This window comes from Thermogemmatispora aurantia, assembly GCF_008974285.1.
GTDB lineage: Bacteria > Chloroflexota > Ktedonobacteria > Ktedonobacterales > Ktedonobacteraceae > Thermogemmatispora > Thermogemmatispora aurantia.
Window position 1 is genome coordinate 569,727 of sequence record NZ_BKZV01000004.1, and the last position, 57,671, is coordinate 627,397.

At 61.4% G+C, this 57,671-nt stretch carries 47 protein-coding genes and 4 CRISPR repeat arrays (2 of these 51 cut by a window edge); of the genes, 21 read left to right on the forward strand and 26 right to left on the reverse strand.

Annotated features, from left to right (window positions below; all coding sequences use genetic code 11):
* The 6 genes from KTAU_RS14805 to KTAU_RS14825 all read right to left on the reverse strand — a co-directional run.
* Positions 1-280, reverse strand: the 5' portion of a protein-coding gene (locus tag KTAU_RS14805) for a DNA polymerase III subunit beta (RefSeq protein ID WP_151729099.1). It extends 920 nt beyond the left edge of the window; only the first 280 of its 1,200 coding nucleotides appear in the window; it begins with the start codon at positions 278-280; its stop codon lies beyond the left edge, outside the window.
* Between the two features lie 61 nt (positions 281-341).
* Positions 342-512, reverse strand: a complete 171-nt coding sequence (locus KTAU_RS21645; protein WP_170293322.1) for a hypothetical protein — start codon at positions 510-512, stop codon at positions 342-344.
* On the reverse strand, positions 509-1,501 hold the full coding sequence (locus KTAU_RS14810) for a DNA cytosine methyltransferase (RefSeq protein WP_151729100.1): 993 nt from the start codon (positions 1,499-1,501) through the stop codon (positions 509-511). The genes KTAU_RS21645 and KTAU_RS14810 overlap by 4 nt, the downstream gene beginning before the upstream one ends.
* A gap of 473 nt (positions 1,502-1,974) precedes the next feature.
* The gene (locus KTAU_RS14815) at positions 1,975-2,838 is read right to left on the reverse strand and encodes an ATP-binding protein (RefSeq protein ID WP_151729101.1); all 864 of its coding nucleotides are present in this window, start codon (positions 2,836-2,838) and stop codon (positions 1,975-1,977) included.
* Positions 2,839-3,948, reverse strand: a complete 1,110-nt coding sequence (locus tag KTAU_RS14820) for a winged helix-turn-helix domain-containing protein (protein ID WP_151729102.1) — start codon at positions 3,946-3,948, stop codon at positions 2,839-2,841.
* Positions 3,949-3,963: 15 nt separating this feature from the next.
* Positions 3,964-4,326 carry an HNH endonuclease gene (locus KTAU_RS14825; RefSeq protein WP_151729103.1) on the reverse strand — a complete coding sequence of 121 codons (363 nt, stop codon included), beginning with the start codon at positions 4,324-4,326 and terminating at the stop codon, positions 3,964-3,966.
* 634 nt (positions 4,327-4,960) lie between these two features.
* A CRISPR array of direct repeats spans positions 4,961-5,377; the repeat unit is 37 nt; unit sequence GTCCGAACGCCGCCTAAGCCCGATGAGGGATTGAAAC.
* A gap of 477 nt (positions 5,378-5,854) precedes the next feature.
* Here KTAU_RS14825 and KTAU_RS14830 point away from each other — a divergent pair.
* Complete coding sequence (locus KTAU_RS14830; RefSeq protein WP_151729104.1) at positions 5,855-6,274, forward strand: hypothetical protein; 420 nt, start codon at positions 5,855-5,857, stop codon at positions 6,272-6,274.
* Between the two features lie 100 nt (positions 6,275-6,374).
* Here the strand turns inward: KTAU_RS14830 and KTAU_RS14835 are convergent, their stop codons facing one another.
* The 4 genes from KTAU_RS14835 to KTAU_RS14850 form a co-directional block, all read right to left on the reverse strand.
* Positions 6,375-7,172, reverse strand: a complete 798-nt coding sequence (locus KTAU_RS14835) for a 3'-5' exonuclease (protein ID WP_151729105.1) — start codon at positions 7,170-7,172, stop codon at positions 6,375-6,377.
* Between the two features lie 81 nt (positions 7,173-7,253).
* Positions 7,254-7,673, reverse strand: coding sequence for a hypothetical protein (locus tag KTAU_RS14840; RefSeq protein WP_151729106.1), 420 nt, complete (start codon positions 7,671-7,673; stop codon positions 7,254-7,256).
* Positions 7,670-8,269, reverse strand: a complete 600-nt coding sequence (locus tag KTAU_RS14845; RefSeq protein WP_069804496.1) for a glucosaminidase domain-containing protein — start codon at positions 8,267-8,269, stop codon at positions 7,670-7,672. The genes KTAU_RS14840 and KTAU_RS14845 overlap by 4 nt, the downstream gene beginning before the upstream one ends.
* Positions 8,266-8,469, reverse strand: a complete 204-nt coding sequence (locus KTAU_RS14850; RefSeq protein ID WP_151729107.1) for a hypothetical protein — start codon at positions 8,467-8,469, stop codon at positions 8,266-8,268. Before KTAU_RS14850 ends, KTAU_RS14845 begins: the two co-directional genes overlap by 4 nt.
* Positions 8,470-8,496: 27 nt before the next feature.
* On the opposite strand from KTAU_RS14850, the gene KTAU_RS21650 reads away from it, so the two are divergent.
* Positions 8,497-8,649: a hypothetical protein gene (locus tag KTAU_RS21650; protein ID WP_170293323.1), complete on the forward strand. Its 153-nt coding sequence runs from the start codon at positions 8,497-8,499 to the stop codon at positions 8,647-8,649.
* 6 nt (positions 8,650-8,655) lie between these two features.
* Here KTAU_RS21650 and KTAU_RS14855 read toward each other — a convergent pair whose 3' ends face one another.
* The 7 genes from KTAU_RS14855 to KTAU_RS14885 form a co-directional block, all read right to left on the reverse strand.
* On the reverse strand, positions 8,656-9,162 hold the full coding sequence (locus tag KTAU_RS14855) for a hypothetical protein (protein ID WP_151729108.1): 507 nt from the start codon (positions 9,160-9,162) through the stop codon (positions 8,656-8,658).
* A gap of 32 nt (positions 9,163-9,194) precedes the next feature.
* Positions 9,195-10,097, reverse strand: a complete 903-nt coding sequence (locus tag KTAU_RS14860) for a hypothetical protein (protein WP_151729109.1) — start codon at positions 10,095-10,097, stop codon at positions 9,195-9,197.
* Positions 10,098-10,307: 210 nt separating this feature from the next.
* Positions 10,308-10,568 (reverse strand): hypothetical protein, encoded by a 261-nt coding sequence (locus KTAU_RS14865; protein WP_151729110.1) that lies wholly within the window; start codon positions 10,566-10,568, stop codon positions 10,308-10,310.
* A 232-nt stretch (positions 10,569-10,800) separates the two neighbouring features.
* The gene (locus KTAU_RS14870; RefSeq protein ID WP_151729111.1) at positions 10,801-11,133 is read right to left on the reverse strand and encodes a hypothetical protein; all 333 of its coding nucleotides are present in this window, start codon (positions 11,131-11,133) and stop codon (positions 10,801-10,803) included.
* A gap of 317 nt (positions 11,134-11,450) precedes the next feature.
* The gene (locus KTAU_RS14875) at positions 11,451-11,843 is read right to left on the reverse strand and encodes a hypothetical protein (protein ID WP_151729112.1); all 393 of its coding nucleotides are present in this window, start codon (positions 11,841-11,843) and stop codon (positions 11,451-11,453) included.
* A gap of 701 nt (positions 11,844-12,544) precedes the next feature.
* On the reverse strand, positions 12,545-12,778 hold the full coding sequence (locus KTAU_RS14880) for a hypothetical protein (protein WP_151729113.1): 234 nt from the start codon (positions 12,776-12,778) through the stop codon (positions 12,545-12,547).
* Positions 12,779-13,174: 396 nt separating this feature from the next.
* Positions 13,175-13,468 (reverse strand): hypothetical protein, encoded by a 294-nt coding sequence (locus KTAU_RS14885; RefSeq protein WP_151729114.1) that lies wholly within the window; start codon positions 13,466-13,468, stop codon positions 13,175-13,177.
* Positions 13,469-13,901: 433 nt separating this feature from the next.
* Between KTAU_RS14885 and KTAU_RS14890 the strand changes: the two genes are divergently transcribed.
* The 6 genes from KTAU_RS14890 to KTAU_RS14910 all read left to right on the forward strand — a co-directional run bounded on the left by KTAU_RS14890 (position 13,902) and on the right by KTAU_RS14910 (position 20,712).
* A complete protein-coding gene (locus tag KTAU_RS14890; protein ID WP_151729115.1) occupies positions 13,902-14,639 on the forward strand; it encodes a GntR family transcriptional regulator in 738 nt (245 codons plus the stop codon).
* Positions 14,640-15,069: 430 nt separating this feature from the next.
* Positions 15,070-15,381, forward strand: coding sequence for a hypothetical protein (locus tag KTAU_RS14895; RefSeq protein ID WP_151729116.1), 312 nt, complete (start codon positions 15,070-15,072; stop codon positions 15,379-15,381).
* 968 nt (positions 15,382-16,349) lie between these two features.
* A CRISPR array of direct repeats spans positions 16,350-16,687; the repeat unit is 37 nt.
* A gap of 799 nt (positions 16,688-17,486) precedes the next feature.
* Positions 17,487-18,935: direct repeats of the CRISPR family, unit length 37 nt; unit sequence CTTTCAATCCCTCAACGGGCTTAAGCGCGGTTCTGAC.
* A gap of 171 nt (positions 18,936-19,106) precedes the next feature.
* The gene (locus KTAU_RS21655) at positions 19,107-19,244 is read left to right on the forward strand and encodes a hypothetical protein (protein WP_170293324.1); all 138 of its coding nucleotides are present in this window, start codon (positions 19,107-19,109) and stop codon (positions 19,242-19,244) included.
* Positions 19,245-19,254: 10 nt separating this feature from the next.
* Positions 19,255-19,503 carry a hypothetical protein gene (locus tag KTAU_RS14900; protein ID WP_069806296.1) on the forward strand — a complete coding sequence of 83 codons (249 nt, stop codon included), beginning with the start codon at positions 19,255-19,257 and terminating at the stop codon, positions 19,501-19,503.
* Positions 19,504-19,559: 56 nt separating this feature from the next.
* A complete protein-coding gene (locus KTAU_RS14905) occupies positions 19,560-19,850 on the forward strand; it encodes a hypothetical protein (RefSeq protein ID WP_069806295.1) in 291 nt (96 codons plus the stop codon).
* 412 nt (positions 19,851-20,262) lie between these two features.
* On the forward strand, positions 20,263-20,712 hold the full coding sequence (locus tag KTAU_RS14910) for a hypothetical protein (RefSeq protein ID WP_069805823.1): 450 nt from the start codon (positions 20,263-20,265) through the stop codon (positions 20,710-20,712).
* Positions 20,713-20,746: 34 nt separating this feature from the next.
* Here KTAU_RS14910 and KTAU_RS14915 read toward each other — a convergent pair whose 3' ends face one another.
* The 3 genes from KTAU_RS14915 to KTAU_RS14925 form a co-directional block, all read right to left on the reverse strand.
* On the reverse strand, positions 20,747-21,064 hold the full coding sequence (locus tag KTAU_RS14915) for a 3'-5' exonuclease (RefSeq protein ID WP_084659123.1): 318 nt from the start codon (positions 21,062-21,064) through the stop codon (positions 20,747-20,749).
* Positions 21,065-21,538, reverse strand: coding sequence for a hypothetical protein (locus tag KTAU_RS14920; RefSeq protein ID WP_151729117.1), 474 nt, complete (start codon positions 21,536-21,538; stop codon positions 21,065-21,067).
* Positions 21,539-21,802: 264 nt separating this feature from the next.
* The gene (locus KTAU_RS14925; RefSeq protein WP_228026476.1) at positions 21,803-22,741 is read right to left on the reverse strand and encodes a tyrosine-type recombinase/integrase; all 939 of its coding nucleotides are present in this window, start codon (positions 22,739-22,741) and stop codon (positions 21,803-21,805) included.
* 586 nt (positions 22,742-23,327) lie between these two features.
* Positions 23,328-24,701: a CRISPR direct-repeat array (repeat unit 37 nt; unit sequence CTTTCAATCCCACATCGGGCTTACGCGGTGTTCCGAC).
* A gap of 371 nt (positions 24,702-25,072) precedes the next feature.
* Between KTAU_RS14925 and KTAU_RS14930 the strand changes: the two genes are divergently transcribed.
* The gene (locus KTAU_RS14930; RefSeq protein ID WP_151729118.1) at positions 25,073-25,282 is read left to right on the forward strand and encodes a hypothetical protein; all 210 of its coding nucleotides are present in this window, start codon (positions 25,073-25,075) and stop codon (positions 25,280-25,282) included.
* A 2,195-nt stretch (positions 25,283-27,477) separates the two neighbouring features.
* Here KTAU_RS14930 and KTAU_RS22445 read toward each other — a convergent pair.
* Together KTAU_RS22445 and KTAU_RS14940 are read right to left on the reverse strand one after the other, a co-directional pair.
* On the reverse strand, positions 27,478-27,744 hold the full coding sequence (locus KTAU_RS22445) for an alpha/beta fold hydrolase (protein WP_170293325.1): 267 nt from the start codon (positions 27,742-27,744) through the stop codon (positions 27,478-27,480).
* Positions 27,745-28,368: 624 nt separating this feature from the next.
* Positions 28,369-29,661, reverse strand: coding sequence for an ROK family protein (locus KTAU_RS14940; RefSeq protein ID WP_151729119.1), 1,293 nt, complete (start codon positions 29,659-29,661; stop codon positions 28,369-28,371).
* A 337-nt stretch (positions 29,662-29,998) separates the two neighbouring features.
* Here KTAU_RS14940 and KTAU_RS14945 point away from each other — a divergent pair, with 337 nt between their 5' ends.
* The 9 genes from KTAU_RS14945 to mgtA all read left to right on the forward strand — a co-directional run bounded on the left by KTAU_RS14945 (position 29,999) and on the right by mgtA (position 44,399).
* A complete protein-coding gene (locus KTAU_RS14945) occupies positions 29,999-31,009 on the forward strand; it encodes a sugar ABC transporter substrate-binding protein (protein ID WP_151729120.1) in 1,011 nt (336 codons plus the stop codon).
* A gap of 143 nt (positions 31,010-31,152) precedes the next feature.
* Positions 31,153-32,145, forward strand: a complete 993-nt coding sequence (locus KTAU_RS14950; RefSeq protein WP_151729121.1) for an ABC transporter permease — start codon at positions 31,153-31,155, stop codon at positions 32,143-32,145.
* Positions 32,142-32,987 carry an ATP-binding cassette domain-containing protein gene (locus tag KTAU_RS14955; RefSeq protein WP_151729122.1) on the forward strand — a complete coding sequence of 282 codons (846 nt, stop codon included), beginning with the start codon at positions 32,142-32,144 and terminating at the stop codon, positions 32,985-32,987. The genes KTAU_RS14950 and KTAU_RS14955 overlap by 4 nt, the downstream gene beginning before the upstream one ends.
* Positions 32,988-33,012: 25 nt before the next feature.
* Complete coding sequence (locus tag KTAU_RS14960) at positions 33,013-33,885, forward strand: sugar phosphate isomerase/epimerase family protein (protein ID WP_151729123.1); 873 nt, start codon at positions 33,013-33,015, stop codon at positions 33,883-33,885.
* Positions 33,886-33,932: 47 nt separating this feature from the next.
* Positions 33,933-35,444: a xylulokinase gene (locus tag KTAU_RS14965; protein WP_265576285.1), complete on the forward strand. Its 1,512-nt coding sequence runs from the start codon at positions 33,933-33,935 to the stop codon at positions 35,442-35,444.
* Positions 35,445-37,699: 2,255 nt separating this feature from the next.
* Positions 37,700-39,343: an NRAMP family divalent metal transporter gene (locus tag KTAU_RS14970; RefSeq protein WP_151729125.1), complete on the forward strand. Its 1,644-nt coding sequence runs from the start codon at positions 37,700-37,702 to the stop codon at positions 39,341-39,343.
* A 369-nt stretch (positions 39,344-39,712) separates the two neighbouring features.
* Positions 39,713-41,065, forward strand: a complete 1,353-nt coding sequence (locus KTAU_RS14975) for an NRAMP family divalent metal transporter (RefSeq protein ID WP_228026477.1) — start codon at positions 39,713-39,715, stop codon at positions 41,063-41,065.
* A gap of 25 nt (positions 41,066-41,090) precedes the next feature.
* The gene (locus KTAU_RS14980) at positions 41,091-41,324 is read left to right on the forward strand and encodes a hypothetical protein (RefSeq protein ID WP_151729126.1); all 234 of its coding nucleotides are present in this window, start codon (positions 41,091-41,093) and stop codon (positions 41,322-41,324) included.
* A gap of 333 nt (positions 41,325-41,657) precedes the next feature.
* Entirely contained in the window at positions 41,658-44,399 is a 2,742-nt protein-coding gene (gene mgtA / locus KTAU_RS14985) for a magnesium-translocating P-type ATPase (RefSeq protein ID WP_151729127.1), read from the forward strand.
* Between the two features lie 216 nt (positions 44,400-44,615).
* Here mgtA and KTAU_RS14990 read toward each other — a convergent pair whose 3' ends face one another.
* From KTAU_RS14990 to KTAU_RS14995, 3 genes are all read right to left on the reverse strand, one after another.
* Positions 44,616-44,891: a metal-sensing transcriptional repressor gene (locus KTAU_RS14990; protein WP_151729128.1), complete on the reverse strand. Its 276-nt coding sequence runs from the start codon at positions 44,889-44,891 to the stop codon at positions 44,616-44,618.
* Between the two features lie 639 nt (positions 44,892-45,530).
* Positions 45,531-45,764: a hypothetical protein gene (locus KTAU_RS22450; RefSeq protein WP_371875101.1), complete on the reverse strand. Its 234-nt coding sequence runs from the start codon at positions 45,762-45,764 to the stop codon at positions 45,531-45,533.
* A 4-nt stretch (positions 45,765-45,768) separates the two neighbouring features.
* Positions 45,769-46,062, reverse strand: coding sequence for a hypothetical protein (locus KTAU_RS14995; RefSeq protein ID WP_151729129.1), 294 nt, complete (start codon positions 46,060-46,062; stop codon positions 45,769-45,771).
* A 970-nt stretch (positions 46,063-47,032) separates the two neighbouring features.
* Here KTAU_RS14995 and KTAU_RS22455 point away from each other — a divergent pair.
* Positions 47,033-47,383 (forward strand): AMP-binding enzyme, encoded by a 351-nt coding sequence (locus tag KTAU_RS22455; protein WP_151729130.1) that lies wholly within the window; start codon positions 47,033-47,035, stop codon positions 47,381-47,383.
* Here KTAU_RS22455 and KTAU_RS15005 read toward each other — a convergent pair.
* A complete protein-coding gene (locus KTAU_RS15005; RefSeq protein WP_151729131.1) occupies positions 47,284-47,700 on the reverse strand; it encodes a hypothetical protein in 417 nt (138 codons plus the stop codon). The genes KTAU_RS22455 and KTAU_RS15005 overlap by 100 nt on opposite strands.
* Positions 47,701-49,183: 1,483 nt before the next feature.
* On the opposite strand from KTAU_RS15005, the gene KTAU_RS15010 reads away from it, so the two are divergent.
* Both KTAU_RS15010 and KTAU_RS15015 read left to right on the forward strand, forming a co-directional pair.
* On the forward strand, positions 49,184-56,413 hold the full coding sequence (locus tag KTAU_RS15010; protein WP_151729132.1) for an RHS repeat domain-containing protein: 7,230 nt from the start codon (positions 49,184-49,186) through the stop codon (positions 56,411-56,413).
* A gap of 10 nt (positions 56,414-56,423) precedes the next feature.
* Positions 56,424-57,671, forward strand: the 5' portion of a protein-coding gene (locus KTAU_RS15015) for an outer membrane protein assembly factor BamB family protein (protein WP_170293326.1). Its footprint extends 84 nt past the window's final position; the window shows 1,248 of its 1,332 coding nt (coding positions 1-1,248); its start codon is at positions 56,424-56,426; the stop codon falls past the right edge of the window.

Here is a 57,671-nt window from a genome sequence, read left to right on the forward strand (position 1 = left end):
TCTCGCCCAGGGACTCGCGTATCTCCACAGACTGCCCCGAGGCGGGAGCGTACGGTCGCAGCGCCGCCTGCAGCTGCCGGGAAGGAAGCAGGATCTGGCCTTCCTCCCAGATGCGTGCCTCGGGAAGATGCACACACACGGCGAGCAGTCCATCAGAACTTTCCAGTTGGACGCCGTCGGGGCCGGCAGTCAGGCACACGTGCTGCGCCCAACGTCCACTCCGGGCCTGTGCCAGGGTCAGGGCACGGAGACAGGCCTGGACAGGAATGCTGATGTGCATCAGATCTCCTTTCTCTCACAGAAAATGCGGTCGGTTTCCTCATGTCGTGGCCTGGACAGCCTCACAGATGAGCCTGCGATGGCAACCAGCGTGTATCGAGTAAGAGCGCCGTGGGCAGGCATACCAGCGCCTGGTCGATGCAGGTGCGATGCAGCGGGGCGCCATAGCCCACGGGGAGCAGGACCCGTGCCAGGGGAAGGGGGACGCTCTCCCGTGGGGTTTCTCGCTTCATGAAGCTCCTCCCTGATCTGCTCTCCCAGGGTCTGGAAACCCTGGCCTGTCTGTGACCAGGGAAGCGAGGTCAGGCGCCAGGTTAGGGCAGCGACCCCCTTCCAACACGGCGCGCACCTGCCAGCCGAGCCACCAGGTGTAGTGCGGCGGAATGGCCTGCGCCAGCTCGGCCTGGCTCATCCAGGGAAGCCCCATCGCCCGCCGCCCCTGGGCCACGCTGGTGGTGGCCCGTTCCTCTCGCTGCCGCTGCCGCTGCAGCACCCACACTGAATGCCCATAGACGCCATATCGGCAGACCTCGTGGTGGCAGGGACCTGGCGCAAAGAGGAGGAGATTACTCTGGAAAAGTCGATGACGCCGAAGGGGAAGACCGAACATGGAGCCACAGAGCAGGAGGGCGGAGCGAAGCACCGGGTGTGCACCCGGCACATTCTCCAGGACGAACGGCTTGTCCAGCGCCTGCAGTCGCGCCAGGGTGGGATGGACCCAATCCGGGTGGCGGGTCCGGTCCGGGGTCCGTGGACTCCACCGTTGACAGGGAGGGGACGCATGGATCAAATCCACCTGATCCTGCACCTGTTCTAGCCAGGTCAAGGCATCTCCCAGGAGGAAGCGAAACGGATAGCGCGGTTGCGGACGGCAATCCACCCCGATGACCTCGAACCCGGCCAGCGCATAGCCCCATGCGGCTCCCCCGGCTCCGCAAAAGAGATCGAGACAGACCGGCCTTTTCCAGCGCCTGCCAGACGAGCTGGCGCAGTCTCTCCAGCTCGGCCTCATGCAAGGGGACTTGTTCTCTTCTTCAAGGGAATATTCATGAGCATCAATAATCATCTGTTCCAAGAGCGCATCATTCATGGCCTCTTGCAAGATCTCGTCCATCGTGGCGAAGTCGCCGCGCTCGATGGCGCTCAAGGAGGCAAAGAGGGTCCTCTCGCGCGCCAGCTGCTCGGGAGACGGCGGCTCCATGTGGCGCTCGTGGTCTGCCATCCTGTTTCCTTCCTTTCGTTTCAAGTCGGAGACGTGCCACCAGCTCCTCCAGATGCTCCTGGCGAAAGAAGGCGGTCAGTCGACGGGCTTTCAGGTTGCAGGGCAGCACCTCCAGCCGGCCCGTGCGGCGCGCCGCCAGCTCCATCGCCTGCCGGTAAGCCCGACTCGTCGCATACTCCAGGCAGGCCACGTAGTGCTCTCCCCAGCGCTCCAGATAGCGGGTCAGCCGCCCGGCCACCAGCTCGATTTGTGGCTGGTTGCTTCCCTCCAACCGGAAGTCGTAGCCCAGCACCTCGGGGACCTGCTCCCACTCTTCGGGCACCGGCCCATACAGGCCCGAGAGCGTCACCCAGTGAATGCCGTGCAGCCGGTCACCGAGTGCCGCCTGCAGCCGCTGCTTCGCAGCACGAACGAACGGGGGAAGTGCATGGGAGGCAGGCGGGAACAGGATCTGCCGATCGGGAGCAGCGCCGTCAGGACCTGGCTCCGACTCGCTTGGGGCATAACCTGTAGTCTGGCCCTTCCAACTCGACCACGCGCGCCTCAGCAAGGAGCCGCGAGACGCCCGCGGCCCCCAGCCAGGCCAGGAGCTGATCCGGGCGATGGTTGGCCGTCACCACGGTCGCTCTCCCACTCTGAAGCCGCTGATCCAGCAGCCGGTAGAAGATTTCCTCACGGAAGTCGCTTGGCTTGGGCTTATCCAGATCATCCAGCACCAGCAAGGGCGTCCGCATCGCTTTCTGAAGGAGGCGCAGGTAGTCCTCGTCCTGGCGCAGCAGCACCTGGATCTGCTCGAAGAGCGCCACCGCTCTGGCGAACAGGCAGGCCTGTCCTGCGGCCACCCGGGCGCGTGCAATGGCCGCCGCCAGATGGGTCTTGCCCACCCCAGGGGGGCCGACCAGCAGCAACGTGCCCTGGGGATCATGCGCAAACCGCTGCGCTTCCTGCAAGGCGAGCTGGCGCTGCCGCACGGTCTGGGGCGTATCGCCTGGGCGCATGTCGAGCCGGAACGTTTCGAATTGCCCGGAAGGACCCTGGGCTGCTTGCGCCGGCGCCAGCCAGCCAAAAAGCTGGCTTGCCAGCAGCTTGCTCCGCTGTTCCTCCAGCAGGATGCGCTGCTGCACCCGCCACTGCTCCGCGCTGGCGTGCACTTCGCAGCCGCAGCGCAACCGGAGCCAGCGCCCATCGTCCAGCGCGAGCGGCTCGACAACGGTCCCACAGGTAGGACAGGTCCAGCGGGCCTCCGCCTGCGAGGTCGCTACCCGCTCCGGGGAGAACCGGCTGGCCAGCCGCGCCGGCACGCGCAGGGCGGCCCCCAGTCGCGTGAAGGACCCCATTCAGCTCCCTCCTGCAGCGGCACCTGGCTCCTCGGCCTCGACCTGCTCAACCTGGCACGCTGCTTTCCAGGCCTGTCGCTGCGCTTCGACATAGGAACGGTACTGGGCCATGGGATCAGACTGCCAGGCCGGTTCTACGGGCAGATGCGAGCGCGTGCCCCGCCTGGGGGGCCAGCGACCGCTCTCCAGCCCGGCAGCGCTCGCCGAGCCTGTCCCCTCCGACCCGGCTGCAACCTCCTGCCTGGAGGGCACCGGCGCCTGAGCCTGCGCGGCCTGCACGCGTTTGAGCCAGCGGCGGAAAAAGCCTGGCGTCAGCCGCTGCTGCCGCTGATTGCGCCGCGGGTCCTGGATATATTCGGCACATTCGACAGCTTCTCCGCGCACTGCTGACCAGCCCAGCGTCGCGGCAAATTCTTCCAACACCTGGCAGAGTTGCCGCGACGCCGGGAGGCCCAGGATCTCGGCAATCTCTTGACACAGAGCAGCGTCGACGCCGCTGTCGACGCGAGGGGCTGCTGGGCCAGGGAAGGGGACTACCTTCGGCGAGGCGCTGGTCGATCCTGCGCCAGCCGCCTGCTTCGTCACCAGTGATGCTTGTTCTCGTTCCCTTTCTGTTTCCTCTTCTCTTTCTCTTTCTCTTTCTCTTTCCCCTTCCCCTTCCCCTTCTTCTTCTGACTGGGGTTTCCTGGGGTTTTCTGGAAAATCCTGGGAACCCCAGGAAACCCCAGACCCGGAACAGCCAGCTCGTTCTGCCAGGACTGGCTCGGCCACGGGCTCTTGCTCCTCCCATGCTGGCGGGGGCGGCAACTGGGAGGGCGTGGGCTTGCTCAGCGATTGCCACTGCTTCCAGGGTAGCCACTGATAGTACTGCCGGCGCCCTACCTGGTAGCGCAGCAGCAACTCCCGCTCGACCAACTGGCTGAGCGCCTCCTCCACCGCGGCCTCGCTCACGTTGAACAGCCGCGCCAGCAGGCCCACATGGGCCCGCCCGCGCCCCTCATCATCGGCTTCGAGGATCAGCCCAATGAACACTACGCGGGCCTCGGCAGACAATTCAAAAAACTCAGGCTCTTTCAAAATCGCTACTGGAATACTACGGCTTCGCGCCATGTCACCCTCCTTCCGTCACTCAAACAGCAGCAATTGTCCCGCCTCCAGTTGCGCCTCCCGCTGCTTCCTCCAGCGCGTCTGGCGGGCATGCTCCACATGCTCATCAATGTCGTAGCGTAAATGGCAGCGTTGACAGAGTGCTGCCAGGTTCTCGGGTCGGCAGTCCTGCTTGTCGCGCTTGTCGGCTGGTCGGCCATCGGGGAAGGGCGTGCCCAGATGAGCCACCGTGAGCACCACCTGATAGCGCTTGCCGGCAGTGCTCACCCGCTCTTCCCCCTGAGCGGCACCGCACCACTGGCACCGCCAGCCGGCCCGCTCCCGCGCCGCTCGGGAAATCTCTGCCCAGTTCGGGGGATACCGCTGACGATCCATTCCCATCGGTGGATGGTCTCCTTGATGATCCCGCTTGTCGGATCTCTCACCCCGGGTGGTGAAGGAAGAAGGTGAGAGCATGCGATTGCTCCGTAAAAAGCTTGACGGACGCCGCTCCTGATGCTCCTCTAGAGAGGGGGCCGTCGGAACGTCACGTAAGCCCGATGAGGGATTGGAAAGACGAGTCGGGTCAGCTCGCCGATCGTTCCCTCCCCCACGGAGGCCTCGCTGACGTTGAACCGCCGCGCCAACAGGCCTACAGCGGCCCGACCGCGCCCTTCATCAGCAGCCTCCGCGCTCTCTCATCGGCTGATCACCCGTGGTGATCGTGACCTCCCCACGCCCAACTGCCTTCCCGAACCCTGTCACCTCTCCCTTCCCATCCCGAGCCACCGCCGTCAACCCGTCCCGAGGCGAGGCGGCCCCTCGTGCTGCTGCTCTTGCCGCTGTTGCCGTTCGCTTCGAGCATCCCGGCACCCGGCTTCCCATGCAGCGATGCTCGAAGGGCCTCACCAGCCACCGCAGGGCCACAGGAGCTGGCATCATGACCGTGTAACAGCGGTCAGCGGTGACCGCTTTTTTGGGATGCTCGAAACGGCTTGACGGACGCCGCTCCTGATGCTACCCTAGAGAGGGGGCGGTCCGAACGCCGCCTAAGCCCGATGAGGGATTGAAACCGCGCTGCTGGCTGATCTGCTCTTGCGCGCAGCGCAGCGTCCGAACGCCGCCTAAGCCCGATGAGGGATTGAAACGCACTGACGCAACCCACGCTTGACCGTCACGGCCTAGGTCCGAACGCCGCCTAAGCCCGATGAGGGATTGAAACCTTCTGGCAGCCAGTCAATACCTTGCTGGATCAGGACCAAGTCCGAACGCCGCCTAAGCCCGATGAGGGATTGAAACCGAAAGGGCCAGGGTGAGAGCAATTTCGACAGGGACTGCGAGTCCGAACGCCGCCTAAGCCCGATGAGGGATTGAAACGACGACTTCTTCCGCTCGTCCTCAAGGCCCTCGAATTCCGTCCGAACGCCGCCTAAGCCCGATGAGGGATTGAAAGCACCCAGGGCAGTGGGACACGGAAGGAGAAGGAGACAGACCCCGCCGAGTCACGGACCAGCCAGCCCCCCTCTTCCCACCTCAGCCGCCGGAACCCACGGATCTGCTCCTCGCGCTCCTCGGTCAATTCCCAGGGCAACTCCTTGAGCGAGAGCACGTGCTTGCGAAAGAGCGGTCGATGCAGGAGGGGATCGAGTTTGAGTATTCGGCGCTCCGCGCAGTCTGCTGTCGGCTCTAGCGTCAGATACCCCTCCGCATCCGGCTGATCGCTCCGGCTCCAGCCCGTCTCTTCCAGAGAGCGCAACTCCCCTTCCTCTGTCACTACCATGCCCCGGATATACTGCACCTGGTAGAGCGTCACGGTCTGGTCCGCTGTCTCCTGCACCCAGGGGCAGGCACGCGCCAGGACCTCTGCCTGCCGCTCTGCCAGTTCGGCACGGGCCACCTCGTCTTCGGCCTTCAGTGCCTGCCACCGGGCATGTTCCCGGCGCGACGCTTCGAGTCCAAAGAGCAGCCAGCGGACGAACGACTCGGGGGGGAGCCAGCCGGAGCGGGCAGTGGCGGCATCGACCCGCTCGCAGCCAGCGATCCCATACCAGCCTTCATCACGAAGGGTGATCTGCCAGTCACACTGGCTGCAGCCAAAAGGCTCGGGCAGCCGCAGCTGGATGGTCAGGGAGTCTGGATACGTACGAAGCCTGCGCATCCAGGGACGCATCACAGACGGGAGACCACTGCGCTCCAAGAGGGTGAGCGCCTGCTCGAAGCGCTCCTGGGCCTGGTGCTCGGCCTGGCGGCGCTCCGCTTCTTCCTCAGCAGCCTGGGCGGCTTGCCTGGCGCGGAAGGAGCGCTGCTCTTCTTCGTAGACCTCGCTGGCACGTTGGGCCAGCGCCTCTAGCTCCTCATTCATGTTCATGGGATGCTCCTTTCTTGCTGGTGCCATCCTCGTGTGCCCCAGAGCGAGGGGATGCTCTTCGCATCCCCTCACCTGGCCAGGACTAGAACGGCTGGGTATCGTCCAGGTCGTCCAGCGCATCCAGGTCGCCCTCGTCTGCTTCCTCCTGCTCGTGGAGGGGACCGAGGCGCCCTTCCGCCATCGCGCGCAGGATGGCTACCTGCCCCCGGGCGCGCTCCACCGCCGTGGCTGGCTGCGGCAGGGGAGCACCAATGAGCCGGCAGAGGGTGGGCAAGCCCGCATAGGACTGCGAGAAGAAGGTCCGCGCCGGTTCCTGCAGATCGATCCCCAACAGGACCGGGACCCCCACCCCGAGCCGGCGGCTCGCCCGGCGCAGTTGCTCCTCATCCCAGGCCCAGTTCCAACTGATCAGGAGCTGCCCCCGGACCTGCTGCTCGAAGGCAGGCCAGACCGTTGCCAGCTCGGGGGCCTGCTCTAGCTGGGCGGGCGTCAGTCCATTGTAGGTCAGCGCCGCCTGGTCGTACCCCTGTTGGGGACGGATCAGCTGGTCGAAGACCGTCTGTCCGTCGCTGGGGCGTACCAGCACCAGCCGGAGCAGCTCCGCGGTGCTTCCCAGGCGGGTCGTGTCTACTTCCAAGATGCGGCTGGTGGGGAGAGCCAGCAGCGCCTGGGCCCAGGCCATGCGCTCGGGATCGGGCAAGGCCGGCAGCTCGTTGATGGTCTGTTCGAGCGTCTGCAGGAGGGTTTGCAGGTGGCGCCGCTGCGCTAGACGACGCTCCACCTCGGCGAGGGAGAGCGGGTGAGGCAGCGGTTCCATGACGGTCGCACCCAGCTGCTCGATCTGGCGCAGGAGTGTCGTGAGGTGTTGTAGGTGGTCCATAGAGCTCCTTTCTCGACCCATCGCATGGGCACGATGGTCCGCTGTGGCAGAAGGGTGACTTGATGTGGGCTGAGGAAACCCTCAGAAGATGGGGCGCAGCGGATTGACCTGCGGCGCCGGCAAGGGGTACCAGTCCAGGCCCCAGACCTGGCGCAGGCGCGCCCGGATCTGCTCAGCCCGCTCCGGCGCCCGTCGGGCGGCATACACCCAGAACCGACTGCGGTGCTCCGGGGCCGTCGGGTCCTGCTCGCGCGCCTCCGGGTCCTGGCCCGAGAGCCAGATCACTTCCGTGCCTGCCGCGTCCGTGTAATGATACTGAGCCGGCAGCCATCCCCAGCGGCGCCGGCAGGCTGGCAGGCGGAAGGTGAGCCGAAAGCCTTCCCGCTCCAGGAGCGTGCTCACCTGCGAGCTGACGAGACGCATCTGTACGTAGGCCGTCCAGCCCACCTCGGCGGCAGGCTGCTGCTGCTGAGGACGTTGGGCCTCGTGTCGAGCGGTCATACGAGCCTCCATTGCCTCATATGGGACAGGACATCATGGATGTAGGCCGCCGGGTCGTTGCCGTCTGCCGCCGGCGCATACACCGGCAGGATCTGCTCGACGGTCAGCAGCCCCCGCGGGAAATACTCCCGCGTCAGTAAAGCAGCGAAATCCGCGTAGCTGGCTGGCCAGTCAGGATACCAGCGGTACCCGCCCAGGCAACGCTGCCAGCCTGGCGTACATCGAATATTGCCGAGAGAATGGGTCAGGCGGGCCACCCCCAGGCGGCCAAACTGCGACTCGTGCCAGAACACCGCCAGGGCAAAGGCCGGATTGATGCCGGCCTGTACCATGTCGGCAGAGAGGGCCTCCCCCGTGCCGCAGGCCGGGCTGTGCGCCTGACACAGCAGCCGATCGATCAGTGCGCGGTCGATGGTGGGCGGCCCCTGGACCCGATCCAGCCCGCCACCGGCGGCGGGTGCTCGGTGGCCCGGCACCTGATCTGGCCCGGGCGATGGCGTTCCCGCTGCCGGCACGCTGGCCCCGGCACAGATGGCCAGCGCCAGCAGCCCCCACAGCAGGGCAAAGCTTCCCAAAAGCAGCATCACACGTCTCATCGGACGCCTCCTTCCTTGGGCTGGAGGGAGCCTCGCCGGCTCACAGCCAGGAGGCGAGCCAGAGCGCCCCGACCAACAGCAGCGCTCCGATCAGCCAGAGCCGCTGCTGCTGAGGACTGACCTGGGGGAGATAGTGGCAACGCCTCCTGGAGCCGGGCGATGATCTCCTGGATGCGGGTGATGGTCTGCGTCTGAGTCACGGGTCTTCCTCCTGTGGATGATAGGGTGTGAACACGAAGAACCGGGTCAGCGTCGCGGCGGGACGACGCTACGAGATGGCGCGCAGCGGTGACCGCTTTTTGGGAATGCTCGAAAGAAACGGGTTGACGGACGCCGCTCCTGATGCTACGCTAGAGAGGGGCCGTCGGAACGCCGCCTAAGCCCGCTTAGGGATTGGAACAGGAGAACGAGAGGGGGCGTCCTGGCCGTCGCTGCATCAAGCGACGCAGCTCGGCCCGATACCGCCGGCGCGTCGAGGCCGGAAACCGTTCCACGGCCTCATACCATTCGTTGAGGCCACACAAGAGGCCCCCTAACACGATCATTCTGGTCCCAGCCACCCGCCGGCGGTGGGACTGCTCAAACCAGAGTGGCGCGGTATACCGGTCGTAGCTTCGACCTGCCAGCAGGTCCAGGACCTCCAGCGGCAGGATCGAGTCATGGCGCTGACAGATCACCAGTTGGATGGATGGCCCTGTCGCCAGATGTAGACGCTGCCGCCAGTAATCCGACGACCGAACCAGCGTCATCGCCAGCAGCTCCCGGCCATCGAGCTGGACCTGATACAGATGCCTGCCCGCTGGACGAACCTGCAGATTCAGCGATGGGGCCAGGCGCAGGAGCAGGCGATCAACCAGCTCCCGCCTGGGGGAAGGGGAGGAATAGCTCGGCATCTCTCTGCTCCCGGCTCAGGCCAACATTGGGATTAGAGAATTCGGCGCAGCGTGCTCTGCCCGCCCTGCCCAGGCGCCGGCAACTGCAATCGCTCTACCGTGCTCTCCACTACCGTGACCGCCGCCTCGCCAATCTTGCCCTCGATCCGGTTGAGGACCTCCTCTCGCCGCCGGCGGAGGGCCATCTCTTCTTCCCGCTGCTGCCTCCTGATCTCTGCTTCGTTGAAGGCTTCCTCTATGCGGATCTCTGCCCGGCTCAGCGACTCAATCGCTTCCTCTTTCTTGGCCTGCTGGGCCAGGAATTTCTCTAGCGTCTTGCGCGAGTAGATCGCCATGAACACGGCTGCCGCCACATCGAAGAGCGAGGGGGCGATCGAACGGAAGAGGATCATTGTCTGCTCCGCCGGCCTCACCCCTCCCGGAGTCAGCTCGGAGAGCAGCCAGTATTGCGTGTAGGCACCGCCAATCGCGAAGCAGACAAACAGACTGATTGCCGCAAAGAGCAGCCAGACCATCCGCCGCTCCTGCTGCGACCGTCCAATGGCGCGGGCAATGGCCAGCACCAGCGCCGCAAACGCCTCCTCTATGAAGATGGCCATCAGATACACACCCACCACCTCCGCATCCGCCCGCCACGGCCCCACAATGGCCGCGGCAATGGCAATCCCGATGCAGCCCGCCAGGATCACGCTTCCCACGGTGAAGAGCACCGTGAACAGAAACACGACCGCCCGGACCAGGATCGACTCTTGATCTTCATCAAAGGTCTCGATGAGCTGTTCCATCCGCTCTCGTCGGCTCAGCGGCTCCTCGGGCGGCGGAGCTGGCAACCGTTCCTGTGGCAAGAGCGGCTCTTCGGGTGCCGCGGTCGCGGTGCGCAGAGCACGCAACCGCCTCCTCCAGAATGCCATCCATGCTCTGAGCGAACGTCTCATCTTTCTTCCTCCTTCCGGGAATAGAGCGTCTTTCCCATACCATCCTGGGGAAACCTCCAGGAAAAGGGGGCGTCTCCCCTCCCGTGGCAGGTCGGAGTCGCCCCTTTCCGCTCATGCAGCGCTTCCACCTCGCTCGAAATGCGCCCAAGCTCCGCTCACCTTCCTCATCGGCTCGGGTAAGCGCTGCCAGCAGGGTTCCCGGTCCAGCGCTCAGGACAAGGGGTCCATCCCCTCCCCGGCTGCGACCGTTCCTTGCTGTCTCACCTCGCGTCGTCGGGCTTTGTTGGCCTTGCGTTGGGCGGCCAACAGCAGACGCTCCGCATTCAACTCGGCGCGCATAATCCGCTTGACCACGATCGCCTTGATATCAATAAACACCTTCTCCATGTAGGGCGATTGCGCCCGCGCAATGCGCTGATCCATCTCATCCCGCAAGTCCCGAAGAAGCTGCAGGTCCTCTGCCGAAATCATCGAAAGCACCTCCTGTAAAAATTGCTCCAGCCTCCAGACCCTTTCCTTGCCGTTCCAAGGAAAGAAAGCACGACCGGCCCGGCCCGCTGCATCGACCCAGACCAGACCGGCTGGCTCCCTGCTGGCGGTGATCCCGCTGGACCGAACCGACCGAACCACCGCCAGCCGGCAACCAGCCCGTTGCCAGTCAGTCTTCTTGACTTGCCTGCTCCGTCAGCTTGTCCTCTCTGAGCTAGCGCAGCAGCGCCCAGATGAGGCCCGCCAGCAGGAACCCGAACAGCACCCACCAGTGGGCTGCCCGCCGCCACAGCGCCAGCCCCAGCACGAGCTGCAGCGCTGCTGCCGCCAGCAGGGCTATGCCCAGATCCGCCCGCAGCGTCGCCGCCCACGGCGGCACGCGCACCAGCAGCACGCCGCCCACCAGCTCGGGGAACGTCAGCGCCACCAGCCAGGCGCCCAGCCGGCGCAGGCGCTTCCCCAGGCTCGGGCGCGCCGGCAGCGGTACGGCAGGAAACGGCGCCATCAGCCCGCGGGTCTGCTTGTCCCTCGATGAGGAAGAGAGCATGCGATCTCTCCTTTCTTGTCTTGAAAGGCAGCTTATGGGGGATTGAAAGACAGAGGAGAGATTGAAACACACCTACTGTGCAGAGACTGGCCTCCACCCCACATGAGGGTCGACCCCGTTTGCTTTCAAGCACCGTTCCAGCGCAATTGCGGACCCTGTCCGAGCCACGCATTCTAGCTGGATGTCCCCACCCCAGCGGCTGAGCGTGGCCTCGTATCCGCTCCCTGAGCATGCCACCTTGGCGGTGATGATCTCTCCCCCACGTCTATACTCCTCATAGCGCGCCTCGGTACTTGCTGCCAGCGCCTCTTGTAAGGTCATTGGTTCTCCCTCCTTTCTGATCTTCTCGCCCCTTCGTCCTCCAGCCATTGGCTGGCTCGCCTAATCAGCCATGCCTCCTGCTGACTGGTCAATGCTGCCGCCTCCTTGGCCGGCCACCAGCGGCCTCCAACCACCTGCGCGGGCGCAGGGATCAAAGCCAGGTAGGCCGCCACAGGCGGCCAGAGGCCCAGTAACCACAGTCGCTGGCCCGGACAAGACCCTGCCAGCGACTGGAGGAGGGCCAGCGCAAGCTTGCCCGTGTGGGCACCCGCCGCGCACACGGCGGCAGGCAGAAGCCATGCTCCGCGGCGGTCCCGCAGCAGCCAGATGTTCGGCTGCTGCGGATCACCGCGAAAGATAAGCAAGGCAACGCGCGAGATCTGGCTCATCTCCACCCCCCTGGCTAGAGCCACCCGGCCTGCATCGCACAGCTCAGGCAAAGCCTCTTGCGCGGAGGAGGCTCGTCGACCTGCTCAATGAAATGTGCTCGGCAGTAGTGCGCCTTACAATGCCAGCATTGATGCGATGCTTCTCGCCTGCAGCCCGGCTCCGCGCAGCGGCCCTGCTCGCCCTCGCCCTCGGCCTGCCGCTTCCAGATCGGTCCCCATGCTGCAGCCATTAGCGGCCCCCTTTCTCGCGCTGCTGCGAGCGCCACTCTCGCCCTCGTTGGCGCGCCGGCGTCCAATACCCCACGCAGATCGCATGCCGGGTCTCCGGCTCTTGAAGACCGGAGACATTACCGGCATAGTCTTCCACTCGGCAGCAGGAGCAGACTGGCCGCCTGCAAAATTCGCAGATCTCCTCTGCCTCAGCGCCGCATTGCGCACATTGCATGGAGGAATGAGAAGACAATCGAGATGACATCTCTGGCTCCTTTCTGGTTGGAGCCAGGCGCCGAGGGGGCCTTCCCTGCGACCGCTGCTCCCTCCTCTGCGGCGGCTCCCCGCCGGGGGTTGCGCCCTGAGAGAGCCGGGGATATACTGGAGAGAGGAAAGCAGTCGCCAGGGTGGCACGACCCCCCCGGCGCCTGGCCTGCTGCGGATGGGGGCGCGCCAACGGGTCGCCAACCAGCCAGCGCACCCCATCCATCTTAGGGTCTCGTCGCCCGCCTGGCCCGGCGATCGTGCAGTTGCCGGGCCAGATCTTGGGCTACTAAGAGCTGGATAATTTCTTCGAGGCTTGTTTCCTCGCCAAATTGGTCCCCCAATACCTCCCTGACCGCTGGAGCCATGCCGAGCGTGGCGAAATTGCCAAGCCGTATTTGGTACTGCTGCAGCAAGGCAATGAGGGACCGGCATCCATCGGGGGAAGGGGATGCAGACATACGACACCTCCTCTCGAACGAGGGAAGACGGAAGGAAGGGAACGAGGAAGGAAGGAACGAACTAGAGGCTCTGAACCAACAAAGTGAACGCTTGTTCTCCAGACAATATCTCGAAATGCGGGCATTCCGCCCATGCCGCGAACCGCACCGCCCACCGGGGCAGCGGCTGCCAGCGGCGAGGGGACTCCAGCGCCGGCCCATAGGACCCTGCGGCGCTGTCTACTCCGATGAGTCTCCCACTTCGCTCCGAGAGCCAGCGGGCCAGCGGATGATCAAAGCAGCGTCCCCGCTGGCCAACCTGCTCCGAGGCATGCCGCAGCAGCCAATCGGCAAAGTCATCCAGCGAAAGCTCCATGTCTGCCTCCACTTTTCTGATCCTCAAGGGAGGAAACCGCACTACGAGACGATCCGCGCCCGCTCCAGCAGCAGTGTTACCCCAAAATATCGGCGCTCGCCATCGAGGAGCACGCACACGCTGCCTTCCTCGCTAATGAAAGCCACCACGCCGCGCGCCCCTGGCCGCCGCGGATCGGGCGGGAAGCGTCGACGATGGGGAAACAAGAGATCCTCGGGGATTTCAACGACCCGCCCGCAGAGCGTGCGGCGGGCGCGGGAGACGATTTCATCGTAGTAGGGCGTGCGCCGGCGCACCTGCCGCCGGCGGGCAGGGATAAGCAAAGGGACGGACATATAAGCCCTCCTTTAAAGGAAAAGAGAGGAATATAAGAGGAATGGATTGGGGGAATGAACGCCAGGACTGCTGGCCGAGCGCCTCCGCTGCGGCGCCACCCTCTCCCTCTTCTCGATCTCCTGATCGGGGGATTGAGCAGCGGCCCGCCCGCAGCGGCCCTTCCGCGGGCTGCCTCCTCCTCCCTTTCTCTTTGGCCGCGGGCGCCAACCTCCTGGCCGGGGACGATCCGTATTCGGTTGTCAGGGTTCGTGAGATCGGAACCTGCCATGCAGGACCGCGCCCAAGGGGGCGCTACCTAGTGTGATCACTATGCAAATGCTCTAGACTAAGATTACAATGATCTAGACCACTTTGTCAAGGGGCATTTTATAAGTATTGATTTTCCTCTTGTCAAGTGCTATTTCTAGGATATAACCTAGAGCGGAGGATTGCATGTCTCCCGACACCAAGATTGACTCTATTATGGATGACCTTCGTCGTCGTATCCTTGCAGGAAGCTACGGGACCCAAGGACGTCTTCCCGGGTTAAGGATGCTGGCGAGGGAATTCCGGACATCTCAAGAAACCATGAATAAAGTTATCCAGAGGCTCCAGGCTGAGGGGTTGCTCTCGAGCCTGGGTCAGCGAGGGATCTTCATTCGAGCTAGCAGAACCCGTATTCCAGGGCTGCTCCCTCGTTTTGATCTCTATCTAAAAGAGATGGGACTTGAACCAGTGGAGGAAAACCTGGAGGATCCCGCACTGATTCCAGTGCCGCCGGAAATTGCTGATCTTATGGGGGTTCCGCCAGATGCTCGTGTTGTCCGCCGCATTCGGAGACAAGGTACTATCACTGCTTACATGCGGATTGCAGAAAATTTTTATCCTCAAGAACTTGCTGGAGAATTCATCGAGCAGATGAAAGCGGATGCCCACATGGATGTCGTTGAGGCGATTAAACAGCGGCATGGCATAGTCATCAATCAGGTCCATGAAGATATTATTGCTCGTCTCCCCTCTAAGCAGGAGCAAAGCTGGCTCAAGATCCCAAGAGGATCGCCGATTATGGAGGTGGATCGCGTCTGTCGATCAAAGGAGGGTACAGTTGTGATGTGCAATCGGTTGCTTCTCGTCGCAAGTTTTTTCGTTTTGTCCCGGGAGTACAATGTCTCTCATTGGGATCAGGTTTAAGTTCGAAGGGGGAATTCTAGCGAGAGGAATACAAAGCAAAGCAGAGGAAGAGGAAGAAGAGGAACCTAGTGCTGGTTCCAATCCCTCAACGGGCTTAAGCAGCGTTCCGACGGTCCCCTCTTTAGAGTAGCATCAGGAGCGGCGTCCGTCAAGCTGTTTCGAGCATCCCACAACAGCGGTCACTCCTGACCGCTTTCATGCGGCCATGATGCCAGCCCCTGTGGTCCTGCGGTGGCTGGCGAGGCCCTTCGAGCATCGCTGCGTGGGAAGCCGGGTGCCGGGATGCTCGAAGCGAACGGCAACAGCGGCACCAGCGGCAGCAAGAGGGAGCACCTTGCCTTGGGAAGGGTTGACGGCGGTGGCTCGGGATGGTATGGTAAAGGCCAGGGTATTCAGACGCAGCCATGCACCTTCGTATGAGGAGAGCCTGATGGAGAACGGATCACTGGAGCAGCGCTTTGCCGCCTTTGAGACGAAGGTGAGCGGGCAGCTCACGGATATCATCGGCCTGTTGCAGCAGTTGGTCGCCGAGGTGCGGGATCAGGGCCACCGCCTCAACGCGGTGGAGATCCGTATGAATACGTTTGAGAACCGGATGGCCGGCTTCGAGAACCGGATGGCCGGCTTCGAGCAGCGGCTCAGTGCGCTGGAGGCGCGGCTCAACGAGCAGCAGCAGAGCATCTCTTTGCTCAACACCTTCCAGCGCAAGATGATGCAGAAGATGGGGATTGAATACGAGTAGAGGCCTGGCCCTCGCCCTCAGCAGGCCAGGGCCAGCTCGTGATTGCGGCGCCGGATCGGCGCCTTTTTTGTTGGGTGTCGGGTTCCGATCCCTAATCGGGCGAGAGCAGCCTTCTGACGTCGAGCCGGTCCTGCGATGGGATCGGCATGAGATCAGTTTTCAATCCCTGAACGGGCTAGAGCGGCGTTCGGACGTGGTCGTGTCCGAGCGGGCCGCTGGTGATCTGGCGAGTTCCAATCCCACATCGGGCTTAGGCGGCGTTCGGACCCTAGCCGTTCCCTCCAGGACGGATGACGTTCCAATCCCACATCGGGCTTAAGCAGCGTTTCGACGGCAAATATGACTGAATTTGAACGATTGCGGAACAAGTTCCAATCCCTCAACGGGCTTAAGCAGCGTTCCGACGGTCCGACCTATATCTCCGGTCCCAGTTGCCGCCGCCAAGTTCCAATCCCTCAACGGGCTTAAGCAGCGTTCCGACCCAGGGATCTTTTGCCACTCGAGGAGGGCATTTCGATGTTCCAATCCCTCAACGGGCTAGAGCAGCGTTTCGACCCGGTCTGCCTTGACGGTTAGGGCGATCTCCATGTTGGTTCCAATCCCTAATCGGGCTAGAGCAGCGTTTCGACTCGACCCTGGCGACTGCTTTCCTCTCTCCAGTATATCCCCGGGTTCCAATCCCTAATCGGGCTAGAGCAGCGTTTCGACTTAAACGATTCTATGATTATGCGGCCTCGCGACAGGATGAGTTCCAATCCCTAATCGGGCTAGAGCAGCGTTTCGACCCTTCTCTGATCTTCCTATTGTATCAATTCCTACCGTTCCAATCCCTCAACGGGCTTACGCGGTGTTCCGACACAGACAAGGAAAGGACAAGACAAGAAAGGAGATTGCCGTTCCAATCCCTCAACGGGCTAGAGCAGCGTTTCGACGGCGCGGGCCTGCCTGCTCAAGGTAGACCTTAGAAGGTTCCAATCCCTCAACGGGCTTAAGCAGCGTTCCGGCAGCAGCACAATATTGAGGCATGGTACGCGATCGGGTTCCAATCCCTCAACGGGCTTACGCGGCGTTCCGACGTAGCTCGGGCCCTCAGTGAGGGCCTAGGGCGTCCTCTCTCAATTGTTCCAATCCCTCAACGGGCTTAAGCAGCGTTCCGACCATAGCCAAAGCCTTCGCCCAGAGTAATAGCGATAAGTTCCAATCCCTCAACGGGCTTAAGCAGCGTTCCGACAAACCACATGGGTTCGAGCTGGGGGGAAGTCCATTGAGTTCCAATCCCTCAACGGGCTTAAGCAGCGTTCCGACCAATTCGGGACGGAGACCTCGCTAGAGGAACTTATCCAAGTTCCAATCCCACATCGGGCTAGAGCAGCGTTCCGACTCCTCGACGCTGCTGAAGTCGCGCGAATTCTCAGGGTGGTTCCAATCCCTCAACGGGCTAGAGCAGCGTTTCGACTCTCGACTGCGTGCGCCCTGGCGACGCTCTAGACGCGGGTTCCAATCCCTAATCGGGCTAGAGCAGCGTTTCGACGACGGCGAGCACGACCAGGTGCACGCCGAACCGCTCGTTCCAATCCCTAATCGGGCTAGAGCAGCGTTTCGACAGCCCCCTTTCTAGGGTAGCATCAGGAGCGGCGTCCGTCAAGCTTTTTCGAGCATCCCACAACAGCGGTCAGTAGTGACCTCATTTGTATGGTCATGATGCCAGCCCCTGTGGCCCTGCGGTGGCTTGTGAGGCCCTTCGAGCATCGCTGCGTGGGAAGCCGGGAGCCGGGATGCTCGAAGCGAACGGCACGAGCGGCACCAGCGGCAGCAAGAGGGCGCACCTTGCCTTGGGAAGGGTTGACCACGATGGCTCGGGAGAGGAAGGGAGAGGCAGCAATGTTCAGGAGGGGATTGAATACGAGGAGGAGCCTGGTCCTGGCCTGCGGAGGGCGAGGGCCAGCTCGTGATCGCTGCGCCGATCCCACATCGGGCTTAAGCAGCGTTCCGACCCTCTTTCAGACTCATGAATATCTGATCATTAATCTGTTTCAATCCCACATCGGGCTTAAGCAGCGTTTCGACGGGCAGATCCCCGCAAGTCCATGAAGGCAGGTCCCGCGGTTCCAATCCCTCAACGGGCTTAAGCGCGGTTCTGACTCTGCGCTGGATGCCAATGACAATCCCATCACCAGCTTTGGCTTTCAATCCCTCAACGGGCTTAAGCGCGGTTCTGACTTTGGATACAATCAGGGAAACATCATATTATAAGGTTCTTTCAATCCCTCAACGGGCTTAAGCGCGGTTCTGACGCTGAGTCTAGTACGTCAGCTAGAGGACGCCCGCCCTTTCAATCCCTCAACGGGCTTAAGCGCGGTTCTGACGCGGCCTGGGTCCCGCTGGAGGCGTTGTCTCCATGTCTTTCAATCCCTCAACGGGCTTAAGCGCGGTTCTGACTCAGAAGCACTTCCTCATTTCGCGCTCGCATCTGCCTGCTTTCAATCCCTCAACGGGCTTAAGCGCGGTTCTGACCAGCACAGTTGCCACTTCCTCATCAATGGTGAGCGCCCTTTCAATCCCTCAACGGGCTTAAGCGCGGTTCTGACGAAAGGAGAGCGATTCAGCAGCCGCCGCCATCGCCGGTCTTTCAATCCCTCAACGGGCTTAAGCGCGGTTCTGACGCTGGCGGACGATCTCATCCGCCAGCTGGACCGCTGGCTTTCAATCCCTCAACGGGCTTAAGCGCGGTTCTGACCATGGGGGCCGCCGCCGCCGGCTGAAAGGGCTGAGGCTTTCAATCCCTCAACGGGCTTAAGCGCGGTTCTGACATCATGCCGATCCCCGTGCAAGATCGGCTCGACGTCGCTTTCAATCCCTCAACGGGCTTAAGCGCGGTTCTGACCAAGCTCAGAATACGGCTTTCTTGTCGTCATGGCTGTCTTTCAATCCCTCAACGGGCTTAAGCGCGGTTCTGACTCGCGAAGTAGAGGCGCTTCTCAGAAATTTAGCGACTTTCAATCCCTCAACGGGCTTAAGCGCGGTTCTGACGAAGGAGCATGAGCCATTGAAGCCCACTGGCCTTCTTGCCTTTCAATCCCTCAACGGGCTTACGCGCGGTTCTGACGGATTGGCCTCTATTGCCCGGGCAGATCATCCAGCCTGCTTTCAATCCCTCAACGGGCTTACGCGCGGTTCTGACTCCAGCACTGCCTGGCTCCTGCTCAATAAAGATCGGAGCTTTCAATCCCTCAACGGGCTTACGCGCGGTTCTGACGTAGGAGACGGCTAAGTCTCCCGGCTTCAATCCTACCTCAGCTTTCAATCCCTCAACGGGCTTACGCGCGGTTCTGACTCGAAAGGCCGAGGGTGAGCATGTCGCCGCTCATGCCGCCTTTCAATCCCTCAACGGGCTTACGCGCGGTTCTGACGGAGGAAAGGAAGGCGCAGCATCTACGCCTCCGATCTTTCAATCCCTCAACGGGCTTACGCGCGGTTCTGACCGGAACAATAGGACAACATCATCCAGCATAGCGAGCTTTCAATCCCTCAACGGGCTTACGCGCGGTTCTGACAGCCCCCTCTCTAGAGTAGCATCAGGAGCGGCCTCCGTCAAGTCGTTTCGAGCATCCCAAAAAAGCGGTCATCGCTGACCGCTATTACGCGGCCATGATGCCAGCCCCTGTGGCCCTGCGACAGCTTGTGAGGCCCTTCGAGCATCGCTGCGTGGGAAGCCGGGAGCCGGGATGCTCGAAGCGAACGGCACGAGCGGCACCAGCGGCAGCACGAGGGAGCATCTTGCCTCGGGACGGGTTGACGACGGCCATGCGGGATGGTATGGTAAAGGCCAGGGTATTCAGACGCAGCTATGCACCTTCGTATGAGGAGAGCCTGATGGAGAACGGATCACTGGAGCAGCGCTTTGCCGCCTTTGAGGCGAAGGTGAGCGGGCAGCTCACGGATATCATCGGGCTGCTGCAGCAGTTGGTGGCCGAGGTGCGGGATCAGGGGCACCGGCTCGGGGCACTGGAAGCCCGGGTGACGACAGTGGAGGCGCGGCTCAATGAGCAGCAGCAGAGCATCTCTTTGCTCAACACCTTCCAGCGCAAGATGATGCAGAAGATGGGGATTGAATACGAGTAGGGGTCTGGTTGACAGATGGCGCCTGCAGGAGGCCAGCAGGAGAAAGGAAGACCGTGATGGAGAACGGATCATTGGAGCAGCGCTTTGCCGCCTTTGAGGCGAAGGTGAGCGGGCAGCTCACGGATATCATCGGGCTGCTGCAGCAGTTGGTCGCCGAGGTGCGGGATCAGGGGCACCGGCTGAATGCGGTGGAGATCCGCATGAATACGTTTGAGAACCGGATGGCCGGCTTTGAGCAGCGGCTTAGTGTGCTGGAGGCGCGGCTCAACGAGCAGCAGCAGAGCATCTCTTTGCTCAACACCTTCCAGCGCAAGATGATGCAGAAGATGGGGATTGAATACGAGTAGGGGCCTGGCCCTCGCCCTCCGCAGGCCAGGGCCAGCTCGTGATTGCAGGTTCCAATCCCTTTTTCAATCCCCCATCGGTTCCAATCCCTTTTTCAATCCCTCAGCGGGCTTACGCGGTGTTCCGACAGCCCCCTTTCTAGGGTAGCATCAGGAGCGGCGTCCGTCAAGCTTTTTCGAGCATCCCACAAAAGCGGTCAGCAGTGACCGGTTGTGCGCGGCCATGATGCCAGCCCCTGTGGCCCTGCGGTGGCTTGTGAGGCCCTTCGAGCATCGCTGCGTGGGAAGCCGGGAGCCGGGATGCTCGAAGAGAACGGCAGCAGCGGCACCAGCGGCAGAGTGGGTTTCGTGAGCAGCGCTTGACAGCGACTGCGGGGGATGGTAAGGTAGAGGCAGCAGTGTTCAGGAGGGCCCGATGGAGCAGCGGATTGCCGACCTGGAGCGGCGCGTCAGCGAGCTGGAGTTTGTCTACCGGAACCTGGCGAAGGATACGACCATACTCTATGGCATCCTGCGGATGGATTTGGATGCCCTCAAGGAGCGGACAGAGCGGATCGAGCAGCGTCTCGACACGCTGAGTGGAGAGGTCGCGCAGGTCCAGGTGCGCCTGGATCGCCTGGAGCAGCAGATGGACCAGCGGTTTGCCCAGGTGGACCAGCGGTTTGCCCAGGTGGATCAGCGGTTTGCCCAGGTGGACCAGCGGTTTGCCCAGGTGGACCAGCGGTTTGCCCAGGTGGATCAGCGCTTTGATCGCCTGGAGCAGCAGATGGACCAACGGTTTGCCCAGGTGGACCAGCGCTTTGATCGACTAGAGCAGCAGATGGGGCAGATTCTGACGCTGCTCCAGAAGCAACAAGGCAGCTAGCGTCAATCAGCACGAGGATGCCGCCTACGCCCGCTTAGGGATTGAAAGGCAGCGCCAGGGGATCAAACTCCGCATTGTAGGCCCAGATAGAGGCACAGCCCTCCAGGACCGCACACAGCTCCCCCCACCTCTCCGTCAAGGGCGGCGCATGCTGGAGCGCCTCATCGCTGATCCCGTGGAGGGCCCGCGCCCCTGGCGTCACAGGCGCATCCGGCTGGATCAGCGAACGAAAGAGCAGCTTCCCCTTCCCATCGATCACCGCGATCTCTCCCACTTGGAAGCCCGGGTCTTCGGGCAATCCTGTCGTCTCCGTGTCAACAATGGCAATGTCCCGGGCCAGCTCTTCCCGCAGTCAGGCCCGTATCTCCTGCTGCTGCTGGCGCACCCGTTGCGCTTCCTCACACACCCAGCAGAGCCGGAGCCGCCGGCGGCGGCGCCCAGGCTCAATCTTCCCCCCACAGCTCTCGCAGGTCAGCCAGCGACGCCAGCCCTCCCTTGCCCGTTCCAGCGCTTGCCGCTGCGCTTCCGTCAGCGCCTTGGCTGAAGCTGCCTCATGGACCCAGTAGAGCAACACCTGCCGGGGGCGCCCCGCCGATCGCTCATAGCAGCCCGCGGGCTGCTGGCCCGGGGCCAGGCGCAACCCCCGGCGGCGCAGGCCGGAGACGGTTGCCAGCCGCTCCCAGTCAATCTGGGCGTACGCGAACACCCGCAGACCCACACACTCCGTCCGAGGCTTTGCCTGCCACGTTTTGTGGCAGACGGTACATCGCCATCCTGTGGAAATCCGTTCGAGCTGATGTTCTTGATATTCCTGATGTTCTGCCATCGCTGGTCTCTCCTTCTTCATGACTTCGGCGCCGTGCTTCCGCAGTCCGAGGAGCGACGCACGTCGTCCCTCGGGAGCGGCAGCGCGCAGGGGTGGGCATGAGATCCCTGTCGTGGGTCGGGAGCAAGGGAGTGGAGCTGTTGGAGGTGGAGGATCAGGGGATCAGCTCCTGCCAGTGGCTGGGTTCAGCGCACAGTCCTGCGCCACTGGGACACGCGCGTCGGGTCGCCTTGCGCCGAGGCGGCAGTCGATCCACAGAGGCAGCTAGCGCAGGTAGTGACGCAGCACCACCTCCACACGACGATGCCCGAGGGCCGACGCCACCGCCTCCACGGCTGCCCGATCATAGTCCGCTGGGCGCAGCCGGCCCCGAGCCGGTGGCAGCTCCCGTTCCGACAGCAGCCGATACAGCGCCTGCGCATACTCGCGCCGCAGGGCGTGCACGTCCAGATGGGACGGGATGCGTGCAAAGACCCGCTCCTCGGGCCGGCGCCCTGCCCACAGCCGTTGCAGCAGCTCCTCCACGCCCGGCAGCACGGGCGCCACCCGCGGGCGGCCTCCCTTGCCGTGGCGCACGAGCACCACCCCCGCTGCCAGGTTGAGATCCGCCACGCGCAGCGCCGCCACTTCTCGCCGGCGCAAGCCGGTTGCCCGCAGGAAGGTGATCAGCTCCTGCCAGTGGGCCGGGTTCAGGTCGTGATCCTGTGCCACCGGGCCACGCGAGCGCCGGATCAGCTCCCGCCGCCGGGGCGGCAGTGTGACCGAGGCAGCCAGCGCCGGATCGCCAAAGAAGAGCCGCAGGGCGGAACGGGTCGTCGCCAGCGTCCAGGGCGAGAGGCCCGTCTCTATTCCCCGCAGCAGATAGGCCGTGGCCAGCTCCTCGGCGCGCGCGTCTACCTCGGCCAACCGGCGCAGCCCAGAGGTGGCCCGCGCCCACTTCAGGAAGCGGATCACCTGCTCCTGATAGACGGAGCGGGTCTTGTAACTGTGGATGCGCCCCGTCGAGCAGGTCCAGTCGAGCTGTCCCTGCTGGCGAGCGGTCTGCTTGGCCGTATGCCGGCTCTCGCCGATGGCCATCAGGCCGTCGAGCCGCTCGATGGCTTCGCGGATCAGGCTCTTGCGATGCGTGGGCATGCTGCTCCTGGTGCTCCTGCGGTGCTGGCTGGTGGCTGCCAGGCCAGCTCGTGCTTCCTGCCACCGCACGACTTGCCATCCCACGAGTTCAACCGTGTCCGTCCCCCTGCAGGGCGGCTGCCCTGGGCTGTCCTGTTCCCTCTGGACAGCGAGCGGGGAGGGGACGAGTCCCCCGTTCTCTTCTCTCGCTCTGTTTAGACCGCGGTGAAGCCGTCTGGAGCGCGCGAAAGGATGCGTTCCTGGCATCCCTGGACAGCGAGCGAGCGGGTCACCGACCTGGCGAGAGCGGGGCTCAACCAGCGCAGGCCGGCTGCGGCTGTCCATGTCAGGCTGGTGCGGTGCGGCGTTCCAGCGGAGCGGTCCCTCCTTGCGAGCCAGGTCAGGCCAGGCACAGCGCCAGGGGCATCGTCTGTTCCTGCCCTCGGTGGGAGAGTGCTCTGGGATCAGGGGGAAACGCCGGCGGCAGCGCTTCGCCTTCCCGAGGCCGCAACACATTCGCAACACTGCAAGCATACCCGCGCGACCCGGGAACCACGCGGGAACGAGAGGGGAACATCCTGGGAAGGGAACGGGAACGCAGAGGGAAGGGGTCCGTCCCCGAGCAGGGGAGAGCAGGAATGGAACGAATGGCCTGCTTTATTTCAATCCCAGAGCGATTTCAATCCCAGAGCGGGCTTAAGCAGCGTTCCGACGTACCAGTGCACGTGCTTGTGCATAAACCATATCATCTTTCAATCCCACATCGGGCTTAAGCAGCGTTCCGACGCAGCGCTGTCATCGCCGGCTGATCGTGCCAGCCCTTGCTTTCAATCCCAGAGCGGGCTGAGGCGGCGTTCGGACGTGGCTCCTCCGGGCCTTTGAGGCCCTCAGTGGCATCTTTCAATCCCAGAGCGGGCTGAGGCGGCGTTCCGACAACTGGTCAATCTGACTCCCCATGATATTGTCATCCGCTTTCAATCCCACATCGGGCTGAGGCGGCGTTCCGACCTTCGATGCTGAGCGCAAGGTAGAGAAACGCTCTCCCAATGCTTTCAATCCCACATCGGGCTTACGCGGTGTTCCGACTCTTGCGCTTGACAAGCGCCAGTTGCTGAGCAGTTCTTTCAATCCCACATCGGGCTTACGCGGTGTTCCGACTCGACGGCGGCGCCGGCCCCGGAATGGAAACGGCTGGAGACTTTCAATCCCACATCGGGCTTACGCGGTGTTCCGACGTCTTGCCGCGCATTGCACGCAGGCTATCTGCGGTCACTTTCAATCCCACATCGGGCTTACGCGGTGTTCCGACCCTGGTCTTGCTCACGGATCTGCACTAACAACCGAGACTTTCAATCCCACATCGGGCTTACGCGGTGTTCCGACTCTACCGAGGGGCGCGCAAACTCATGTAACTGCGCTCTTTCAATCCCACATCGGGCTTACGCGGTGTTCCGACCGAAGGCACGAGATAACGTAGCCTTCTGCACGAGATCTTTCAATCCCACATCGGGCTTACGCGGTGTTCCGACGGGAGAGCCGGGCCCCAAGGGGAAGGGCACGCCATTCTTTCAATCCCACATCGGGCTTACGCGGTGTTCCGACAAAGCCGGCGGGGCGGCTGCCGTATTCTGCCGCAGAGGCTTTCAATCCCACATCGGGCTTACGCGGTGTTCCGACTGGGAGGAGATCAAGGGTCTCCTCCAGAAAGCCCACCTTTCAATCCCACATCGGGCTTACGCGGTGTTCCGACCACGTTGCTGCCCCCATCTCGCTGCTTGCGCACTCCATCCGCTTTCAATCCCACATCGGGCTTACGCGGTGTTCCGACTTCAATTGCCTTGGGCATGGCTGCCCCCAAGCTCTTTCAATCCCACATCGGGCTTACGCGGTGTTCCGACTGGGCGATTGATCTGAGCCGGCTTGCCTCAATCTGGGCTTTCAATCCCACATCGGGCTTACGCGGTGTTCCGACTTAAAGACGATATCTTATATTTAGTACGTCCTTATGTGGATCTTTCAATCCCACATCGGGCTTACGCGGTGTTCCGACAGTCCCCTCTCTAGGGTAGCATCAGGAGCGGCGTCCGTCAAGCTGTTTCGAGCATCCCAAAAAAGCGGTCACTGCTGACCGCTTTCATGCGGTCATGATGCCAGCCCTTGTGGCCCTGCGGCAGCTTGTGAGGCCCTTCGAGCATCGCTGCGTGGCATGGCGGGAGCCGAGATGCTCGAAGCGAACGGCACGAGCGGCAAGAGCGGCAGAATGGGTCTCGTGAGCAGCGCTTGACAGCGACTGCGGGGGATGGTAAGGGAGAGGCAGCAGTGTTCAGGAGGGTCTGATGGAGCGAGCAGCGGATTGCCGACCTGGAGCGGCGCGTCAGCGAGCTGGAGTTTGTCTACCGGAACCTGGCGAAGGATACGACCATGCTCTATGGCATCCTGCGGATGGATTTGGATGCCCTCAAGGAGCGGATAGAGCGGATCGAGCAGCGTCTCGACACGCTGAGTGGAGAGGTCGCGCAGGTCCAGGTGCGCCTGAATCGACTAGAGCAGCAGATGGGGCAGATTCTGACGCTGCTCCAGAAGCCGCAAGGTAGCAGGGCGGAAGACCCCTCTCGCCCGATGTGGGATTGAAATGAAATGAAATGAAATCAACAGAGGAGAATGAGAAGAGAGCAGGCTGGAAGGAACAGCCAGGGAGAGAGAGGGAGCGGTGCGAGGAATGCAGCGCTCCCTCTTGAGCGGAAAGAGGTTGCAACGGTTCTGATCTCCTTGGGGGTTCTATTCTCCAATGCTAGAGGTTTCTGAAAGAGAAGAAAGGAAGCGCTGGCTGATGCGCCTGATGGTTTCATAGGAGACGTTGTAATCCTGTGCAACCTGTCGTAGGGGTTCCTGATGCTCAAGAACACGAGAAGCGATCACAGGCCACTCCTCGCGAGGGATACGAGGGCGAGGGGAAGGGGGAGCAGAGCGAGCGGTGGGCCTTGGCTGTGAGGGAGAAGCAGAGGGGAGAAGCGACTCCCCCGTCAGGGATTGCTGGAGGGTCTGAGCGAGGGGATGAGAAGGAAGGAGGAAAAGAGGGGCCACTGGTGAGAGAGAAATCGAAGCCCGTCGGTTCCGCTTCCGGTAAAATTCCAAGAAACCCCCTCCGCGATGAGATGAGGAGTCGTCGCGGAGGGGGTTTCTCATCTCCTCTTCTTCCTCCTCTCCCTCTCTATCCATTCTCTCGGCCTGGTATCGCTCTGATCTCCTGAGTCTGGCCGCTTCCATCCCTGCCAGGCCGTGGCCCGCAGTCCATCGCCAGCCCTGCAGGGGCAATCGCGGTGGCTAGTGACTCACACCGTGGACGCCTTGTATCAGACCAGCTGAGGCATCGTGCACCAGCCCCTGCCTGGGGAGGCATATCGTGGGAAGGAGATTGGAGAGGGAGGGGATCACCTGTCTCCTTTCGGACTCGAAGGAGATCCCTGATGATACCCCCTCAAATACTGTCGGTGGAGTGCGCTGGAAGAAGGAGTTTCCGTTTCAATCCCAGAGGGGCTTCTTCGCTGATGCTGACGGCCCCTCCTCCAGGAGAAGCACCTGGAGCCGTCACCGTCAAGCCGTTTCGAGGATCCCAAAAAATCGGTCGGCAGTGACCGCTTCCATGCGGTCATGATCTCAGCCACTTTGGTCCTCAGACGACCTGAAAAGCCGTTCGAGGATCGCTACATGAGCAGCTGGGTGCTGAGATCCTCGAAATGACGGGCATCTCATTACCGCAACAGTATCAGAGGCATGTTCCCCTTCTCATGCGTCTCCCCGATGGAGCCGCCCCTTGCCTCCTCTCCACGCTGGAAACGGTCCGTCGCTGCTGGCTCCCAGGCCCGACCACAGCGCCAGCAGCGCGCAGCTTCGGACCGCGCTCGCGTAGGAAGCGCCTTACGAAACGCTCCACCAGACCTAGCAGCCAGCAACTGTGGTGCTGCAGCGCCTCATGACAGCGGCGCTGCAGCAAAGCCTGCGCGATAGCGAGCTGCTGGAACCCCGGCAGCAGGGTCGCATCCGCGGAGCGCGAAGAGTGTTCGAGTCTCAGGCGTCCTCTGCTATCGGCTGTGCAGAGTCAGCTGGAGGCTGCGAAGCTGGCGATGGACTGCCCGTCCCACCGCTGCTGCCGCCCATGCTCCAGGCCAGCGGGCTGAACAATCAGCTATGAATTGATTACGTTTGCGTAGGTTAGTGTCCAGCTTATCCAGTACAAAGTCAAGCTGAGGAGAGAATATACAACTAGATGACAGCGATGAATCACACGATTTCAGTAGAGATTTGCTGGACCAGGGCGGCTACCTGAGTGTGACTATTGGCGTCGCCCCTATCTGTCGCTGGACCTTACAGACACGAGCCAGTTTGTGAGCCATTGGTGGCGGGAGATGCGGGCCTTCGCCCAAGGACAATGACTGAAGGTGCAGCTGTGTAGCCTGGCGCAGGAGCTGGAGGAGTTCTTGCCGCTGGTGGGCTATAACTTCACCAAATACCAGATGTGCTACGATCCCCAACGGTATCGGATGAAGATGCAAATCCCTGGCCGAGAGCCCGAGGGAGTGCGCGATCCTGTTCGAACTGCCCTGGGAGGGGCTGGTCATCGGCTCCTGCCTCTTCTATCATTACAAGGGTCTGCTTTATGCACACATGATAGGCATTCTCCCTGGTGTTCCCAAAAAGGTATTCCCTTCACGCGGTATTGCTACTTCACAGCAATCCGACCTGGTCGTTTCTCTGGCAGTATATCATGGCTGTCCTGCTCAGCGACTTCGGCATCGGGCTGCTGACCATCAGCTTCTCCGCTACCCTCAAGCCCGACGCGGAAGCAGAGGGCATCGCCGCCTACATAGTTCCAGTTTTCCCCAAGAGATCAGGGGTGAGATGGTGCTGATCAGACTGCAAGCTGTGAGCCGCTGTGGAATCCTGGCGGTGCAGGCCAGGGCACAGGGGCCACCGGCAGAAAAGCCTTCCACGGTAAAGTGCTTGGGACCCAGATGATCGGCGACTTCCGCGACGTCATCAGGCCAGTCGAGCAGCCGAGTGGAGAGCGGGAGAAATGAAACAGCCGTCTTCAAGTTCAGACTCAGACGATGGGGAAAGGATGAGACAGGGAAGATAGTGGGGGAGAGACGAGGGGAAAGGTGAAAAGGTCGATAAACACAGGTGATCCTTCAGCCAGCCTTCCACCTCTCCTTCTCGTCAGCGCCCCCCTTCCCGTGCCCAGGCAAACCGCTCTGCGCGACGGTGGCTGCGCACGTCTGCTCACCGGTTCCATTGATGATCACAATCCTCCTCGACAATAACCCAGTTTGATGGCTGTTGCTCCCTCTCCTCCTGCGACCAATCTCTCAGGTCGGGAGCTTCCGAGGGGATTAAAACAGGTGTTCTCTCTAGGTAAAACAATCTCTGCCGAGGATTATATGGCTGTCAGAGCAGGCCCGTCAAGGAGTTGGCTGGTCAAAAAGAGTTGTGGACTGACGTAGACCTCGTTCTCTGCGAATGTAGAGGCGCGAGCATCATCGTCGCCAGTCCATCCCTACAAGGGACCCGCTGGTCGCTGGGAAAGCTGTTGCTTGTTGCTCTCTCCCTCGGCGACTCTCAGGGCAGGGCCTAAAGCCTTTCTCTGCGCTCAGGCTATGCCGGGGAGGGAGAGAAGTAGCAGAGCGGCAGACGACAGCGAAAAAGAGGGCTGGCCAGGGCTAAGGAGTTGCGGCTCCCTGGCTCAGAAGACGCAGTGTATAACCTAGCGCTTTCCCGCTCAGCGGCCCAAAGCGTCCCTCTGGGGGCGTCGGAACCTCGGGATCAAGTGCCAGGTCGACCAGCTCAGGCGCGTAGAGATACTCCCCGAGCAGGAGCGCCAGGCCAGTAATGCCAGCATGGATATCCAGGCGACTGGTGGTAATCTGCAAATCGCGGGTAGCCAGCGGCAAGGAACGCCGATAGACCACTTCGCGAATGCCGGCAAGCAGTGGCTCATCGGCGTGAGCCAGGCGACCGCCTAAGACCACCAGCGAAGGGTTGAGCAGGCTCACCGCGTCGGAGATGGCCTGGCCCAGCACACGGGCCGCCTGACGAGCCAGATGGACCGCGTCCTGCTGGCCGGCTCGGATCAGGCGAACCACCTCATAGGTCGAATGGACCTGGTGACCGAGTGCGCGGAGATCGCGCAGCAATGCCCAGCCACCGGCATAGGCTTCCACACAACCGCGATTACCACAGCGGCAGAGAGGAGGGGTCGTCAGATTGGCCAGGTCGCCGCTGTAGGGGATGTGACCGAGGTCCCCAGCTGCTCCTTGGGCGCCACGCAGAATCTGCCCGTTCGAAATAATGCCGCAGCCGACTCCCGTCCCTACCTTGACCATCAACATATGCGGGTGCTCTGGCCAGCAGGCCTTATATTCTCCAAAGGCCATCACGTTCACATCATTGTCCACCAGCGTCGGACAGGCAAAGCGCTCGAGAAAGTAGCCCGGGATGTCAAAGCCGTCCCAGCCGGTCATAATCGGTGGGCTGACCACACGCCCGGTGGCAAACTCCACGGGGCCAGGGACACTGATCCCGATGCCATGCACCTTCTGGGGAGCCACCTGCTGCTGTTGCAGAAGGGCCAAAAACGTCCTCGTCACCTGCTCAAGCACAGGATGGGGCCCGGCAGCGACATCTAGCTCACTGGCTTCCTCCGCCAGAATAGCCCCAGCCAGATCTGTCAGTGCACAGCGCAAATGACTGGCCCCAACGTCAGCAGTCAAAAATACCCCGCGCGCCGCATTGAATTTGAATTGCGTCGGCGGACGGCCCCCAGTCGAGGCGCTGGCTCCATCCGGTACCAGCAACCCGGCAGCGAGCAGCTGCTCCAGGCGCTGCGTGACTGTCGAGCGTGCCAGGCCGGTCAGGCGGATCACATCCGCCCGCGTGCGCGCCTGGCCAGTGCGAAACAGGGCGAGAACAGCTCCTGACCGCGAGGCATCGTTGCCCTCAAGTGGTGATTTCATCAGCGTGGCACTCCTCACAGCTCCGAAAATAGAGAGGGCTACCTGCGCCGGCAGTCCATGCTAGCCACAGGTGCATTTGGCATATTCGCCTTTATTCTACCAAGGAGAGGGGGTCTTCTCAAGATTACCCTGCAGGATTCTGCTATATTTGGTCCGAAGATACCAAACTTTTGCTTGACATAATACATAAGTACGGCTATAATTTGCCAATAGTGAAGGGTCCCTCGACTCAGCCGGGCAGAAGTCATTGCTGAGTCGACCAAAGCGTTGCATCGACTATTTTTATTCTTGTCAGAGACAGACGGAAGGAGGCGCTGCAGTGTGCAGGCAATCGCTGATGACAAGGATGAGCCTGATCCTGCTGGCGGTGCTTGGCGTGATCATCACAGCCTGTGGCGGAGCCAGTAGCAGCGGGAGCGGAAGCAGTGGAAGCACGCAAGTTGCAGCTGTGATCAAAGGGCTAGACAACCCGTTCTTCCAGGCCATGCAGCGGGGCATTCAAGACGAAGCCAGGACCGTGGGCGTATCTGTTACTGTCCAGGCAGCCACGAGCATCACGGACACCACTGGTCAGGCGGACAAGCTCCAGGCCCTCGCGGGTCAGAACTACGGCTGCTACATCGTCAACCCTATCAGTGGCACCAACCTGGTTCAGGCTCTGGCGCCTGTCTCCCAGGCTGGCAAACCGATTATCAACATCGATAATCCTATTAGCGCGCAGGCAGCCCAGGCGGCTGGCATCAAAATCAGCACCTACATTGGAACGGACAATATCAGTGCCGGTCATCAGGCAGCTAACGAGATGGCCAAACTGCTACCAACAGGGGGCAAGGTTGCCCTGATTGGAGGCATCGCCGGAGACGTGACCAGCCAGCAGCGTCTCCAGGGTTTTAGCCAGGGTATTCCTGCGACGATCCAGATCGTGCAGACAGTTGCAGCAGACTGGGATCGCCAGAAAGCGCTGACAGCCGCTGGTGATATCCTGCGCGCTCACCCCGATCTCAAAGGCTTTTTTGTCGCCAACGATGACATGGCTCTTGGGGTCGTCCGGGCCATTGCGGACGCTGGGAAACAGGGTCAGGTCAAGGTGGTCAGCGTCGACGGCATCCAGGATGCCTTGAAATCCATTCAAGCGGGTCAGCTCTCGGCCACCGTTTCTCAGTACCCCTATACGATTGGAGCAATGGGGGTCGAGGCCTGCAAGGCGGCGTTGGCAGGTAAAACCCTGCCGGCCAAAGTCACTGCTCCGGTGCTCGTAGTGACCAGCGATAATGTTGCTCAGGCTCTGGCTAGCTTCCCCAAGCCGTTCAGCAGCTATGTTGATCCCTTTCAAGACCTTCTTAAGTAGTCAGGAAGGAAGCAAGCCAGTGAGTGAGTGAGTGGGTGGGTGGGGCGCATGCGAAAGAGCAAGCAGGTATCCGCACGGGCCTGTCAGGGCCGGCAGCGCGACCGCTCCACTCGCTCACTCATGTGAGAGGAAGGAGACAGCGGATGGAACAGAGCAACACGCCAGTGACAGCGCTTCCGGCGCAGGCGGAGCGACTGAGCTGGAGAGAGCGGCTCAGCGATCCCGAGTTCTGGATCAACTGGACAGCGGTGATCGCCCTGGCGGTGCTGGTCATCATCTTTGGGATCGCCTCACCGGCATTCTTAAGCTTCGGCAATATCCGCGCTGTGCTGGTAGCGGCGGCTCTCCTGGTGATCCTGACGGTGGGGCAGACCTTTGTGATCCTGACGGGGGGCATTGATCTCTCTTTGGCATCCACCATGACCTGGGCTGGTGTGGTCCTGGGGCAGGTTGTCGCCCACGGAGGCCCGATCGGTCTGGCTTGCCTCTTGGCCATCATTGCCGGCTTGCTCGTGGGCCTCATCAATGGCCTGCTGGTTGCCTGGGGACGGATTCCCGATTTCATTGCGACGCTTGGCACGCTCAGCGCTGCCTCTGGGGCAGCTCTGATCTTCTCCAATGGTGAGCCGGTGACGATTGTCAGCACCTTCTTGCTTCAGCTCGCCACAGGCTCACTTGGTCCACTGCCCTACTTTGTCCTGATCGCTCTGCTCGTAGTATTGCTGGGACATTTCTTACTCTTTTACACGCGCTTTGGGACCCACCTGCTAGCCACTGGGGGCGATGCTGAGGCGGCTCGCGCTATGGGCATTCGTACTGCGGGGATTAAGCTGGCTGCCTACCTGCTGGCAGGTGGCCTGGCCGGTTTGGCTGCCATCCTCTTCACGGCGCGCATTGGCGCTGCCGAACCGGCGGTCGATACCAGCTACTTGCTCAATTCTGTAGCGGCAGTAGTCCTGGGAGGCGTCAGTCTCTTTGGAGGGCGTGGCACCATAGCCGGTCCTGCTGCTGGCGCGCTCTTACTCACGGTGCTCGTCAACGGGCTGACCTTACTTGGACTCTCACAATTCTACCAACCGGTGGTGGTTGGTTTGGCGGTCGTGTTGGCCGCCTTGCTGGTGAGGTACTGGCGATGAGTCCTACGGAATTTGAACGTGTTTTTTCTGCTCCTCAGACTCCGGAGCGTACCCCTACTCCAGGCGCTCCGCCTGGCTCTGGCGTGCCTGGTCCTGCTGAGGTATTGCTCCTGGTGGAGCGCGTTAGCAAGCATTTTGGGGCCATTGTGGCGCTGCATGAAGTGACGCTGTGGGCGCGACGTGGAGAGATCACGGCCATTGTCGGGGATAACGGTGCAGGCAAATCGACCTTGATTAAATGCATCTCGGGCCTGCACTCTCCGAGCAGCGGGCGCCTCTTCTTTGAGGGGAAAGAGGTGCATTTTGCCTCTCCCCAGGAGGCGCGTCAGGCAGGCATCGAGACAGTCTATCAGAACCTGGCTATGATTGAAGATCTCACGGTCTGGCAGAATCTCTTTCTCAACCGCGAGCGAGTCAAGCGTCTGGGACCCTTAGCGATCCTGGATCGCCGGACGATGCGCCGCGAGGCCCTGCGGATGCTCCGGCAATTTGAGGTTCATCTGCCTTCCATCCATGCCCGACTGCGGCAGCTCTCTGGCGGGCAGCGGCAGGCCATTGCCATCGCGCGAGCTGCAAGCTGGGGGTCGCGCCTGTTGATCATGGATGAGCCAACGGCAGCTCTGGGCGTTCGGGAGACGCGACGTGTTGAGGAGCTGATTCTTCGCCTGCGCGACCAGGGGCTGGCTATCTTGCTGATCAGCCATAACTTTGAACAGGTGCTGCGCCTCTCTCAGCAGGTGTGGGTCATGCGCAGCGGACGTGTGGTCGGAGGACGCCGGACGAACGAGACAACGAGTGATGAACTTGTGGCGATGATCACCGGCGTCAAGAGTGATGAGTGATCGCTAGAACAGCTGTGGAGATGCCATGAAACAGAAAATAGGTATTCATGCCTTCGTCTGGGTGGGCGGCTGGAGTGAGGAAGAGTGTCGTCAGGCGCTCGAAAGCAGTCGCACGAGCGGCTATGATCTGATCGAGATCCCCCTGCTTGAGCCTGCCGCGATCGACGTGGCGCTGACCAGAAGCCTGTTGGAAAAGACTGGTCTCGAAGCGACGTGCACACTGGCTCTGACGCCCGAGACGGATATTTCCAGCACAGATGAAGCAGTAGTAGCACGTGGCGAGCGGTTGCTGCATGATGCGCTGGCGGTGGCCCGGGATCTGGGGGCCACCTATCTTGGTGGGGTGATCTTCGGGGCCTTGACACGCTATCGGGAGCCGCTGGCTCCTGCCGGACGGCTGAACAGTATGCGGGTTCTGGCTCGTCTGGCCGAGCAGGCAGCGGCCAGTGGCATGCAACTGGGTCTCGAAGTGGTGAACCGCTATGAGAGCAATTTCCTCAATACAGCGGAGCAGGCTCTGAGCCTGATTGAGGAAATCGGTGCGCCTAATCTCGTGGTCCATCTCGATACGTATCACATGAATATCGAAGAAGAAAATTTTGTGAAGCCGGTAGTGGCCTGTGGAAAGCGGCTGGGCTATGTCCATGTGGGTGAAAGCCATCGGGGCTACCTCGGCACGGGCACGGTGGATTTCCCTGCCTTTTTCCGGGCGCTGCGGCAGGCTGGTTATCAAGGGCCGATCACCTTTGAGAGCTTTTCTCGGGCACAGGAGATTGCGAACCTCTCTGGCGATCTGGCGATCTGGCGTTATACCTGGACCGACCGTTTTGACCTGGCCAGACATGCCCGGGCTTTCATTGCAGCAGGTCTGGAGGCTGCAGACACCCCCGAGGACTAGTCACCATCATGGAAGGCGCAAGAAGGAAGACTGAGGACAAAGCGCTGTTGGGCATTGATTTGGGTACCAGTGCAGTGAAAGCGCTGGTTCTGGAGGCAGCGAGCGGGCGACGGCTGGGCGAGGGGCGCGCTGAGTATCCTTTGCTTACACGTCGGCCTGGATGGGCCGAGGGCGATCCTGAAGAGTGGTGGCGGCAGACAGTGGTGGCGGTGCGTATGGCCTTGGATCTCGTGGAACCAGGGCAGGTAGCGGCGATCGGGGTCAGCGGGCAGATGCATGGCGTGGTTCCTGTCGATGCAACAGGGAACCCTGTGCGCGCTGCCCTGCTCTGGCCTGATCAACGAGCTATCGACCAACTGGCGCGTTTTGAACAATTGCCTGTGCAGTTGCAGGAGCAACTGGCGAATCCCTTCGCCCCTGGTATGGCCGGTCCGCTGCTTTGCTGGCTCGCTCAGAAGGAACCCGAGGCGTTTGCACACATGCGGTGGGCCCTTCAGCCCAAAGACTGGCTCCGCTGGCGTTTGACTGGGGAAGTGGCCACCGAGGCCAGCGATGCCTCGGCGACGCTGCTCTATGATGTGCAGCGAGATCAGTGGGCGACGGCGGTCATGGAGGCCCTGGGGTTGCCAAGGGAGTTGTTTGCGCCCTTGCTCCCTGCGGGGGCGCCGGCGGGATATCTGCAGGAGTCAGCGGCCAGAGAGCTGGGACTGAGGCCGGGCCTGCCAGTGGCGACGGGAGCAGCCGATGTGGCAGCCTCGCTGCTGGGGGCTGGCGTGCTGGCGCCTGGCTCGCTCTTGTTCTCGCTGGGTTCGGGAGCGCAGTTTGTGCTCCTCTGCCAGGAGCCGCAACCTGATCCCCAGCGGAGAATCCATCTCTATCGGGCTGCAGACGGGAGGCATTGGTATCGGATGGCAGCGGTGCAGAATGCCGGGCTGGCTCTGGACTGGGTGCGTCGGGCCTTGCAGGCCAATTGGACCGAGCTGTATGCCAGCAGCGAGGCGGAGGTTGCCGTCCAGGAACCGCTGTTCTTCCTGCCCTGTCTGACGCCAGAGCGACCGTATCATCCGAGACCACAGGCTGCCGGCTGGCTCCATCTACGTCTCGGGCATGAGCGCCGCCACCTGCTCCACGCCGCTCTGGAAGGGGTGGCCTTTGGAATGCGTCTGGCCCTGGAGGCGCTCTCTGAGGGAGAGGAGGGTGGTCAGCTTCTTGTCGTCGGTGGAGGGAGCTTGCACCCTGGCTGGCGGCAGATGCTGGCGGATATCCTGGGACGGGAGCTTTGGGCTGTCGCTGAGAAGGACACGGCGGTGCGAGGGGCTGCACTCCTGGCCGGACTCGCTGCAGGTTATTGGAAGGATGCCGCTGCTCTGGAAGCACGGCGCCCACCGGTTCTGTCTGTGACGGCTCCTGGCGCTCGACGAGCTGTCTATCAAGAGCGCTACCAGCGCTATCGCGAGCTGTTGCTCTCACCTGCGGCTGCCGTGCTGGAGGAGCGCGAGGCAGGGGGTACAAGGCTCCGTGAAAGCAGGGGAAGGGTTGGCCAGTTGGAGCCAGAGTGATTTCGGGCTAGCGAGTAGATAGCCAGGCAATCCGCCCGCTCAGTACTATGCTCATCTCAAGTCGCCTCGCGGCTGCCCACCAAGAGCCACTCGGGCTGAGGGCCTCCCCAGCGTAAACGTCACTGGAAGCGGCGTACGGAGAAAGAGGCCATAGCCGTATGAATAGATCTTCTGTGTGGACTCAGCTATCGGCAACAACAGGGTCAGTGAGCAGATAATCGAGAGAAGGCTCCAAGAGGTCGCTGTGGTTGAGCTGATAGCAGCACTGCTTGCCAGAAGGGGCCGGGCTTGGAGGGGGCTGACCGCTGGGCCTTCCTCCTCGGGCAGCTCTGAGGGCAGCTCAAGCATGCCTCTGGCTCTGGGAGGCTAATGCTGAGGTGCGCTCCTGCAAAATCGATCAAGCGGCCGTTGGCGATGAAGCAGGCCGCTGATGATGACAACCCCGCGTCGCTTTAACAGTCTGGCTGTGATCAACAGGGCTGCCAGCCGCTTCAGCCAGCTCCAGCACCATGACGGAGCCGTCTGCCACAGCGTGCCCCATGCCTTCTCTCTGCCTCTCTTGTACGAGAGGATAGGCTGTGCCGCAGCTGAGATCAGCGGTAGCTTCATCATCTGTTGCATATGATTCCTCTTTGCCTGAGATGGTAATGGATATCCAGAGAAGGGATAGCTGAGAAAGGCGAGCGACAGACGGCCAGTCATCCAATCGAGCTATTCAGGCTAGACCAAGAAAAAGGCAACCAGGCAGCAGTGTGGAAGATCCAGGAAAAAGAGTCCGTAAGAAGAGTACCGGTATATTGTGTTAAATGGGCTTTGTAGTACTCTTGCCAGAGCTGTAAGCAACAGTGCGCAGTCACGCACCTTCGGTTAGCAGGCCGCTCTCTTCCGGTGAAGGTGGAGAGAAAGATGAGTCAGCTTTTCTACGGGCAAAGAGAGGAATAAGTACCCTCCTGAGAGAAGGGCGGAAAAGCTTTGCTGCGGCACACTGGTGAGAAGCAAATCCTTTCCTCATGCTCCGGACACCTGTCCTTAGACCTCCCGTTGCGAGTGCGAGGCAGGAGGAAACTGCGCTTACTGGCGCCAGGCATGGGCTTCTCAGCAGCGTGCCTTGTCCCCACAACAGAGAAAGGGTGCTTTTTCTTCAGGAGAGACTCTTGCTGGACTGCCAGAGTCAGCCTCCATCGCTGCGATCCATTCCTCCTCTGTTTGGCTTGACACTCTTATGAGAGAAACGACACCTCTGTGAAGGATGTTCCTCCTGCTCATATCCCCCACTAGGGGATATGAGCAGGAGGAAGTATAGTCGCTGGGATAGAGAACTGTCAAGTGGCGCACGGTCACCTTCTGCTGGAGGCCCCTCGCCCCCGTTAGGAAAGCCATTACCAGGCTGGAGGAGATGTTTCTCCTCGTCGCCTCACGAAAAGAGGAGAGGATGGTGGTCAACACCAGCGAGCTACGGGCGTCCTTGATAGGCGAGCTAGTCGTGGTGGCAAAGGGAGGCCCGTCGCAGCAGCGGTCTCAGTTCATGAGGGGCTCTTGACATGGCCTCGCCTCGCGGGCTATACTTCCTCATGGAGATAACCCTATCCGGGGGATAGGGATGGAGATAACGCCTCTAGCAAAGGCACCGTCTCCTGTGGCTCCATCTTCGACTCCAACAGAGGAGGAAAGGATCACTTCTATGGAACCTGATCCTGGAAGTCCAGGGAGAGCCTGTCCGGGAAGGAGAGCAGCCCTCCTCCGTTGTGGGTGCGAGGCGTACTCGTGAGCGACGTTCTTGTTGAGCTTCCTCACGCCTCATGCTCGCGACGGACAGGCTGAGGGCGAGCGTTCAAGGTGTGAGGAAGGAAACTCCCCTTTGCCTGCGTCAAGAGCGCATCGTATCTACTCGTTTTATACGGTGCCGCGTGTAGCCTCTGCGGAGCGCTCTTCAGGCTAGGGTACGCAGTGTTTCCTCTCTCCCAGGTCTCATCTCGAGTGTTGGGGGCCAGCGGAAGGAGTAGTCTGTGCTTCACAGCCCTGCAAGCCCTCTACGAGCAACCCGGCAAGATGATATCCAATGGCCTGCAACGCCAGCTATGTGTGCTTGCTGGGTAGCTGGGAGGGTCATGAGGCCGGGCTCGCCTCTCGCGCGACGGCTAGGTTGTCTCTCCTCTGCCCGGCTTGCCTCCCCGAGCGGGTTGACTGGCCAGTGCCTGGCTTGTCCTTGCTGCCACCTTCTCTGGACGCTGAATAAGACATCAAGGAGGAAACCCATGCAGCAGATGACAGAGCAGCACCTGACCACAGCGACGGCACAGCTCGATTCGGCCCATGTGGGAGACATTCAGGGGGCCTGGGGCACCCTGTCGCAGACCGCCCAGCCATCGCGCCAGGGCTGGTTGCAACGACTCATTACTTTGCTCATCATCATGGGGCCAGGACTGGTCACCATGATTGGCGATAACGACGCTGGTGGGATTGCCACCTATACGCAGGCGGGACAGAACTATGGCACGAGCCTGCTGTGGACCCTCCTCATTCTGATCCCGGTCCTCATTGTCAACCAGGAAATGGTTGCCCGGTTGGGAGCCGTCACGCGCGTTGGCCATGCTCGTCTGATCTTCGAGCGCTTTGGCACATTCTGGGGGGCCTTCTCCTTCTTCGACCTCTTTCTGGTCAATTATCTGACGCTGGTCACGGAGTTCATCGGCTTCGCCATGGCCCTCAACTACTTCGGGGTCAGCCCGCTGATCTCCATTCCTATAGGGATTCTCGGTCTGATTGCGATCGTGATGACCGGTAGCTTCCGCCGCTGGGAGCGGGTCATGTGGATCAATTGCCTGGTCAGCCTGCTCATGATCCCCATTGCCTTCCTGCCCCATCCGGCCTGGGGACCCATTCTGCATGATACCTTCATTCCCAGTGTCGCTGGCGGCCTGAATAGCGATGCACTCCTCACGATCATCGCCATTGTCGGCACGACGGTGGCACCCTGGCAGCTCTTCTTTCAGCAGTCGAACGTGGTAGACAAACGTATCACCAGCCGCTGGCTCCGCTATGAGCGGCTCGATACCATGATCGGCAGCGTCCTGACCAATATTGAGGCCGCGGGTCTGGTCATTGCTGCTGCATTCGCCTTTGCCGGAACCAGGTACTTTGGCAACTTTATTGATGCGGGAACGACGGCGAAAGCGTATGCTGCGCTGGGTCATCCCCTCATGGGAACCCTGTTGATGATTATTCTGCTGAATGCCTCGATGCTGGGAGCCTGCGCTGTCACCCTGTCGACCGCCTATGCGGTCGGCGACGCCTTCTCGGTGGCCCATTCGCTGCACCGCAGGTTCCAGGAGGCCAAGGTCTTCTATAGCGTCTATATCCTGCTCATTGTGCTGGCGGGGGGACTGGTGCTGATCCCCAGCGCGCCGTTGGGACTGCTGACCTTCGCGGTCCAGGCACTGGCCGGCATCCTGTTGCCCAGTGCAACGGTGTTTCTAGTGCTGCTGTGTAACGATCGGGCAGTGCTTGGACCCTGGGTCAATCGCTTCTGGCTCAATGCGATTGCCACGGTGATCGTGGGCCTGCTCGTGGCTCTCTCCTTCATCCTGGCCATGACCACCCTCTTCCCTGGTGTGGACGCGATGCTGCTGACCAAGCTGGTCTTCGCCATCCTGCTGGCCGCTCTGGTGGTGCTGGGCGGCCTGGCGGCGGTTCGGCGCCTGCGCCGGGGTCCTGACCCCGAGCTGGCCGCGCTGAGGCGGATGAAGAAGGAGGACTGGCAGATGCCGCCGCTCAAGGAGATCCCGCGCCCAACCTGGTCGCTGACACGCTGGGTGGGAATGGTCACGCTGCGAGCTTACTTGATTGTGGCCATGGTGCTGCTGGTGGTTAAGGTGGTGGAGCTGGCACTTGGCCACTGATGAGCGGACTGGTTCTGCGTGGCTGAGCTGCTCCTTCTCTCCAGGCAGCACACAGGAGAGAAGGAGCGCCTGCCTATCCCGGTGCTCTGACCTGGTCTGTACGGGAGGGAGGGAAAAAGCATCTGACGTCAGGCTGAAAGCGGGCTGGTGCCAAGGCCTGCCTGTCTCTCCAGCCCGCCCGGCATCCTCTGTGCACGAGATCATTGCGACCTCGTGCTTTTCTCTGGTCTATCTAATTTTAGTTGATCAAAAAATGATATTGAATATCTTCAAATTGTAGGGAAGCACATTATGAGGAAGTAGACGGAGCGGCCAGCGAGCTGTAGGCTCAACAGATGCCTGGCTGTCGCTCCGAAGGAGGTGAGAATCATGGCCCACACGGTCATGCCATCGTCGCAAGAGCTGCCTCGCGTGACCAGCGAGGATCTCAAGCGAGCCCGTGATCGCCTGCGGGTGGCGCAAGCACGTCGCCATCGCTGGGGGAAGCTCTCTCTGCTCTGGCTGCTGATCGGCCCCGGCGTGCTAGTGATGCTCGGAGAAAACGATGCGCCGAGTATGCTCTCCTATGCCGCGACGGGAGCCACCTACGGTCCTGGCTTTTTCCTCCCATTTATTTTGGTGACGTTCCTGATGGCCTTCATCGTACAGGAAATGACGGTACGGCTGGCCGCGGCAACGCATCGTGGGCATGCAGAGTTGATCTTTGAACGCTTTGGTCCCTTCTGGGGCGCGTTCGCTCTGGTCGATCTCGCGCTAGGTAACCTGATGACGCTGGTCACCGAGTTCATCGGGATTCGGGCCGGCCTGGGTTTCTTTGGGGTTCCGCCTGTGCTTGCTGTGTTACTGGCCCTTGCGGTCATCGCCCTGGTTGTTCTGACTCGCCGCTACTGGACGTGGGAGCGTATCGGTCTGGCTCTGGCGACCTTCAACCTGGTCTTCATCCCTGTGGCCGTGCTGGCGCATCCTGATCCCGGCCAGTTGCTGGCGGCCTTTCTGACCTGGCAACCCGTCCCCCGTTGGGATCAGACCACGCTCTTGCTCTTGCTGGCGGATATCGGAGCCACGGTGACGCCCTGGATGCTCTTCTTCCAGCAAAGCGCATCTGTCGACAAAGGCGTGACGGGGCAGGACATCGCACATGGCCGTCTAGATACCGCCCTGGGTGCCTTGCTAGCCGCCGTGGCGGGCATTGCCACAGCAATCGCGACCAGTCCGCTGTTTGCCCACCATGTCAATGCCTCCTCGTTTGCCGGGGCAGATTTCGCACGCGCCTTACTGCCCTATGTTGGGAGGGTCGGGGCTTCGCTTTTTGCGCTGGGGATCGTCGAGGCCGGGCTACTGGCGGCGATCACCATCGCTTCTTCCTCGGCCTATGCCTTCGGGGAGGTCACCAGACAGCCGCACAGCCTCAATCGATCCTGGCGGGAGGGGTGGCCCTTCTATTGCGTGCTGCTCGTGGCAGCTGGGCTGGCTGCAGCAGTGGTCTTGATTCCCAATGCCCCGTTGGAATTCATTGTGTTGATCGTCAATGTCTATGCGGTTCTCTCCATGCCACCCGCGCTGGTCTTCCTCACGGTCCTCGTCAATGATCGCGAGATCATGGGGGAGCAGGCCAATGGCTCGCTCGCCAATGTCCTGACAGTAACAGTGACACTCTTGATCTGCCTGGCCGGCTTGGTGTATGGGATTGCCACCGTCTTTCCGGGGCTGCTCCCATCCTGAATCAGCACAGACTGGAGGGAGTCTGATGAGAGAGGAGAAAAGAGGAAATAAGCTTCCACTGCAGCCAGTGACTACCGAGCAGGACCTCACTTGGGTGCGCGAGGTCCTTGAGCCCGACCAGTTCGCCGAAAGCAAGGCACCGTTAGGGCGACGCCGGCTTGGGCCTGGCCTACTGGTGCTGCTCTGGGTACTGCGCATCTATGTGCTGGTCATGACAGTCCTCATCGCGTATCAGGTTTGGCAAGCGCTTCACCCCTAGGGACGGGATCTCGCTCGACTGCGGGCGATGATGGCAGAGATGGCACGTCGCTGTCTCTCCCATCTCACTCCTGCTCTCGGCGGCTGCCCGACGGCTGAGCGCTTGTCTCTAGCACTGCACTAGCCGGCTTGACCGGTGACTGGAGCGCGCAGTATGCTACGGGGGTGAGCTGTGCTGTCGATGCAAGACAGCCATCCTCCTCTGGCTGACCCAGGTCCTCACTCATCCACCCACACCGTGACACGATACCCGTAGACGGTGAGGTCCGATGTCATAGAGGTTCGTCCGTGATGATGAAGGGTGCCAGGCAGGCCATCTAGCGGAGGGGAAGCAATGTTGAAAGACATGGTGCATCGTTGGAATAGAGCAGCTCCTGTCAGTGCTTTTCTCGATGATCTGCCACTCCAGCAGGCGCTCCACGGTGATCTGGCGCAGACCCTGCGGCTGCTCAATGCCAGCCTGCTTGGTCTCACAGACGCTGAGGCTGCCAGGCGCCTGCAGCAGGTGGGACCGCATCAGTTGCCTGATCTGCGTGCTCGTCCCTGGTGGCGCCATCTGTTGCTGGCCTTCTGGAACCCGTTCCTCATGATGTTGGCTGGCCTGGGTCTGGCTTCTTTCCTCTGTGATCTCTTGTTGACCAGCCCCGCCGGTCGGAGCTGGCTCAAGGACCTGCTCTTGGCGGCGATGCTGGTCTGCAGCGGAGGCCTGCGTTTCTGGCAGGAGCGCCGAGCTGAGCAGACCATTCGCCCGCTGACCAAGACGATGGCCGAGGTGGTGCAGGTCATGCGCCGTACTCATGAGCAGGCTCCTCCAACGCTCCACCGGATTCCGTTGGAGAAGCTGGTTCCTGGGGATCTTATTCTGCTTGAGGAGGGGCGAGTCGTGCCTGCTGATGTCCGCCTGGTGAATGCCCAGGGGCTGTTGCTGGACCAATCCCTGTTTACTGGGGAGGCGATGCCTGTTGAGAAAAACGACAGCGAGCATGGAGAGCCACCCGCCCCTCGCTTACGCAGTCGCGTCGACCGTTCTTTGCTGGCGCTCCTCGACGCTCCCTATCTCGGTCTGATGGGATGTAGCGTCGTCCGGGGGAAAGCCCTGGCGCTGGTGGTTGCCACAGGAAGGGCCACCGTCTTCAGCAAAGCGGCCAGGTACTTGCTCAGACGTCCATTCCTCTCAGCACTGCAGCACGAGCTGAATCAGGTCAGCAAGGTGCTGCTAGTCAGTCTGATCATGATGGTGGCCTGTCTGCTGCTGATGCGAGGCCTCGCGCGCGGTGACTGGTCGGAAGCGATCCTCTTTGCGCTGGCGGTTGGTGTGGGATTTACCCCGGAGATGTTGCCGCTCGTCGTCACGGTGGCGCTGGCCCGAGGCGCGGTTCTGCTTGCCCAGCTTGGCCTGGTGGTCAAACAACTGCCGGTCACCCAGGCCCTGGGAGCACTTGAGATTCTCTGTCTGGACAAGACGGGCACGCTTACCGGCACGACCATGCGGCTGGTGACTGCGATCGATGCCGCCGGTCAGGAACAGGCCAGCGTGCTCCGCCTGGCGGCACTCTCTGTGCTGGCTCAGCAGCGAGGGACTGCACAGGGCCATGACCCTTTTGCGCAAGCGATTCTCACGGAGGCGCGCCGGCGGGGAATCCGGCTCCAGGCTGGACTGACCTTCGGCGAGGTGCTGCCCTTTGACCCCATCCGCAAGCGAGCCTCTGCCATCGTCAGCGCTCCAGATGAGGGCGCCTCTGCAACGCAGGCAGAGGCGCCAGCCCTGCTGCTCTGCCAAGGCTCCTTTGAGCCAGTGCTTGCTGTGGCCTCTGCGGTTGAAACGAGCGAGGGGCTGCAACCCTTGTCTGAGGTATCTCGGCTGCAGCTCAAGCGCCTGGCGCGATGGTTGCAAGAGCGGGGGTTACGTGTCTTGGCAGTGGCCTACAAGCCAGTTGATCCCCACCATATCAGCGCACTTGCTGCCGAAGAGCAGGAGCTGATCTTTGCAGGGCTGCTTGGCCTGAGCCAAACCCTCCGTGAGGGGGTCTGCGAGGGTATGGAGGCGCTGCGAGCAAGCGGGATCAGCCTCAAGCTGGTGACGGGCGATGACGAGCGCCTTGCAGAACGCCTGGGCGAGGAAGTGGGCTTCACCAGCCGGCGCGTCCTCCTGGGTTGGGAGCTGGAAGGGCTAAGCGAGGGCGAGCTGGCGATGCTGGCGGGGCAGACTGAGATCTTCGCCAGCATGACGCCATTGCAGAAAGCGATGATTGTACGCGTGTTCCAACGGCAAGGCTCGGTGGTGGGCTATCTGGGCGATGGTCTCAACGATCTGCCAGCGCTGCGACGCGCCGATATCGGGCTGGCAGTGAACGGAGCCACGGAAAGTACACAGGCGGCTGCCACAGTGCTGATGCAGGGAGGCCCGCTGCAGGGGTTGGCGAGTGGAGTCCGTGTGGGACGCAGGGTATCTCGAACCATCGGCAAATATCTGGCAATCACGATCAGCTCGAACTTCGGCAACGCCCTGAGCATCCTGCTGGCCAGCCTCTTCCTCCCGTTTTTGCCAATGCTTCCCGTGCAATTGCTGGCGCAAAACATGTTGTATGATCTGACGCAGCTCTCCCTGGCCTGGGATCATCTTGATGATGAACTGCTCCAGCAGCCTCATCGCTGGCGCCTGGCTCCGGTCCTGCGTCTGATGCTGATCATGGGGCCACTCAGTTCGCTCTTTGATGTCCTGACCTTCCTGCTCTTGTGGTGGGGCTTCGATGCGCGTTCTGTCGCTCATGCTGCTCTTTTTCAGTCAGGATGGTTTTTGGAGGGACTGTTCTCGCAGATTCTGGCTGTGCATCTGCTGCGCACGCATCGTGTTCCGTTCCTGCACAGTCGAGCTGCTCTTCCCCTTCTCCTGGCGAGCGGGGGTGCGCTGGTGGTAGGCTTCTGGCTTCCGATGACACGCCTGGGGACGCTGCTTGGCCTGGTACCACTACCTCCTGCCTATTTCTGCTGGCTGCTGCTCATCCTGAGCGGCTACTGCTTGCTGACAGAGCTGACCAAACGCTGGTATCTCCGTCGTTTTGGAGGCTGGCTCTGATCCGACAGCCTGGTGATCAACGCAACAGGGTGCCTGGGGGACTGGAGAGAGTTCATGGGAGCGTCAGAATGCCACTGCGGCAGATGGAGGGAGGGAATCACTGTGATGCAGACCATGCGCTCTCTGCTGGGCTCCGTGTCATCTACCGAGCTGATTGTTGACCGGCGGGAATAGGTGCTGGCAGGACGAGGCCAGATGAACGGCTGGGTCCTGCCGCTAGAGTAGGAGCCGATCAAGCGCCTCATGGAGGTCCTGCGTCGCCAGGGAGGCATCCCCTTGAGCTACGGCCTCTTGAATGCGCTCATGCAGGTACTGCTCGAGGATAGCGCGAGCCACCTGATCCAAGCCAGAACGGACGGCTGCGATCTGAATCAGCATCTGCTGGTAATCTCGTTCTTCTTCCCAGAGGCGCTTGAGACTCTGCGCATGACCAGCGAGACGCGCCAGCCGATGGGCGATGTCCTCACGCGTGGGGAGCTGTTGTGTTTTCACAGGAAGGCCTCATCCGTTGCCAGACAAGCTGGTGTTTGGCTGCTGCTCGTCAAGATCGACTCATGCTACAGTATACTGGATCTCACTCGCTGGGTCAAGCGGCAGTGCTGAGGCGCTCAGACTCTTCTCCCGGAGACCCTGCAGCCAGGATCTGACCCTGCTGTTCCTCTGGGAGGAAGGCACTCGGCGGAGCAGCTCCTCTCGGCGGCAGCGCCTCTCTCTCGGCGTAATCTTTCCAGCAGCTCCCAGCCGGGCCTGATGACAGGCAGTGTTGCGACACTCCGTTCGTGGGTGCGCCTGCTCTCGCTGAGCCAGACAGCAAGCCGGCTCCCTTCCCTGGCGCTCACCTGACAGATGCCATCACCCCCCCTGGGAGGATCTCTTGTACTGCTAGCCATCTTCCCTCCTCCTGCAGCCAGGGGCTGAGCAGCCATCTTCCAACAACGAATTCGTGGCTTCCCTGCTCACCTTCCTTCCTTCCCTCCCGTACTCTGCTCAGCTCCTGGCGTGACCCCCTGCCTCAGGCTGGCCCGTCGGCGACTCCCCTGCTCTGGCCGACGCACTAGCTCCTTGGGGTCCTGCAGGCTAGCAGCTTTCCAGAGCCATGCTCCTGCCTGCTCGTCACACCGGTCCGCTCTCTCAACCCTGCGCGGGCGGCACGTGGACCGTCAGCAGAGGATCTTCGACCGCTGCAGCGGGCAGTCGGATGCCGAACGCCCGAGTCAGCAACTCTAGCGCCGCCAGCCCAGGGGTAGATGCGGACTGGGTCCACGCCGCCTCAGTCTCTCGCGGCACCTCTATCCGCAGGACCACCTGCCGCATCGCCTCCACCAGACGGTCTGGGTGCTGGCCGTGACGAGACTCTGGATGCAGCGGACTAGCTCACCGTTGACAGAGTAGGCCAGTTATCGGAGCAGAGGCCATGTGTGAAGTGCCTGCTCAGCTTGGCCTCCGCTGCCAGTCGGCTAGCGGTTGCTGGCTGACCAGGAGCACGGCCCACTCGCCCGCACACCCGGCCCGCGGCCAGGCTGCCAACGGGGGCTGCCAGCAAGGGGCTTTCCAGCAGCGGCGGAGGCAGTAGGATGCCTGGCCCCTGCTGTAGCAGCGTCAGCGTTGCCGTCAGACTGGAACTCTGCAATAGAAGGCCCTGCATGCAGATCTTCCTGGTCATGAAGCATGCCGCTCCTCGCTGTTCGCGAGGCTGTGCACACACAGCACGCACAGCCTTGAGCCTGATGTATTGCAAGGAACGACCTCAGAAGGGGCTGGACCTCCTCTGGATCTTGACGTGAGGATGGGACCCTGCTCCCTCTGGTCATCAGCGGCCGTACCCTGAAGAGGCGAGAAAGATCTGGTAGGAGGCGGAGGGGATGGTCTGGCTGGTGAGACCAGCTTCAGGCGGGCGAGAGCACTGGTTGATCTGGTGGAAGCACTCGCGCTCACTCAGCGCACTGAGGAAACGGAGCGAGTCTGGCGTGCAGTGGAGGAAGTGAGCCAGCAGGCGATCGCCGCTTGCTTCTGGCGAGCGAGGGCTCAGACGGAGCTGGCAACGGCCCGCGCACGGATACAGGCTCCTTAAGAGATAGCGCAAGCCATGCTCCTCGGGAAGCACTGCGAGGAGGTGGCGTTTGTGAGGAGACTCAAGGATCTGCTGATAGAGGACTCGGCGCTTCACGGAGAGAGCAGAAGCGATCCGTGCATACCAGGATCACGGGCTGCAGGCACCGCTGTGGAGACAACTAGGAGAGGCGCTGGCGCAGCAGCACGCGGGAGCCTGTCTCTGCGCGTTCTCCCGAGCTGAGGCTGGCCCTATTCGACGCCTTCGGCTGAGTGGGCTGAATCAAGCGCCCTTTACAGTGGTGACAGCGCAGCCCCGCGTTCCGCTGACTGACTTCTCCAAGGGTATGGTAGAGGACAGCCCGTCTGCTGCCTTTGTTGGTGCATTCGAAGAGCAGCGGGAAGATTTCTGCCTGGACTGCCCTGGGGGGCCAGCACGTATAACGGTCCTGCTGATGAGATGAATATTCGGAAAGCCTCGACGGCGCTCTTCTGGCCATTGCTGGAACAGTCTGGCAACCCGATCAAGCACATGTCGAGATAGAGCAGGTTTTGCTGCTGCATCCGGGGATTCCCGAGGCGCGGTGATTGCGCTGCCTGATGAGCGCTGGGGTGAGGTAGGAATGGCTGTGGTGGTACCGCGCCTGCCCGGTGCGTTGAGCGCTGAGGAGGTGCTGACTTTTTGTGCGGACAAGCTGGCATGCTGTCAGATTCCACGGCACGTGGTTTGTGTGGAAACGCTGCTGCGCAACGCTATGGGTAAGGTGCTCAAGGCAGAATTACGCGCGCTATACCGTCCCCCCAGATCTGGAGCGTGCTTGATTGCGTCCCCGCGCTATGTCGTCCCGGCTCTATCCTGCCGGGCTATGTCGCCTTTGCTTCGCCCCGGCACCGGCAGCAAGCCGTGGAACCAGGCGAACAGGATGAGACCGTAGCCCGAACCCATTAGCGTTGGCCAGCGGAGCCAGGCTCCCAGGTGCGTCACGCAGGTGCCGAGCATGCGCATGGCGACCACTGTCGGCGTCATATGGCGTTTCAGGTAGGCCCCTGCTGCAGAGCGTCGATACGGTTCCAGGTCGACCAGGCGCATGATCAGGAAAGAGGCCACGATCGGTGGCAGTATGGCGATCAGCAGGCCGCTCAGCAGACGCCGCTGCCAGCAGTAGTAGATAGAGATGATCTCGGCGCTGATATCTGTCAGAAGTTTCAGCGGGTGGATCTGATGATACAGCGCTTTCTCACGCGGACTCATAGGTGGCAGATCTCCTTTTTTTGGGAGCGTGGCAAGCAGTAGGAGGTGCTCCACGCACCAATGGTAATGGTATAACAGCTATGCCTGGTTGTCAACAGCGGTCACTACCGATTCTACAGGCAGCTCAGGCTGACCAGCGTTGGTCAGGACCCTACGGTCTGGCCTCGTCTGCTGGGTTGCGTCGCCTTGCGTCGCTCTGCCCGTACGATAATAAGGCCGCGGCGTTTTCTCGCTGGACTGGCCTCGGGAAGTGATGGAGATGCTGACAGCGCTGATGGATCTGCTAGCGGATGATGCCCTGATGCGCCAGGATGCCTCCAGCCAGGATCTCTTCTCTGGCCGCCAGCCTCTACCGACCTCCGCTTCAGTGAGACAGCCGCGCTGTTCAGGCAGAGCGAGCGTCGGCGAAGGGGACAGACTCACCTCGTCACCGTCAGCTGCAGCTGACTGTCGGGGCGGGGTGCGTATGCTCTCATCAAGCTGACGCCAGGTCACTTTGCGCGTGGGCGGGCTCCTTGCCCTTCTCACCTCTTTACGCACCACAAAAGCAACCAGGCGATAATAAGCTCCTCTCCAAAGAGGGTACGCCATAGATGCGCAGGAAATTCCCCCGTATCTTTCCTGCGCTCCTTTCAGAGAGCACCCTGGAGAGAAGAGAAGAAGGGCATCTGAGCGTTACGTCGTCCCGGCTTACCGTGCCTGCTTTCCTCTTCTCTTCCTCTCAATTCAGAGGAAAATCGATTACACTTGACAGGCAGAGCTATTCCTGTTATACTCTCAGTCAGCAGGAACCTTTTAAGGGAGAGTGATCATAACAGGAGGCATGGACGCAGTGCTGCACCTGTAGTAGCTTTCTCCATGCGAACTGCGTTGAGGCTGTCGGTGTCAGGCAGGACGACGTTGTTTGCAAAGGTCCTTTATTTTCCTAGTACTTGAATGCCAATCATTCCTGAAGCCTGACCCCCACCTTGGTCATTCCCCTTCTCAGATGCTACAGCTCTTGTCGCTTGCTGCTGTCGAGAAAGGCTAACAGGAAGGAGCAATTACTGACGGCCTGCTTGCCTCTTTCAAGGAGAGGTCCTGGTTGCCAGCGTAGCCCAGGTGCAGGCAGATCCTTTTCCACGCGCTGCTTTTCTCCCCTGCTTCCCGAGACGTCAGCTTGTTTTGTCCCTCGCATGTGCTTGCGTCCGGAGCCAGGGATAGGGGAGACCGCCAATCCAGAGGAATAGCCTACCCGTGTGGTAGATGCGACAAAGGAGGAAGCGGTGTTCTCTCAGAAGCGTTGCGACCCGCCAGGGAGAACACCGCCTGCGGAGGAGCCTCCGCATAGCTTCAGTATACCATTGTGGGGGCTTCTCCTGTCTTCGGTAGAACGACAGAGTAGCTCTTTTTGCGCTGCTGAGGGATCAGTGGTCCTGTCTGGTCTCTTCCCCTTTCGCTCCGTTCGGAGCCAGCGCAGAGCGCACGAGGAAGGAGAGAGCCTGTGGAGCAATCACGACCTGCAGAGAGCCTGACCGTACGGAGGCGTCTCAGCCTGCGGAGCATTGTCTATGCCCTCATGCTTGTGCTTGTCCTGCTCAGCCAGACGCTCGTCGACTGGAGCGCTGTCCCCCTGGCCCACGCTGCTGCCAGTGTGCCGCATGGGGCGCCATCGCGTCCTCATCGCGTGAATCCAGGGAGTGGTGCCGCCTCCCATCCGCGCGTCGTTGCTCCGGCTCCGCCCGGCAACGCTCCCGTTGGGGCGCCGCAGCAGATGAAGCGCAGCCTGCGCATGCCTATGCAGCCAGGGAGCATTACACTGAGCGCTACCACAGCGAGCAGCTTTCGTGGCAGCGATGGCCGCTTCGAGGTCCAGATCCCAGCGGGGGCCATCAGCGCTCAGGACCTCAACCAGGCTGGTGGCTCCATCTCCCTGCGCGTCACCCAGATTGCGCCGCCTTCCGGTTCCAACGCCGGGGGCAGTGGCCAGTTTTCGCTGGGTGCCTACCTGCTCCAGCTCGTTGACGCCCACGGCCGGCTGCTCAATCATGGGCTGCGCCAGCCGGTGCTGGTTCGTTATCATCTCCTGCCCAAAGAGCAGGCTCTCCACCTGGAACATGCCTATCTCCTCCTCAATGGCGGGGTCGCCGATGACGCCCTGCGTATCCAGGGAGTAGTGGCTCCCGCGACGGGCAGCACAGTTGTCAGCACCCTGGGAGTCCAGACTGCCAGGGCGACCGCGCTTGATCCCAGCGCGCACGTCCTGAGTGCCACTGTCCCACTGGATACCCCCAGCACCTCCATGAGCTGGGACAGCGATTCGCCCATTGCCACCTTTGGCAAACCTGACCCGGCCTCCGTCTCGCTCTCGGCGGGTGCGCTCAGCTATACGCAGCCCATCGACATCCCTGCGGGGCCGGGCGACCTCACGCCTCCGCTGCAGCTCGTCTACAGCAGCGAGGCCGTCAACGAGCAGCACAACGCCAGTGCTGCTGCCAGCTGGGTGGGTGAGGGCTGGAACCTCTCGCTGGGAGCCATCACCTGGGCCGAGCACAACGTCCTGGCCGGCTGCAAGAACAACTGTACCGCCAACTGGGAAAACGTCTGGTATCTTAACGACGCCTATGGCACCAGCTCGCAGCTTATCCCGCCCAATATCAACGTTTCAACCTACTACGATGATACCGCCAACTACTACTGTGCCACGGGCAACCCCAACGCCTACCCCTGTCCCATCCTCTGGCATACGGCTGATGAGACCCATGACAAAATCTATGCCTACGTTGGCCCTATCGACATTGGCCAGCCGACGCATCCGCCCTGCTTCCGCGTCTGGCATCCCAACGGCATCATGGAGGAGTATGGCTGTACCGCCGACTCGCTGCAGTACTACTACGAGGCCGGTATAGGGGCCGTTGTCAACGCCTGGTATCTGGACCTCATTACGGACCCCCAGGGCAACCAGATCCATGTGACCTACCAGCGTGATATGGCCTCCTGGACCAGCCCGGTCACCGGCAAGACCTACACCTATCCGCGCGATGTGGAGCTGGCGACCGTCAGCTATGACTCGCCTACCTGCCATAATGCGCAGACCATGTGCACGGGCAGCGCCTGGCAGCCGCTGGTCCAGATCGTCTTCAACGCCAGCCACAGCCCTGCGCTCTTCACCAACGGCGGCAGCTGGGGCAGCTGCAACACCGGCACCAATATGCGCTGCGATGATCCGCTTGATCTGAGCAGCAGTGGCGGCATGCCTGCGCCCATCATCCAGAACACCTTTGCCCTTAACAGCATCCAGGTCCAGGTGCGCAGCAGCGGCAGTGCCAGCTGGAACACTCTGCGCACTTACAACCTCAGCTACGAGCAGTCCGGTCCCACCACGATCACCGATCCCGCTAGCGGCCTGCAGCGCTCCGTAGCCGGCATGTTCGATCTCACGCGCCTCCAGGAGGTCGGCAGCACCGGGGCCACGGCCCTCATGTACTCTGGCATGGACAACAGCACCAGCCAATCATATGCATACATGAAGGTCTTTGACCTCAGCAGCCGCAACATCGTCGTTGGTCCCAACACAACCCTCTCCTACTGGGTCTATCCCGAAAGTAGCGCTGTCCAGAGCGGTGTCAGTGGGAGCAACAGCACCTGTGTCGCCATCGACATGATCTTCAGCGATGGCTCCGATCTGCGCGACTCCGGCGCCGTTGATCAAAACGGCGTCAAGCTGCATCCGGCTCAGCAGTGCGGCCACCTCAAGCTCGATCAATGGAACCTGGTCATCTCCAACATCGGCGCTGTCAAGAACGGCAAAACCATTAACCGGATCGACGTTGGTTATGACCAGCCTGCCAACACCGGCGGTTATCGCGGCTATATCGATGATATTGTCATCAGCAATCCGGGCAGCAGCACCCCGCTCTTCAGCAGCGACTTCGAGAGTGGCTCGCCGCAGCCGACCTGGACCAACACCGTTGACAGCTCCGGCGGCGGCGGCATCGCCAACGTTGGCGGGTTCTGCTGCTCGCTGAGCGGACCGGAGGCCGGCACCCGTCAGGAGACCTTCCATACTGACAGCGCGGCCTTGCCGCAGGTGGTCTTTGGCTATACCACGCTCACCAACACCTACGTTGATTCCTTCTATCATCCCACGCCCTCGACCAACTGTGGCCCCTCCTGGAACACAGGCAACGGCAGCGGCTGTCTCCTCTGGAGCCAGAGCTATGCCGGTAATAGTCGCTTCCTGAGTAGTATTAGCAATGGGCAGGGTCTCTCCCAAACCTTCACCTGGTCGATCGCCCACAACAATAGCCACGGCGTGCCCGGCGGGGGCAGCAACAACGCCAATCCTTTCTACTGCAACAGCCATATGAATGGCTACCCCTGCAACGAGGCCGACGACAGCGGCTGGAGCCGCGCTGTGTTGACGCAGGCAAGCACCACCACCCTGCGGCTGAGCCAGAACGGCCAGGGTGGCGCACAGAGCAGTACGCCCGTCACCGAGACCACAGCTTATAGCTATCAGCTGACCTATCCGCTGCCGGCCCAGGAGTGTAGCGATTGTGTCGCCGGCATGTACTGGGGCAACCAGAACGACGTTGACTATCTCAGCTATTACAATGGGATCTTCATGGGCTTCGCCCAGGTCACGGTCTCGCCGCCCGATGGCTCGCTCGAGGTTCACAAATACTACGCCGGCGAGGGCTGGGGTATCTATGATACCTCGCAGGTGACCTGCTTTACTGCTGCCCCCTGCCACAATGATCCCTGGTGGGACCTGGCCAATGCGGCCCACGGCCAGGAGTATCAGGCTCTCTACTACGATACCGACGGCAGCACGCTGCTCAAGGAGGTCGACACCAGCTATCAGGCCATCTGTCCGCCGCCTGGCGTGGCAGGCACGCCGGCCTCATCGCAATACGGTACCTGGGATGGCAAGCTCGTCAGTGCCCTCGACCATAACAATCCAGTGGCTGTGTGCGACATTCGCAAGACGCAGCAGAAAGTGCAGGTCTTCGACGGTTCCAGCAACAGCGTTGTCACGACCACGAGCTGGAGCTACGACAATTATGATCGGGTAACCCAGGAGGTCACCACTGGCAACGGCGGCACGCCGGCCCAGGTCATCAAGAACTACAGCTACGTCTGGGACGATGCCGTGCAGGCAACTCAGAGTAGCGCCAGTGGCACCTACCTCATCGACTTTGTGGCGCTGAGCACCGTCGAAGACGGCTCCGGCAATCGCCTGAGCTGCCAGTATACCAGCTACGATGGTCAGGGCTACGCCACCGGCCAGACCAGCGCCCTGACGCTGGGCGAGGCTACCGAGAAGGATGCCTACGCTGATTGTGGCAGTCCATCCAACAACTACACTCCCACGGGCAAGAGCGCCACGACGACCGTCTACGATGCCTATGGGAACGTCGTCGCCAGCACCGATGCTGATGCGAACGCTGGCATCGGCGGACATGTCGGCTGCACGGTCGGCAGCAGCCAGTATACAAGCTGCACCACCTACGACAGTACTTTTGCGGTCTACCCGATCGCCAGCGCCAACGCTCTTAACCAGGTCAGCCGTACCAGCTACGCGAACACTGGGGCCACCTTCGGCTACGGTACCTGGCCACAGAGTACGACGGACGTCAACAACCAGACGACCAGCTACAGCTATGACTTCCTGGGGCGCATGACTGCTCAGGTACTGCCGGGCGAGAGTAGCGGCTTGCAGACTCAGCAGTGGCTCTACAGCGACTGGTGCAGCGGTACTGCGGCCCAGGGTCCCTGCCTGGAGATCGACGAGATCGATCGCCTCAACAGCACCACCACGACCATCTCGCGGGCCTTCTACGACGGTGAAGGGCGTCTGGTGGAGACACGCACCCCTGGCCCAGCTGGGCAGGATGTGATCATCTACGCCTTCTACGACAGCTCGGGACGCCTCTTCTTCAAGAGCGATCCCTACTTTGTCCCGGCCTACAGTGGTCCGCCGGGGCCAGCGGCCTACTCGCTGCCCGACACCACGCAGCCAGGTACCACGACGACCTATGATGGTCTGGATCGTGTACTGAGCGTCACCGATCCCAATTCGTTCACCACGCAAACGGCCTACAGCGTCGTCTGCGGTGTCCAGGGGACCAGCGACAGCGGCTGCTATGAGCAGACAGCAGTGACCGATGCCAACGGGCACAGGAGCGCCAGCCTGGTCGGGGCTTTGGGGAAGGAGAACTATCAGCAGCAATACACGGGCGATAGCTCGCATCCCTACACCCTCTATGGTACCACGGCCTACACCTACGACAGTGCTGGTCAACTGCTCGCCACGCGCTCGCCCGATGGCAGCCTGGCCACCATCACCTACGATGATCTGGGGCGGGCCATCCAGCAGCAGGACCCGGATCGCGGCACCAGCACGGCCAGCTATGATCCCAACGGCAACGTCATCCAGACGGTGGATGCACGCGGCGCAGCGGGCACCGTCTACTATGGCTACGACGGTCTCAACCGGCTGTTGTGGCGTAACAGCAGCAACACCCCCACCGGCGCCTGGGTCACCTACACCTACGACAGCACCGCCAATGGAAACATGGGCGTGGGTCGCGTGACTGGCGAGCAATTCAGCGGTCCGGCCAATCTCAGCGGCTCCTACAGCTACACCTATGATGCACGTGGGCGGCAGATTGCCGAGACCATCACCGTCAATGGCGCCAGCTACACGGTGCAGGCCAGCTACAACGATGCCGGCCAGCTCACCAGCCAGACCTATCCTGATGGGGAAGTCGTCACACCAGGCTATGACACCAATGGCTGGCTGATCGGTCTGACCACCACTCAGAATACCACCACCACGGTGCTGGCTTCGGCCATCCAGTACCAGGGGAACGCTGGCGCGGCGGGGGAAGCCACGGCCATGCTCCTGGGGAACAGCCGCTATAGCTTCACGCGTAGCTTTGATGCGGGGCTGCGGGTGACCAGCCTGGTCTACAAGAATCAGAGCAGTGGGGCGGTGCTCTATCAAGAACAGCCGCAATACGATGCGGCCAACAACGTGGTAGCGGCTACTACAACTCTGCCGACGGGAGATACGGACGTACAGGCTTTCTGCTATGATGCCCTCAATCGGCTGACGTGGGCGGGGGCGAGTGGGACGCCGCCTTGTGGGAGCACGCTGAACGCGGGAACGCTGACAGCGGCGCAGTACCAGCAGGGCTATAGCTACGATGCGGAGGGGCGCCTGACGACTGGGCCGGCGGGCAGCTACACCTATGGGGATAGTGCGCATCCGCATGCGGTCACGAGTACAAGCAGTGGCTTCAGTGCCAGCTATGATGCAGCAGGGAACATGATTTGCCGGGCGCCCAACAGCTCGGTGACCTGCGGCGGCAGCACTCCCACTGGGCAGCAGCTGAGCTATGACGCAGGGGGGAGGCTGGTGCATTGGCAGAATATGCCGACAGCGCCCAGCTCCTCAGTGGATTACCTCTACGATGGGGAGGGGAACCGCGTGGTGGAGCAGGCGACGGTGGGAGGGAGCACGACGACGACCATCTATCTGGGGCAACTGGAGGAGATCCAGCAGAGTGCGGGTGGGACGCAGACATTGACGTATTACTCGCTGGGGGGGGCGCCGGTGGCCGAGGGGGTCAATGGGAGCTACTACTACTTTGGCTATGACGTGCTGGGGAGTCTGGTGGTCGCCCTGGATAGTGGAGGAAACGTAGCAGGAACGCAGTTGTACGGGCCGTATGGGAACCAGCGGTACACGACGGGGAGCCTGCCGACGAGCCTGGGCTACGCGGGGCAGCGGGCGGACACGGTAACGGGGCTGGACTATGATGTAGCCCGCTATTACGATCCAGTGGTGGGGCAGTTCCTGACGGCGGACACGGTGCAGGGGAACGAGCAGGGGCAGGACCCGTATGCGTACGTGGGAGGCAACCCAGAGACGCGGACCGATCCGACGGGACACTATTATACGACACTGGATAACAGTGGCCCGATTGGGCGGATCTTCTCCTCGGATGGAGGCCGAACAATGACGATTTCTACGTATGACCCGCTTGTAGATAAGGAGCCTATCACTAAGACTATGCCCAGGCACTCGAACCCCTCGAAGCCGACGCGTCCAAACCTGCGGCCCAACCCATGTGGAGAACTCTCTGTCTGTCACGGACCCATGCGCAATCCTGGCACCTCCTACATGCGTCAAAGCGGCCTGAGCAGTACAGGAGACAGTCTAATAGCCATCGGAAAGAAAGGTTTGGAGGATGTATGGTTCCATCGTTTGGTGGATATGCTCCGTAACTGGTTTTTTGCCCGAATTGATGATATGCGTGCACAGGTCAATTGGCCCTCGCTTCTAGGAGGAGTAGCGCTCAGTATGGCGGGCTTGATCATGGCAAACGGGACAGTCGCTTTTTTGGTGGGAGCAGCTGGGGCGATAGCCACAATTGCTTCTCAAATGGGGGGAGAGGCGGTCCAGTTCAATTCGAAAGAGGAGGTCCAAGAGTTCTTCAATATCTGGTATGATACTGTCTTCTTCCCGCAGCTGCAGCGGCCAGATGCTGACAACATGATCTTTGTCCTGTATGAAACGGATACCTATGCGACCGTGCCTGTTTACCGGTATGAGTATGCTCCAGGTTGGGGGCACGTTCCGTTTCGCATTCAGGTAGGAACGGAACTTGATTATGGAACCATTGAACAGGCTGAATTTACGCTGTACGCGGTATCTCGCTAAGGAGCATCCGATGCGTGGAAAGCGGCAGGAATGCAAGCATGCTTTGGGAAAACTACTGGTATGTGCAATATTGCTGGTAGTGAGCCTGCTGGGCTGCCAGCAGGGGATGGCGACCGTGCCGTTAGAAACGGCTCCCTGTGCTGCGGCCCAGCTGCAGGTGCACGTCACCGGACTGGCTGGGCCTCTTGCCAGGAGTGAGGTGGCAACGCTCTATGTAGGGGGAGGGACCTGGCTCTATGCACTGGATGCCGACAGTGGATTCCCACGCTGGTGCCGGGTGCTGCAGTGGAGGGGACCCTCCCAGCAAAACCCGTTAATGGGGTTCGGCGCCATCAGGCATGTCGGGCAAGAGCTGTTCGCGGGCATACAGTATGGCTATCTGCTGGGGCTGGATGCGCAAAACGGGGCGGTGCGCTGGGGGGTAGAGATGGAGGCGGGTTCAGAGTTCTGGATGGAGCCGGCGGTGGATGAGGGAGCCGGGCAGGTCTATGGGGTGGGTTTGTCAGAAGTGAAGGCGCTGAAGCTGAGTGATGGGCAGGAGCGGTGGAGCTATCGGCTGCCGCAGAAGCGAGCTGACCGGACCACAACGCTCGTCCATCTGGCGCCAGTGGTAGGGGAGAAGGTGGTCTATGTAGTGGGGGATGATCTGGGGACGGTGGAGGGAAGGGCCTCGACTGTGGTGGCGCTGGATGTGAGCACAGGGAAACCGCGGTGGACCCGGAGCATTCCGGAGGGGAGAGCCGAGACGTATCCGTTGCGGGTGCCGCAGGCCCTGCTGCTAGGGGAAGGAGTTCTCTGCCTGGATGTGAACGATGAGATCATTGGAATGCGTGCTAGCGATGGGCGGCAGCTCTGGCAGGTGAACAGCTCGCAATGGGGGGACTACCAGCTGATTGGGGTGGGACAGGGCAGGCTGTATGTGGCGAAAGAAGGGAAGCAGGAGGGGAAGATACAGGTGAGTGGGCTGCGGCTGGAGGATGGACAGGTAAGCTGGTCGGTCGAGCTGGCGGGAGAGTTCGATCGATTCGCGGCACCGCTGCAAGGACTGATGGAGGGGCAGGTGTTGTATCTGGTGGATGGACAAGGGGGGGTGGAGGCGCTAGATGGGCAAAGCGGGCGAGTGCTCTGGCAAAGGAGGGTGGTAGAGGGGAGTGTGGGAGGGTTGGTTCCCTCCCGGCTGGTGATAGGTGAAAGAGATGTTTATGTGATGACTATGCAAAGGGATGAAAAGGATCAATTTATGCTGAATGTGCTAGAT

Bases quoted from the DNA above. Each gene is read 5' to 3' on its own strand.
- KTAU_RS21645 (WP_170293322.1), bottom strand. From the start codon at position 512: ATGAAGCGAGAAACCCCACGGGAGAGCGTCCCCCTTCCCCTGGCACGG.
- KTAU_RS14810 (WP_151729100.1), bottom strand. From the start codon at position 1,501: ATGGCAGACCACGAGCGCCACATGGAGCCGCCGTCTCCCGAGCAGCTG.
- KTAU_RS14815 (WP_151729101.1), bottom strand. From the start codon at position 2,838: ATGGGGTCCTTCACGCGACTGGGGGCCGCCCTGCGCGTGCCGGCGCGG.
- KTAU_RS14820 (WP_151729102.1), bottom strand. From the start codon at position 3,948: ATGGCGCGAAGCCGTAGTATTCCAGTAGCGATTTTGAAAGAGCCTGAG.
- KTAU_RS14825 (WP_151729103.1), bottom strand. From the start codon at position 4,326: ATGGGAATGGATCGTCAGCGGTATCCCCCGAACTGGGCAGAGATTTCC.
- KTAU_RS14830 (WP_151729104.1), top strand. From the start codon at position 5,855: ATGTTCCCGGCGCGACGCTTCGAGTCCAAAGAGCAGCCAGCGGACGAA.
- KTAU_RS14835 (WP_151729105.1), bottom strand. From the start codon at position 7,172: ATGGACCACCTACAACACCTCACGACACTCCTGCGCCAGATCGAGCAG.
- KTAU_RS14840 (WP_151729106.1), bottom strand. From the start codon at position 7,673: ATGACCGCTCGACACGAGGCCCAACGTCCTCAGCAGCAGCAGCCTGCC.
- KTAU_RS14845 (WP_069804496.1), bottom strand. From the start codon at position 8,269: ATGAGACGTGTGATGCTGCTTTTGGGAAGCTTTGCCCTGCTGTGGGGG.
- KTAU_RS14855 (WP_151729108.1), bottom strand. From the start codon at position 9,162: ATGCCGAGCTATTCCTCCCCTTCCCCCAGGCGGGAGCTGGTTGATCGC.
- KTAU_RS14860 (WP_151729109.1), bottom strand. From the start codon at position 10,097: ATGAGACGTTCGCTCAGAGCATGGATGGCATTCTGGAGGAGGCGGTTG.
- KTAU_RS14865 (WP_151729110.1), bottom strand. From the start codon at position 10,568: ATGATTTCGGCAGAGGACCTGCAGCTTCTTCGGGACTTGCGGGATGAG.
- KTAU_RS14870 (WP_151729111.1), bottom strand. From the start codon at position 11,133: ATGCTCTCTTCCTCATCGAGGGACAAGCAGACCCGCGGGCTGATGGCG.
- KTAU_RS14875 (WP_151729112.1), bottom strand. From the start codon at position 11,843: ATGAGCCAGATCTCGCGCGTTGCCTTGCTTATCTTTCGCGGTGATCCG.
- KTAU_RS14880 (WP_151729113.1), bottom strand. From the start codon at position 12,778: ATGTCTGCATCCCCTTCCCCCGATGGATGCCGGTCCCTCATTGCCTTG.
- KTAU_RS14885 (WP_151729114.1), bottom strand. From the start codon at position 13,468: ATGTCCGTCCCTTTGCTTATCCCTGCCCGCCGGCGGCAGGTGCGCCGG.
- KTAU_RS14890 (WP_151729115.1), top strand. From the start codon at position 13,902: ATGTCTCCCGACACCAAGATTGACTCTATTATGGATGACCTTCGTCGT.
- KTAU_RS14895 (WP_151729116.1), top strand. From the start codon at position 15,070: ATGGAGAACGGATCACTGGAGCAGCGCTTTGCCGCCTTTGAGACGAAG.
- KTAU_RS21655 (WP_170293324.1), top strand. From the start codon at position 19,107: ATGCTCGAAGCGAACGGCACGAGCGGCACCAGCGGCAGCACGAGGGAG.
- KTAU_RS14900 (WP_069806296.1), top strand. From the start codon at position 19,255: ATGGAGAACGGATCACTGGAGCAGCGCTTTGCCGCCTTTGAGGCGAAG.
- KTAU_RS14905 (WP_069806295.1), top strand. From the start codon at position 19,560: ATGGAGAACGGATCATTGGAGCAGCGCTTTGCCGCCTTTGAGGCGAAG.
- KTAU_RS14910 (WP_069805823.1), top strand. From the start codon at position 20,263: ATGGAGCAGCGGATTGCCGACCTGGAGCGGCGCGTCAGCGAGCTGGAG.
- KTAU_RS14920 (WP_151729117.1), bottom strand. From the start codon at position 21,538: ATGGCAGAACATCAGGAATATCAAGAACATCAGCTCGAACGGATTTCC.
- KTAU_RS14930 (WP_151729118.1), top strand. From the start codon at position 25,073: ATGCTCTATGGCATCCTGCGGATGGATTTGGATGCCCTCAAGGAGCGG.
- KTAU_RS14940 (WP_151729119.1), bottom strand. From the start codon at position 29,661: ATGAAATCACCACTTGAGGGCAACGATGCCTCGCGGTCAGGAGCTGTT.
- KTAU_RS14945 (WP_151729120.1), top strand. From the start codon at position 29,999: ATGACAAGGATGAGCCTGATCCTGCTGGCGGTGCTTGGCGTGATCATC.
- KTAU_RS14950 (WP_151729121.1), top strand. From the start codon at position 31,153: ATGGAACAGAGCAACACGCCAGTGACAGCGCTTCCGGCGCAGGCGGAG.
- KTAU_RS14955 (WP_151729122.1), top strand. From the start codon at position 32,142: ATGAGTCCTACGGAATTTGAACGTGTTTTTTCTGCTCCTCAGACTCCG.
- KTAU_RS14960 (WP_151729123.1), top strand. From the start codon at position 33,013: ATGAAACAGAAAATAGGTATTCATGCCTTCGTCTGGGTGGGCGGCTGG.
- KTAU_RS14970 (WP_151729125.1), top strand. From the start codon at position 37,700: ATGCAGCAGATGACAGAGCAGCACCTGACCACAGCGACGGCACAGCTC.
- KTAU_RS14975 (WP_228026477.1), top strand. From the start codon at position 39,713: ATGGCCCACACGGTCATGCCATCGTCGCAAGAGCTGCCTCGCGTGACC.
- KTAU_RS14980 (WP_151729126.1), top strand. From the start codon at position 41,091: ATGAGAGAGGAGAAAAGAGGAAATAAGCTTCCACTGCAGCCAGTGACT.
- mgtA (WP_151729127.1), top strand. From the start codon at position 41,658: ATGTTGAAAGACATGGTGCATCGTTGGAATAGAGCAGCTCCTGTCAGT.
- KTAU_RS14995 (WP_151729129.1), bottom strand. From the start codon at position 46,062: ATGACCAGGAAGATCTGCATGCAGGGCCTTCTATTGCAGAGTTCCAGT.
- KTAU_RS15005 (WP_151729131.1), bottom strand. From the start codon at position 47,700: ATGAGTCCGCGTGAGAAAGCGCTGTATCATCAGATCCACCCGCTGAAA.